Annotated in this window: 53 protein-coding genes (2 of these 53 cut by a window edge); 37 read left to right on the forward strand and 16 right to left on the reverse strand. The window is 70.9% G+C overall.

Annotated elements, in window-relative coordinates; genetic code table 11:
- Positions 1–438: the 3' portion of a uracil-DNA glycosylase gene (locus ACZ7CD_RS10025; protein ID WP_360391509.1), read on the forward strand. Its footprint begins 252 nt before the window's first position; only the last 438 of its 690 coding nucleotides appear in the window; its start codon lies beyond the left edge, outside the window; it ends in the stop codon at positions 436–438.
- Positions 439–584: 146 nt separating this feature from the next.
- On the opposite strand, the gene rpmB is transcribed toward ACZ7CD_RS10025, so the two are convergent.
- A complete protein-coding gene (gene rpmB, locus ACZ7CD_RS10030) occupies positions 585–776 on the reverse strand; it encodes a 50S ribosomal protein L28 (RefSeq protein WP_030467945.1) in 192 nt (63 codons plus the stop codon).
- A gap of 148 nt (positions 777–924) precedes the next feature.
- Here rpmB and ACZ7CD_RS10035 point away from each other — a divergent pair, with 148 nt between their 5' ends.
- Both ACZ7CD_RS10035 and recG read left to right on the forward strand, forming a co-directional pair.
- Positions 925–2,535, forward strand: coding sequence for a DAK2 domain-containing protein (locus ACZ7CD_RS10035; RefSeq protein ID WP_458430584.1), 1,611 nt, complete (start codon positions 925–927; stop codon positions 2,533–2,535).
- Between the two features lie 14 nt (positions 2,536–2,549).
- Positions 2,550–4,712, forward strand: a complete 2,163-nt coding sequence (recG, locus tag ACZ7CD_RS10040) for an ATP-dependent DNA helicase RecG (RefSeq protein WP_360391140.1) — start codon at positions 2,550–2,552, stop codon at positions 4,710–4,712.
- A 227-nt stretch (positions 4,713–4,939) separates the two neighbouring features.
- Here recG and ACZ7CD_RS10045 read toward each other — a convergent pair whose 3' ends face one another.
- Complete coding sequence (locus tag ACZ7CD_RS10045) at positions 4,940–6,256, reverse strand: hypothetical protein (RefSeq protein WP_470378761.1); 1,317 nt, start codon at positions 6,254–6,256, stop codon at positions 4,940–4,942.
- Between the two features lie 318 nt (positions 6,257–6,574).
- Between ACZ7CD_RS10045 and ACZ7CD_RS10050 the strand changes: the two genes are divergently transcribed.
- The 4 genes from ACZ7CD_RS10050 (at position 6,575) to coaD (ending at position 12,460) form a co-directional block, all read left to right on the forward strand.
- Positions 6,575–9,952 carry a pyruvate carboxylase gene (locus tag ACZ7CD_RS10050; protein ID WP_470378762.1) on the forward strand — a complete coding sequence of 1,126 codons (3,378 nt, stop codon included), beginning with the start codon at positions 6,575–6,577 and terminating at the stop codon, positions 9,950–9,952.
- Positions 9,953–10,071: 119 nt separating this feature from the next.
- The gene (locus ACZ7CD_RS10055) at positions 10,072–11,145 is read left to right on the forward strand and encodes an MBL fold metallo-hydrolase (protein ID WP_360391131.1); all 1,074 of its coding nucleotides are present in this window, start codon (positions 10,072–10,074) and stop codon (positions 11,143–11,145) included.
- A 224-nt stretch (positions 11,146–11,369) separates the two neighbouring features.
- Positions 11,370–11,924, forward strand: a complete 555-nt coding sequence (gene rsmD, locus ACZ7CD_RS10060) for a 16S rRNA (guanine(966)-N(2))-methyltransferase RsmD (protein ID WP_470378763.1) — start codon at positions 11,370–11,372, stop codon at positions 11,922–11,924.
- Positions 11,925–11,977: 53 nt separating this feature from the next.
- The gene (gene coaD / locus ACZ7CD_RS10065) at positions 11,978–12,460 is read left to right on the forward strand and encodes a pantetheine-phosphate adenylyltransferase (RefSeq protein ID WP_360391126.1); all 483 of its coding nucleotides are present in this window, start codon (positions 11,978–11,980) and stop codon (positions 12,458–12,460) included.
- On the opposite strand, the gene ACZ7CD_RS10070 is transcribed toward coaD, so the two are convergent.
- A complete protein-coding gene (locus ACZ7CD_RS10070; RefSeq protein WP_470370855.1) occupies positions 12,457–12,897 on the reverse strand; it encodes a GNAT family N-acetyltransferase in 441 nt (146 codons plus the stop codon). The two genes, coaD and ACZ7CD_RS10070, sit on opposite strands and share 4 nt — an antisense overlap.
- A gap of 117 nt (positions 12,898–13,014) precedes the next feature.
- On the opposite strand from ACZ7CD_RS10070, the gene ACZ7CD_RS10075 reads away from it, so the two are divergent.
- The 6 genes from ACZ7CD_RS10075 to mutM all read left to right on the forward strand — a co-directional run bounded on the left by ACZ7CD_RS10075 (position 13,015) and on the right by mutM (position 16,613).
- Positions 13,015–13,731 carry a DivIVA domain-containing protein gene (locus tag ACZ7CD_RS10075; protein ID WP_360391123.1) on the forward strand — a complete coding sequence of 239 codons (717 nt, stop codon included), beginning with the start codon at positions 13,015–13,017 and terminating at the stop codon, positions 13,729–13,731.
- Positions 13,732–13,959: 228 nt separating this feature from the next.
- The gene (locus ACZ7CD_RS10080) at positions 13,960–14,541 is read left to right on the forward strand and encodes a YceD family protein (protein ID WP_360391120.1); all 582 of its coding nucleotides are present in this window, start codon (positions 13,960–13,962) and stop codon (positions 14,539–14,541) included.
- 2 nt (positions 14,542–14,543) lie between these two features.
- Positions 14,544–14,726, forward strand: a complete 183-nt coding sequence (gene rpmF, locus ACZ7CD_RS10085) for a 50S ribosomal protein L32 (protein WP_030467958.1) — start codon at positions 14,544–14,546, stop codon at positions 14,724–14,726.
- A 16-nt stretch (positions 14,727–14,742) separates the two neighbouring features.
- Complete coding sequence (gene rnc, locus ACZ7CD_RS10090; RefSeq protein WP_360391117.1) at positions 14,743–15,546, forward strand: ribonuclease III; 804 nt, start codon at positions 14,743–14,745, stop codon at positions 15,544–15,546.
- Positions 15,547–15,553: 7 nt separating this feature from the next.
- The gene (locus ACZ7CD_RS10095) at positions 15,554–15,754 is read left to right on the forward strand and encodes a hypothetical protein (RefSeq protein WP_030467960.1); all 201 of its coding nucleotides are present in this window, start codon (positions 15,554–15,556) and stop codon (positions 15,752–15,754) included.
- A 1-nt stretch (position 15,755) separates the two neighbouring features.
- On the forward strand, positions 15,756–16,613 hold the full coding sequence (gene mutM / locus ACZ7CD_RS10100; protein ID WP_360391114.1) for a bifunctional DNA-formamidopyrimidine glycosylase/DNA-(apurinic or apyrimidinic site) lyase: 858 nt from the start codon (positions 15,756–15,758) through the stop codon (positions 16,611–16,613).
- A 4-nt stretch (positions 16,614–16,617) separates the two neighbouring features.
- On the opposite strand, the gene ACZ7CD_RS10105 is transcribed toward mutM, so the two are convergent.
- The gene (locus ACZ7CD_RS10105) at positions 16,618–17,910 is read right to left on the reverse strand and encodes a TIR domain-containing protein (protein ID WP_470378764.1); all 1,293 of its coding nucleotides are present in this window, start codon (positions 17,908–17,910) and stop codon (positions 16,618–16,620) included.
- A 91-nt stretch (positions 17,911–18,001) separates the two neighbouring features.
- Here ACZ7CD_RS10105 and ACZ7CD_RS10110 point away from each other — a divergent pair, with 91 nt between their 5' ends.
- From ACZ7CD_RS10110 to ACZ7CD_RS10125, 4 genes are all read left to right on the forward strand, one after another.
- Positions 18,002–19,396, forward strand: a complete 1,395-nt coding sequence (locus ACZ7CD_RS10110) for a toll/interleukin-1 receptor domain-containing protein (RefSeq protein ID WP_470378765.1) — start codon at positions 18,002–18,004, stop codon at positions 19,394–19,396.
- Positions 19,393–19,980, forward strand: a complete 588-nt coding sequence (locus ACZ7CD_RS10115) for a PASTA domain-containing protein (protein WP_470378766.1) — start codon at positions 19,393–19,395, stop codon at positions 19,978–19,980. The genes ACZ7CD_RS10110 and ACZ7CD_RS10115 overlap by 4 nt, the downstream gene beginning before the upstream one ends.
- A gap of 133 nt (positions 19,981–20,113) precedes the next feature.
- Positions 20,114–20,437 carry a PadR family transcriptional regulator gene (locus ACZ7CD_RS10120; RefSeq protein ID WP_360391102.1) on the forward strand — a complete coding sequence of 108 codons (324 nt, stop codon included), beginning with the start codon at positions 20,114–20,116 and terminating at the stop codon, positions 20,435–20,437.
- Positions 20,434–21,546, forward strand: coding sequence for a DUF1700 domain-containing protein (locus tag ACZ7CD_RS10125; RefSeq protein WP_458430593.1), 1,113 nt, complete (start codon positions 20,434–20,436; stop codon positions 21,544–21,546). The genes ACZ7CD_RS10120 and ACZ7CD_RS10125 overlap by 4 nt, the downstream gene beginning before the upstream one ends.
- Before the next feature lie 34 nt (positions 21,547–21,580).
- On the opposite strand, the gene ACZ7CD_RS10130 is transcribed toward ACZ7CD_RS10125, so the two are convergent.
- A complete protein-coding gene (locus ACZ7CD_RS10130; RefSeq protein WP_090095422.1) occupies positions 21,581–22,021 on the reverse strand; it encodes a MarR family winged helix-turn-helix transcriptional regulator in 441 nt (146 codons plus the stop codon).
- 331 nt (positions 22,022–22,352) lie between these two features.
- Between ACZ7CD_RS10130 and ACZ7CD_RS10135 the strand changes: the two genes are divergently transcribed.
- Both ACZ7CD_RS10135 and ACZ7CD_RS10140 read left to right on the forward strand, forming a co-directional pair.
- On the forward strand, positions 22,353–24,842 hold the full coding sequence (locus ACZ7CD_RS10135) for a DUF4118 domain-containing protein (RefSeq protein ID WP_470378767.1): 2,490 nt from the start codon (positions 22,353–22,355) through the stop codon (positions 24,840–24,842).
- Positions 24,839–25,519: a response regulator gene (locus ACZ7CD_RS10140; RefSeq protein WP_360391093.1), complete on the forward strand. Its 681-nt coding sequence runs from the start codon at positions 24,839–24,841 to the stop codon at positions 25,517–25,519. Before ACZ7CD_RS10135 ends, ACZ7CD_RS10140 begins: the two co-directional genes overlap by 4 nt.
- Positions 25,520–25,525: 6 nt before the next feature.
- Here ACZ7CD_RS10140 and ACZ7CD_RS10145 read toward each other — a convergent pair whose 3' ends face one another.
- The 3 genes from ACZ7CD_RS10145 to ACZ7CD_RS10155 all read right to left on the reverse strand — a co-directional run bounded on the left by ACZ7CD_RS10145 (position 25,526) and on the right by ACZ7CD_RS10155 (position 27,401).
- Positions 25,526–26,035: a hypothetical protein gene (locus ACZ7CD_RS10145; protein WP_360391091.1), complete on the reverse strand. Its 510-nt coding sequence runs from the start codon at positions 26,033–26,035 to the stop codon at positions 25,526–25,528.
- A gap of 128 nt (positions 26,036–26,163) precedes the next feature.
- On the reverse strand, positions 26,164–26,631 hold the full coding sequence (locus ACZ7CD_RS10150) for a hypothetical protein (protein ID WP_360391088.1): 468 nt from the start codon (positions 26,629–26,631) through the stop codon (positions 26,164–26,166).
- Positions 26,632–26,675: 44 nt separating this feature from the next.
- Positions 26,676–27,401 carry a CAP domain-containing protein gene (locus ACZ7CD_RS10155; RefSeq protein ID WP_470375409.1) on the reverse strand — a complete coding sequence of 242 codons (726 nt, stop codon included), beginning with the start codon at positions 27,399–27,401 and terminating at the stop codon, positions 26,676–26,678.
- Positions 27,402–27,464: 63 nt separating this feature from the next.
- Between ACZ7CD_RS10155 and ACZ7CD_RS10160 the strand changes: the two genes are divergently transcribed.
- The 4 genes from ACZ7CD_RS10160 to smc are packed head-to-tail and all read left to right on the forward strand — an operon-like array spanning position 27,465 to position 32,547.
- The gene (locus ACZ7CD_RS10160) at positions 27,465–27,755 is read left to right on the forward strand and encodes an acylphosphatase (RefSeq protein ID WP_470370854.1); all 291 of its coding nucleotides are present in this window, start codon (positions 27,465–27,467) and stop codon (positions 27,753–27,755) included.
- A 32-nt stretch (positions 27,756–27,787) separates the two neighbouring features.
- Positions 27,788–28,294 (forward strand): sigma-70 family RNA polymerase sigma factor, encoded by a 507-nt coding sequence (locus ACZ7CD_RS10165; RefSeq protein WP_360391082.1) that lies wholly within the window; start codon positions 27,788–27,790, stop codon positions 28,292–28,294.
- Complete coding sequence (locus ACZ7CD_RS10170) at positions 28,291–28,893, forward strand: anti-sigma factor family protein (protein WP_458430595.1); 603 nt, start codon at positions 28,291–28,293, stop codon at positions 28,891–28,893. The genes ACZ7CD_RS10165 and ACZ7CD_RS10170 overlap by 4 nt, the downstream gene beginning before the upstream one ends.
- 60 nt (positions 28,894–28,953) lie before the next feature.
- Positions 28,954–32,547, forward strand: coding sequence for a chromosome segregation protein SMC (smc, locus tag ACZ7CD_RS10175; RefSeq protein WP_470370789.1), 3,594 nt, complete (start codon positions 28,954–28,956; stop codon positions 32,545–32,547).
- 246 nt (positions 32,548–32,793) lie between these two features.
- Here the strand turns inward: smc and ACZ7CD_RS10180 are convergent, their stop codons facing one another.
- From ACZ7CD_RS10180 to ACZ7CD_RS10190, 3 genes are all read right to left on the reverse strand, one after another.
- Positions 32,794–33,510 (reverse strand): lysophospholipid acyltransferase family protein, encoded by a 717-nt coding sequence (locus ACZ7CD_RS10180; protein ID WP_470370788.1) that lies wholly within the window; start codon positions 33,508–33,510, stop codon positions 32,794–32,796.
- A gap of 23 nt (positions 33,511–33,533) precedes the next feature.
- On the reverse strand, positions 33,534–33,872 hold the full coding sequence (locus ACZ7CD_RS10185) for a hypothetical protein (RefSeq protein WP_360391070.1): 339 nt from the start codon (positions 33,870–33,872) through the stop codon (positions 33,534–33,536).
- 78 nt (positions 33,873–33,950) lie between these two features.
- On the reverse strand, positions 33,951–35,900 hold the full coding sequence (locus tag ACZ7CD_RS10190) for a DUF7779 domain-containing protein (protein WP_470378768.1): 1,950 nt from the start codon (positions 35,898–35,900) through the stop codon (positions 33,951–33,953).
- Between the two features lie 129 nt (positions 35,901–36,029).
- On the opposite strand from ACZ7CD_RS10190, the gene ACZ7CD_RS10195 reads away from it, so the two are divergent.
- The gene (locus ACZ7CD_RS10195; protein WP_360391065.1) at positions 36,030–36,953 is read left to right on the forward strand and encodes a GNAT family N-acetyltransferase; all 924 of its coding nucleotides are present in this window, start codon (positions 36,030–36,032) and stop codon (positions 36,951–36,953) included.
- On the opposite strand, the gene ACZ7CD_RS10200 is transcribed toward ACZ7CD_RS10195, so the two are convergent.
- Positions 36,903–38,471: a sodium:solute symporter gene (locus tag ACZ7CD_RS10200; RefSeq protein WP_360391062.1), complete on the reverse strand. Its 1,569-nt coding sequence runs from the start codon at positions 38,469–38,471 to the stop codon at positions 36,903–36,905. The two genes, ACZ7CD_RS10195 and ACZ7CD_RS10200, sit on opposite strands and share 51 nt — an antisense overlap.
- Positions 38,459–39,592 carry an anhydro-N-acetylmuramic acid kinase gene (locus ACZ7CD_RS10205; RefSeq protein ID WP_360391059.1) on the reverse strand — a complete coding sequence of 378 codons (1,134 nt, stop codon included), beginning with the start codon at positions 39,590–39,592 and terminating at the stop codon, positions 38,459–38,461. Before ACZ7CD_RS10205 ends, ACZ7CD_RS10200 begins: the two co-directional genes overlap by 13 nt.
- A gap of 114 nt (positions 39,593–39,706) precedes the next feature.
- Here ACZ7CD_RS10205 and ftsY point away from each other — a divergent pair, with 114 nt between their 5' ends.
- Positions 39,707–41,095: a signal recognition particle-docking protein FtsY gene (ftsY, locus tag ACZ7CD_RS10210; protein ID WP_470370786.1), complete on the forward strand. Its 1,389-nt coding sequence runs from the start codon at positions 39,707–39,709 to the stop codon at positions 41,093–41,095.
- Positions 41,096–41,101: 6 nt separating this feature from the next.
- Here the strand turns inward: ftsY and ACZ7CD_RS10215 are convergent, their stop codons facing one another.
- On the reverse strand, positions 41,102–41,848 hold the full coding sequence (locus ACZ7CD_RS10215) for an IclR family transcriptional regulator (protein WP_360391053.1): 747 nt from the start codon (positions 41,846–41,848) through the stop codon (positions 41,102–41,104).
- 76 nt (positions 41,849–41,924) lie between these two features.
- Here ACZ7CD_RS10215 and aceB point away from each other — a divergent pair, with 76 nt between their 5' ends.
- From aceB to ACZ7CD_RS10235, 4 genes are all read left to right on the forward strand, one after another.
- Positions 41,925–43,409, forward strand: a complete 1,485-nt coding sequence (aceB, locus tag ACZ7CD_RS10220) for a malate synthase A (RefSeq protein ID WP_360391050.1) — start codon at positions 41,925–41,927, stop codon at positions 43,407–43,409.
- Entirely contained in the window at positions 43,409–44,578 is a 1,170-nt protein-coding gene (locus ACZ7CD_RS10225; RefSeq protein ID WP_360391047.1) for a DUF6986 family protein, read from the forward strand. The genes aceB and ACZ7CD_RS10225 overlap by 1 nt, the downstream gene beginning before the upstream one ends.
- A gap of 74 nt (positions 44,579–44,652) precedes the next feature.
- Positions 44,653–45,120 (forward strand): Imm1 family immunity protein, encoded by a 468-nt coding sequence (locus tag ACZ7CD_RS10230; RefSeq protein ID WP_470370785.1) that lies wholly within the window; start codon positions 44,653–44,655, stop codon positions 45,118–45,120.
- A 30-nt stretch (positions 45,121–45,150) separates the two neighbouring features.
- Entirely contained in the window at positions 45,151–46,434 is a 1,284-nt protein-coding gene (locus ACZ7CD_RS10235) for an FAD-dependent oxidoreductase (protein ID WP_470370784.1), read from the forward strand.
- Here ACZ7CD_RS10235 and pucL read toward each other — a convergent pair.
- Together pucL and uraD are read right to left on the reverse strand one after the other, a co-directional pair.
- Positions 46,361–47,239 carry a factor-independent urate hydroxylase gene (pucL, locus tag ACZ7CD_RS10240; RefSeq protein WP_360391040.1) on the reverse strand — a complete coding sequence of 293 codons (879 nt, stop codon included), beginning with the start codon at positions 47,237–47,239 and terminating at the stop codon, positions 46,361–46,363. The genes ACZ7CD_RS10235 and pucL overlap by 74 nt on opposite strands.
- Positions 47,240–47,244: 5 nt before the next feature.
- A complete protein-coding gene (gene uraD / locus ACZ7CD_RS10245; protein ID WP_470375415.1) occupies positions 47,245–47,727 on the reverse strand; it encodes a 2-oxo-4-hydroxy-4-carboxy-5-ureidoimidazoline decarboxylase in 483 nt (160 codons plus the stop codon).
- A 122-nt stretch (positions 47,728–47,849) separates the two neighbouring features.
- Between uraD and ACZ7CD_RS10250 the strand changes: the two genes are divergently transcribed.
- The 8 genes from ACZ7CD_RS10250 to ACZ7CD_RS10285 all read left to right on the forward strand — a co-directional run.
- Positions 47,850–48,596 (forward strand): hydroxypyruvate isomerase family protein, encoded by a 747-nt coding sequence (locus ACZ7CD_RS10250; protein ID WP_360391034.1) that lies wholly within the window; start codon positions 47,850–47,852, stop codon positions 48,594–48,596.
- A complete protein-coding gene (locus ACZ7CD_RS10255; protein WP_470370783.1) occupies positions 48,593–49,450 on the forward strand; it encodes an NAD(P)-dependent oxidoreductase in 858 nt (285 codons plus the stop codon). Before ACZ7CD_RS10250 ends, ACZ7CD_RS10255 begins: the two co-directional genes overlap by 4 nt.
- Before the next feature lie 3 nt (positions 49,451–49,453).
- Positions 49,454–51,154 (forward strand): glyoxylate carboligase, encoded by a 1,701-nt coding sequence (gene gcl / locus ACZ7CD_RS10260; protein WP_470370782.1) that lies wholly within the window; start codon positions 49,454–49,456, stop codon positions 51,152–51,154.
- Between the two features lie 95 nt (positions 51,155–51,249).
- On the forward strand, positions 51,250–52,236 hold the full coding sequence (locus ACZ7CD_RS10265) for a glycerate kinase family protein (protein WP_470378901.1): 987 nt from the start codon (positions 51,250–51,252) through the stop codon (positions 52,234–52,236).
- A 5-nt stretch (positions 52,237–52,241) separates the two neighbouring features.
- Entirely contained in the window at positions 52,242–53,531 is a 1,290-nt protein-coding gene (gene allB, locus ACZ7CD_RS10270; protein WP_470370781.1) for an allantoinase AllB, read from the forward strand.
- Positions 53,528–54,520, forward strand: coding sequence for an allantoicase (gene alc, locus ACZ7CD_RS10275; protein ID WP_470370780.1), 993 nt, complete (start codon positions 53,528–53,530; stop codon positions 54,518–54,520). Before allB ends, alc begins: the two co-directional genes overlap by 4 nt.
- Positions 54,521–54,634: 114 nt before the next feature.
- Positions 54,635–56,152, forward strand: coding sequence for an alpha/beta fold hydrolase (locus ACZ7CD_RS10280; RefSeq protein ID WP_458430607.1), 1,518 nt, complete (start codon positions 54,635–54,637; stop codon positions 56,150–56,152).
- A gap of 255 nt (positions 56,153–56,407) precedes the next feature.
- On the forward strand, positions 56,408–57,033 hold the beginning of the coding sequence (locus tag ACZ7CD_RS10285) for an ammonium transporter (protein ID WP_360391018.1). Its footprint extends 718 nt past the window's final position; the window shows 626 of its 1,344 coding nt (coding positions 1–626); the start codon lies at positions 56,408–56,410; its stop codon lies beyond the right edge, outside the window.

Consider the following 57,033-nt stretch of genomic DNA (forward strand, 5'->3'; position numbering starts at 1 on the left):
TTCTCCGTGGCACCCGACGTGCGGCCGATCCCCAAGTCGCTCATCAACATCTACAAGGAGTACGCGGAGGACCTGGGACACCCGATCCCGTCCAACGGCGACCTCACCCCGTGGGCGGAGCGGGGTGTGCTGCTGCTCAACAGGGCCCTCACCGTCCAGCCCGGCAAGGCGAACTCCCACCAGGGCAAGGGCTGGGAGGCCGTCACCGAGCAGGCGATCAAGGCGCTCGCCGCCCGTGAGGCGCCGCTGGTCTCGATCCTGTGGGGCCGCAACGCGCGCAACCTGCGCCCGCTGCTCGAACCACTGCCCGCCATCGAGTCCGCGCACCCGTCACCGCTGTCCGCGCACTCCGGGTTCTTCGGCTCGAAGCCGTTCAGCCGCGCCAACGAGCTTCTGGAGAAGCAGGGCGCAGAGCCGATCGACTGGAAGCTGCCGTAATCCGTCGTCCCCCGCACGCTTCGCGCCGGTGGCGGCGCGCGGTGTGCGGGGGAATCGCGATCTGCGCGTTGCACAGGACCCTGGAACGCGAGAAGAGCCCGGCCGGAGCCGGGCTCTTCTCGTAGATCACGAACTGTGGCGGGGTATCAGCCGCGCACGACCTTGCCCGCCTTCAGGCAGGAGGTGCACACGTTGATGCGCTGGCGCTGCGAGGCCGAAACCTTCGCGCGCACGGACTGGATGTTCGGGTTCCAGCGGCGGTTCGTCTTCCGCTGGGAGTGCGAAACCGAATGGCCGAAGCCCGGCCCCTTGCCACAGACGTCGCACACGGCAGCCACGTCAGCCACTCCTTCAGGTTCCTCAAGCGGTAAGTCTCGCGTCCCGGTGGGCGCGCAAGCGTGCACAAGCCTCAACCGGGCACGGCAACCCAGTCAGGGTAGCCGGTGGCCGCACCGGTGACCAAACCGGGTGGATACCCTCCCCGCCATGCAGGTCATGGATGCGGTCGCGGTGCGCAGGTGGGCGGACGCGTGCGTGCGGTCGCTGGACGCCAACCGGGCGTCGATCGACCAGATCAACGTCTTCCCAGTGCCCGACGGCGACACGGGCACGAACCTGCTGCACACGATGCAGTCGGCGCTCGACGCGTTGCTGCGCTCGCCCATGACGACCGTGGGGGACGCGCTGTCGGCACTGGCCCGCGGCGCGCTCGCCGGGGCCCGCGGCAACTCGGGCGTGATCCTGTCGCAGGTGCTCAGGGGCCTGGCGGAGACCGCGCAGGGCATCTCGGAGGTGTCCGGGGCCGCGCTGCGCAGGGCCCTGCAGCGGTCCGACGAGCTGGCCACCGCGGCGGTGTCCAAGCCCGTTCCCGGCACGGTCCTGTCGGTGCTGCACGCGGCCGCAGAAGCCGCCCGCGACTGCCCGTCCGACGAGCTCGACGAGGTGGTCGTGGCGGCCTCCCGCGCGAGTGCCGCCGCGCTGGCCGACACCCCCCGCCAGCTCGCCGTCCTGGCCAAGGCCGGGGTGGTCGACGCCGGTGGCCGAGGGCTGGTTGTGTTGTTGGACACACTGGCCGCGGTGATCACCGGTCAGGCCGTCGAGACGCCCGTGGACGCGCCGCTGCTGCCGCGCACGCCCGAGTCGCTCACCACCGAGCGGGAGAGCGGCTCGTCGGAGTTCGAGTACGAGGTCATGTACCTGCTCGACGACACCTCCGAGAAGGCCGTGGACGAGCTGCGGGCCACGTTGACCGGGCTCGGCGACTGCGTGTCCGTCGTCGGCGACGGCGCTTCGCTGTGGACCGTGCACGTGCACTGCAACGACATCGGCGCGGCCATCGAGTCCGGTGTGCGCGCTGGGCGTCCACACCGCATCACGGTGGCGCGCTTCGCCGACCAGATCGCGGCGCAGGCCTCCCGGTTCGTGCGCGACCGGGCGATCGTGGTGGTGGTCAGCGGAGCCGTGGACCTGTTCCGCGCCGAGGGCGCCACCGTGTTCGACCTCGCATCTTCTTCGGCGACGCCCACAGACCTGTTGTCCGCCATCGTGTCGACGCGCGCGCGTCACGTCGCCGTGCTGCCGGGGGACCCGGACATCCGCGAGGCGCTGGAAGAGGCCGTGGCGTACGCACAGGCCGCAGGACAGGACGTGGTGGTGGTGCCCACCCTGTCGCCGGTGCAGGCCCTCGCCGCGTTGGCCGTGCACGACGTCTCACGCCGGGCCGGTGACGACGTTGTCGCGATGGCCGAGGCCGCCGCCGCGACCCGCCGCGGCGAGCTCGCCATCGCCGCCGACGAGGCCATCACGTGGGTGGGCCGCTGCCAGCCCGGTGACCTCCTGGGCATGCTGGACGGCGAGGTCGTGCTGATCGAGCCCGGCCCGGCGGTTCCCGAGTCGTTGCTGGACCTGTCCTGCCGGCTGGTCGACCGCATGCTGTCCGGCGGCGGCGAGCTGGTGACCGTGCTGCTGGGAGCGGACGCCCCCGGCGGCCTGGTCGACGTGCTGGAGGACCACCTCCGCGTCACCCATCCGGAGGTCGAGGTGACCGCCTACCCCGGCGGCCAGCCGGACGCGGTGATTTTTGTCGGTGTCGAGTAGTTCAATGGGACGCGATGATCTCCTTCGACGACAAGCTGCAGCCGCTGCTCGGCAAGAAGTCCGCCGACGCGCTGGAGACCGGCCTCGGCCTCACGACGGTCGGTGACCTGCTGCGCCACTACCCGCGCCGCTACGACGAGCGCGGGCAGCTGACCGACATCAAATCGCTGGAAATCGACGAGCACGTCACCGTGCAGGCCGAGGTCCGCAAGTGCCAGAAGCGGCAGATGAAGGCGCGCCGCGGCCAGATGACCGAGGCCGTCATCACCGACGGCACCTCCGAGCTGCACCTGGTGTTCTTCGGCAAGCCGGCGTTCGTCGCGGAGAAGGAGCTGCTGCCGGGCACGAAGGCGTTGTTCGCGGGCAAGGTCGGCCGCTACCGGCAGAACCTCCAGCTGGTGCACCCGGCGTTCGAGGTCCTCACCCCGGAGTCGGACAGCTCCGCGTTCCTCCAGGCGTTCCTGCCGGTCTACCCGGCCTCGCAGCACATCAACACGTGGAACATCGCCAACTGCGTGAAGCAGCTGCTGGAGGTCTGGGACGGCGTGCCGGAGGACCCGCTGCCCGCCGACTTCCGCGCCGAGCACGGCCTGATCGGCCTGGAGGAGGCGCTCCGCGCGATCCACCGCCCGGAGAGCTGGGCGCAGATCTCCGTGGCGCAGCAGCGGTTGAAGTGGGACGAGGCCCTGGCCGTGCAGCTCGCACTGGCCCAGCGCCGCAAGTCCGCCACGGCCCGCCCGGCCCCCTCGTGCGCCCGCCGCTCCGGCGGCATTCTGGACGCGTTCGACGCGCGCCTGCCGTTCACGCTGACGGCGGGCCAGGTGGAGGTGGGCGAGCAGATCTCGTCCGACCTCGCCTCGGTCGTGCCGATGAACCGCCTGCTGCAGGGCGAGGTCGGGTCAGGAAAGACCATGGTCGCGTTGCGGGCGATGCTCCAGGCCGTCGACGCGGGCCGGCAGGCCGCCATGCTCGCCCCGACCGAGGTCCTCGCCGCCCAGCACGCCCGGTCGCTCGCGGAGATGCTCGGCGACCTCGCCCAGGCGGGCCAGCTCGGCGCCGCCGAGACCGCGACCCGCGTGACGCTGCTGACCGGCTCGATGAACACCGCCCAGCGCCGCCAGGCGTTGCTGGACATCGTGACCGGCGAGGCGGGCATCGTCGTGGGAACGCACGCGATCATCCAGGACAAGGTCGAGTTCCACTCGCTGGGCCTGGTCGTCGTCGACGAGCAGCACCGCTTCGGCGTGGAGCAGCGCGCGGCGCTGAGCGCCCGCGGCGAACGCGAGAACCCGCACGTCCTCGTCATGACCGCCACCCCGATCCCGCGCACCGTCGCCATGACCGTCTACGGCGACCTGGAGGTCTCGGCGCTGCGCGAGCTGCCCGGCGGCCGTTCGCCGATCAAGACGTCCGTGGTCCCCGTCCGCGAGAAGCCGGCGTGGCTCGACCGCGCCTTCGCCCGCGTCCGCGAGGAGGTGGCGGCGGGCCACCAGGCCTACTTCGTCTGCCCGCGCATCGGTGACGGCGACGACGAGCCCAAGGGCCCCGACGACGAGGGCAAGCGCCCCGCACTGTCCGTTGTGGACGTGGCGAACACCCTGGTCGCCGGCCCGTTGAAGGGCCTGCGCGTCGAGATCCTGCACGGCCGCATGCCCCCGGACGAGAAGGACGCCGTGATGCGCGCCTTCTCCGCGAACGAGGTCCACGTCCTCGTCGCCACCACGGTCATCGAGGTCGGCGTGAACGTGCCGAACGCGACCGTCATGGCGATCATGGACGCGGACCGGTTCGGCGTCTCCCAGCTGCACCAGCTGCGGGGTCGCGTGGGCCGTGGTTCCGCGCCGGGCCTGTGCCTGCTGGTGACCGAGATGCCGGAGATGACGGCCACCATGGAACGCCTGCGGGCGGTCGAGTCCACGCTGGACGGCTTCGAGCTGGCTCAGCTCGACCTGGAGCTGCGGCGGGAGGGCGACATCCTCGGCGCGGCGCAGTCCGGCAAGCGGTCCGGGCTGAAGATGCTGTCGCTGCTGCGGGACGAGGACGTCATCGCCGACGCCCGTGCCGCGGCCCAGGTGGTGGTCGACGCCGATCCGGACCTGGCCGCACATCCGGGGCTGGCGGGGATGGTGACGACGCTGCTGACGGACGAACGGGCGGAGTTCCTGGAGAAGGCCTGACGGGCGGCGGACCGCTGACGCCTTCTGCTCGCCCCGCGCGGCCTCACGCGGGTCGTCGTGGACGGGCGGCGGACCGGCGATGCCTTTTGCTCGCCTCGTGCGGCCTCACGCGGGTCGTCGTGGACCGGCGGCACACCGCCGACGCCCTGATCGACGCGCACGGCAACGAGCGCACGTGCGTCAGTCGGCGGGGAACGGGTCCGTAGCCCCCGTTCCCCCCGGCTGACTCAGCTCTGCGGGCGCTGCTGCTTGGGGAACTGCTCGGTCTTCGGCTCGGAGTCCGGCGAGCCACCGGCCTTCGGAGCGGCGGCCTTCGGGGCGGCGGCCTCCGCGGCAGCGTCGGAGTCGACCTCGGAGGACGGCAGGGGCTTCAGCGCCGTCATCGCCGCCTCGACCGCGGCCTGGGCCGCGTTGAACTGGGTGGTCAGGTTGTCGTGGGCGGCACGCAGGGCGGCCTCGCGCTCGGCGGCGTGAGCGGCGCGCTGGTCGGCGTCGGCCTTCAGACGCGTCACCGTCTCCTCCGCCTCGCGGACCAGGCCGGTGGCCTTCTCCTGCGCAACGCTCACCAGGCCCACGGCCTTCTCGTCGGCCTCGCGCACGGTCGTCGCGGCGCGAGATTCTGCTTCGGAGACCAGGGCCGCCGCCTTGGTCTCGGCGTCGCCCACGAGGGTCGTCGCCTTCGACTCGGCGTCGTCGACCAGCGCGGTGGCCGCCGCCGTGGCCTCGGACGTGGTCTTCTCGACCCGCGCGAGGGCGTCGGCCTCCAGGTCGGCGATGGCCTTCTCGGTCTCGGTCCGCTTGCTCTTGAGCTCCTCGTCGAGCTTCCGCAGCGCCTCGACGCGGGCGGTCTCGGCCTCGGTGGCGATGCGGTCGGCCTCGGCGCGGGCGTCGGCGAGGACCTTCTGGTGCTCGGCGGTCAGCTTCGCCTTGAGGCCGTCGTACTCCTTGTCGAGCTCGTCGTGGTAGGCCTTGTACTTCTGGTCCAGCTCGACGCGGCGGGCGTCCAGGTCGGCGGACTTGCGGTCGAAGTCGGCCGTCACGCGCTCGCCGGCGGCGCGGACCTCGGCGACCAGCGCCTCGTGCTCGGCGGTGAGCTTCGTGCGCAGCGCCTCGAACTCGGCCTCCAGCTCGGAGCGGCGTTCGGCGAACTGCTTCTCCAGCTCCGTCGTGCGCTGCTGGTGGGCGACCTCGAGCTGCTTGCGGCGGGCCTCGGTCTCGGCGAGCAGGCGCTGGTGGTGCTCGCGCTGCTCGGCGGCGTGCTTGTCGGCCTCGGCGCGGGTCGCGTTCGCCGCGTCCAGCGCGCCCTTGCGGATGTCCGCGATCTCTTCCTCGGCCAGCGTCATCATCACGCGCACGCGCTCGGTGACGTTGGAGGCGTCCACCGGCCGGTTGGCGAGGTTGTGCAGCTGCATCTTGGTCTTGTCGAGGTCGGCGCGCAGCGTGTTCAGCAGCTTCGTCAGCTCCGCCACCTGCGCCGCCGCCGCGTCGCGCGACCTGTTCGAGTTCTTGAGGTCGAACTCCAAGCGGGTGACCCGCTCGTTCACCTGTCGCTGGTTGTAACCACGGAGGACAACGTCGAAATGCGGTGTGCGGGCAGTAGGCTGCCCGGCTCCATCAGCCCCGGCCATATGGCTCACCCTACCGAGATTGTGACCATGATCGTCACTCGATCCGGTCAAACCCACTACCGGCAGGAGTCCGACCGGGTGGCGGGTGTCCGCGCCACGCTCAAACCGCGAGAATCCTCACGGGGCAAGACCGATCAGGATGACACCCATCACGTGAGACAGTCCTCCCAACAGGCAAGAGTCGCACGGTAACGTGCCTGAACTGACCGTCGAGCAACTCCGGGAGGGCAACGGATGTTCCGCAAGGTTCTTGTCGCCAACCGCGGCGAGATCGCGATTCGCGCGTTCCGAGCCGCCTACGAACTGGGCGCGGGAACGGTCGCCGTTTTCCCTCACGAGGACCGCAACTCGCTGCACCGCCTGAAGGCGGACGAGTCGTACGAGATCGGTGAGCCCGGTCATCCGGTGCGCGCCTACCTCTCGGTCGAGGAGGTCATCAAGGCCGCGCGCAAGGCGGGTGCCGACGCGATCTACCCCGGCTACGGCTTCCTGTCGGAGAACCCCGAGCTCGCGATGGCCTGCCGCGAGGCGGGTCTCACGTTCATCGGCCCGGTCGCCGAGGTCCTGGAGCTGACCGGCAACAAGGCGCGCGCCATCGCGGCCGCCCGCGAGGCCGGTCTGCCGGTGCTGGAGTCGAGCGCGCCGTCCTCCGACGTCGACGAGCTGCTCGAAGCGTCGAAGACGATGCGCTTCCCGGTCTTCGTGAAGGCCGTCGCCGGTGGCGGTGGCCGCGGCATGCGCAAGGTCGACGACCCGGCGGCGCTGCGCGAGGCCCTGGAGGCCGCCTCCCGCGAGGCCGAGTCGGCGTTCGGCGACCCGACGGTGTTCCTGGAGCAGGCCGTCGTCGAGCCGCGCCACATCGAGGTGCAGATCCTCGCCGACGGCCAGGGCAACGTGATCCACCTCTTCGAGCGCGACTGCTCGGTGCAGCGGCGCCACCAGAAGGTCATCGAGATCGCGCCCGCGCCGAACCTGGCGCCCGAGCTGCGCGACCGCATCTGCAACGACGCCGTGAAGTTCGCGCGGCACATCGGCTACCGCAACGCGGGCACCGTGGAGTTCCTGCTCGACCCCCAGGGCAACTACGTCTTCATCGAGATGAACCCGCGCATCCAGGTCGAGCACACGGTCACCGAGGAGGTGACCGACGTCGACCTCGTGCAGTCGCAGATGCGCATCGCCTCCGGTGAGACGCTGGAGGACCTGGGCCTGTCCCAGGACACCGTCCAGCTGCGCGGCGCCGCGCTGCAGTGCCGCATCACCACCGAGGACCCGGCCAACGGGTTCCGCCCGGACACCGGCACGATCAGCGCCTACCGCTCGCCGGGTGGTTCCGGCATCCGCCTCGACGGCGGCACGGCGGGCGCGGGCATGGCGATCAGCCCGCACTTCGACTCGATGCTCGTGAAGCTCACCTGCCGCGGCCGCACCTTCTCGCTCGCCGTCGCCCGCGCGCGCCGCGCGATCGCGGAGTTCCGCATCCGCGGCGTGTCCACGAACATCCCGTTCATCCAGGCCGTGCTGGACGAGCCGGACTTCTTCGAGGGCCGCGTCACCACGTCGTTCATCGAGAAGCGCCCGCACCTGCTGACGGCGCGCCACTCGGCCGACCGCGGCACGCGCCTGCTCACCTACCTCGCCGACGTCACGGTCAACCACCCCAACGGCACCCGCCCCACGGCGGTCGACCCGCGGGAGAAGCTGCCGGCCGTCGACCTCGGCGCCGAGCCGCCCGCCGGGTCCAAGCAGAAGCTCACCGAGCTCGGCCCCGAGGGCTTCGCGCGGTGGCTGCGGGAGAGCAGGGCCGTCGGCGTCACCGACACGACGTTCCGCGACGCCCACCAGTCGCTGCTCGCGACCCGCGTGCGCACCAAGGACCTGCTCGCCGTCGCGCCGCACGTGGCGCGCATGACGCCGGAGCTGCTGTCGCTGGAGTGCTGGGGCGGCGCGACCTACGACGTGGCGCTGCGGTTCCTCGCGGAGGACCCGTGGGAGCGGCTCGCTGCGCTGCGCGAGGCGGTGCCGAACATCAACCTGCAGATGCTGCTGCGCGGCCGCAACACGGTCGGCTACACGCCGTACCCGGAGGCCGTGACCAAGGCGTTCGTGCAGGAGGCCACGAACACCGGCATCGACATCTTCCGGATCTTCGACGCCCTCAACGACGTCGAGCAGATGCGCCCGGCGATCGAGGCCGTGCGCGAGACCGGGACGGCCGTGGCCGAGGTCGCGCTCTGCTACACGAGCGACCTGTCCAACCCGGACGAGCGGCTGTACACGCTGGACTACTACCTCAAGCTGGCCGAGCAGATCGTCGGAGCGGGCGCGCACGTGCTGTGCGTCAAGGACATGGCGGGCCTGCTGCGGGCGCCGGCCGCGTCCCGGCTGATCACCGCGCTGCGCAAGGAGTTCGACCTCCCGGTCCACCTCCACACGCACGACACGGCGGGCGGCCAGCTCGCGACGTACCTCGCGGCGATCCAGGCCGGTGTGGACGCGATCGACGGCGCCACCGCGTCGATGGCGGGCACGACCTCGCAGCCGCCGCTGTCGTCGATCGTGGCGCTGACCGACCACACCGAGCACTCCACCGGCCTCGACCTGCAGAACGTCTGCGACCTGGAGCCGTACTGGGAGTCGGTGCGCAAGATCTACGCGCCGTTCGAGTCCGGCATCCCCGGCCCGACCGGTCGCGTCTACCACCACGAGATCCCCGGTGGTCAGCTCTCGAACCTCCGCACCCAGGCCGTCGCGCTGGGCCTCGGGGAGAAGTTCGAGGAGATCGAGTCGATGTACGCCGCGGCCGACCGGATGCTCGGGCACCTGGTGAAGGTGACGCCGTCGTCGAAGGTCGTCGGCGACCTCGCGCTGCACCTCGTGGGCGCCGGTGTCGAGCCGAAGGAGTTCGAGGAGAACCCCGGCAAGTTCGACATCCCCGCCTCGGTGATCGGCTTCCTGCACGGCGAGCTGGGCGACCCGCCCGGCGGCTGGCCGGAGCCGTTCCGCACGAAGGCGCTGGAGGGCCGGTCAGCCCCGAAGCCGGTCGAGGAGCTCTCACCGGAGGACGAGGCGGGTCTCGCGGACGACCGCCGCGCCACGCTGAACCGGCTGCTGTTCCCCGCGCCCACGCGGGAGTTCCTGACCCACCGCGAGGCTTACGGCGACACGTCGGTGCTGCGCTCCAAGGACTTCTTCTACGGCCTGCGCCCCGGTGAGGAGTACTCCGTCGACCTGGAGCCGGGCGTCCGCCTGCTGATCGGCCTGGAGGCGATCTCCGAGGCCGACGCGCGCGGCATCCGCACGGTCATGGCGACCCTGAACGGCCAGCTCCGCCCGATCCAGGTGCGCGACCGCTCGGTGGCCGCCGACGTCCCGGCGGCGGAGAAGGCCGACCGCGGCAACCCCAACCACGTGGCGGCCCCGTTCGCCGGCGTGGTGACGGCCGCCGTGGAGGAGGGCGACTCGGTCGAGGCCGGGCAGACCGTCGCGACGATCGAGGCCATGAAGATGGAGGCCGCGATCACCGCACCGAAGGCGGGTGTGGTGCAGCGCCTGGCGGTGCGCGGCGCCCAGCAGGTGGAGGGCGGCGACCTCCTGATCGTCCTGGAGTGATCTTCGCGTGAGAAGGCCCGGCCCGGTGCTCCGGCCGGGCCTTCGTGCTGCGCGGACCGTGGAACTCCACGACGATTCCCTGCGTTGCACCGGTCACCGGGTCAGGAAGAGGGATGGACATGAAGAAGGCGTTGGCCGGGCTGCTCGGGCTCGCGGGCGTGGCGTGGGCGTTGCGGGACGTGCCGAAGCAGCTGGGGGGCAAGCCGGACCCGTTCGAGATGGCGCGCTCACCGCGCTACCGCAACGGCAGGTTCCACAACGACAGGGAGGTCAGCTCGGTCCCCGACCGCGACTCCTTCTCGATGCGCGACTTCCTCTTCGGCGGCGACGACCGCACGCCGTCCGCGCCGGTCCCCCTGGTGGCCCCCTCCGCGCCGGTCGCCTCCGGCCTGCACGTCACCTGGTACGGCCACGCCTCCGCGCTGATCGAGGTCGACGGCGCCGCGGTCCTCGTGGACCCGGTGTGGAGCGACCGCGTCTCGCCGTCCGCGCACCTCGGCCCCAAGCGCCTGCACCCGGTTCCGCACCGGCTGTCCGACCTGCCCGCGGTGAGCGCGGTCGTGATCTCGCACGACCACTACGACCACCTCGACATGGCGACCGTGCGGGAGCTGACCACGACCACGACCGCGGTCTTCGTCGTGCCGCTGGGCCTCGGCGCCCACCTCGCGGCCTGGGACGTGCCCGCCGACCGCGTCGTCGAGCTCGACTGGGACGAGTCGTTCTCCGTGGACGGCTTCACCCTCACCTGCACCGCGGCCCAGCACTTCTCCGGCCGCTCGGTGCAGCGCAACAACACCCTGTGGGCCTCCTGGGTGATCGCCCGCGGCGACCGCTCGGTGTTCTACAGCGGCGACACCGGCTACTTCGCCGGCTACAAGGCGATCGGCGAGGCCCACGGCCCGTTCGACGCGGTGCTCATGCAGGTCGGCGCGTACAACGACGCGTGGCCCGACATCCACATGACGCCCGAGGACGGCGTCCGCGCGTTCGACGACCTCGGCGGCGGGCTGCTCATCCCGGTGCACTGGGCCACGTTCAACCTGGCGCTGCACCCGTGGGGCGAGCCGATCGACCGGGTGTGGCGGGAGGTCAAGGCCCGCGGGATGCGGCTGGCCGTGCCGCGGCCGGGGGAGCGGGTGGACGTGGACGCGCCGGGCGAGGTCGACGGGTGGTGGCAGGGGCTGGCCTGAGGCCGGCTCGGCTGTTCCCGGGACCTCGCCCCGGACCCCGGCACTCCCGAAGAAGCCGGGAAGCCACCACCGCCGAAGCCAGCGTGCAGAGCGCTGAACGCCTCGCCTCCGGCTTCGGCCCGAGCGGCGTCGGCCCCGCCCGCTTCGGGCCGACCAGCCCCACGCCGGTCGGGGCCCGCTGCCCAGCCAGGCCCCGCGCTCCAGCCGCCTGGGACGATGAGCCGGTGACACGAATCGTTGCCGGCACCGCGGGCGGCCGCAGGCTCAAGGTGCCGCCCAAGGGCACGCGGCCCACCTCCGAGCGGGTGCGGGAGGCGCTCTTCAGCTCGCTGGAGGCGATGATGGACCTCGACGGCGCCCAGGTACTGGACCTCTACGCCGGGTCGGGCGCGCTGGGGTTCGAGGCGCTCAGCCGGGGTGCGGGGCACGCCACGTTCGTGGAGTCGGACAAGCGGGCGGCCGAGGTGCTCAAGGGCAACGCCAGGGAGCTCGGGTTCGCGAACACGACCGTCGCCAACCGCACGGCCGAGGCGTACGTCACCGCCGAGGGCGGGGCGTTCGACGTGGTGTTCGCCGACCCGCCGTACGCGGTGGGGGACGACGAGCTCGCCAAGGTGCTCCGCGGGATCGCGCCGAGGCTCACCGGGGACGCCGTCCTGGTCGTCGAACGTGCTTCGCGAAGTGTCGAACCAGCGTGGCCTGACGGGGTGGAACCCTTGCGTGCCAAGCGATATGGAGACACGGCGGTGTACTGGGCGCAAGTGCGTGCCGATGGGTGACGAGAACCACGGACCCGCCTGGCGGCATCCGATCGGGTGCTAACGTCCGGCTCATGACGCGTGCCGTGTACCCCGGCTCCTACGACCCGGTGACCAACGGCCACCTGGACATCATCGGGAGAGCCGCGCACCTGTTCGACGAGGTCGTCGTCGCCGTGCTCATCAACAAGAACAAGCGCACCCTGTTCAACGTCGAGGAGCGGCAGGACATGCTCCGCGACGTCACGTCGCAGTGGGACAACGTGCGGGTGGACTCCTGGCACGGGCTGCTGGTCGACTACTGCCGCGAGAACCACATCAAGGCCATCGTCAAGGGCCTGCGCGCGGTCAGCGACTACGACTACGAGCTGCAGATGGCGCAGATGAACCACCAGCTCACCGGCGTCGACACGCTGTTCATGCAGGCCAGCCCGCAGTACTCGTTCCTGGCGTCGTCGCTGGTCAAGGAAGTGGCGACCTACGGCGGCGACGTGTCGACGCTGCTGCCGGCCAGTGTCGAGCAGCGGCTGCAGCAGCGCCTCGCCGAGACCCGTTAGAGGGCCAGCTTCATCCCCACGTGCGACGCGGTGAAGCCGAGCCGCTCGTAGAACCGGTGCGCATCCACCCGTGACGCGTCCGTCGTCAGCTGGAGCATGCCGCAGCCGCGTGCGCGCGCCTCGTCGGCGGCCCACCGCAGCAGGCGCTCGCCCAGGCCGTTGCCGCGCTGGTCGGAGCGCACCCGGACGGCCTCCACCGTCGCGCGGGTCATGCCCAGGCGGGACAGGCCGGAGGTGAACGTGAGCTGCAGCGTGCCCACCACCTCCCCGCCGGCCTCGGCGACCGCCAGGAGCTGGTGCGGGTCGGCGTCGATGACCGCGAACGCCGCCAGGTACGCCGGGTCGCCCGGCCGCTCCCTGGTCGCGCCCAGCGGGTCGTCGGCGAGCATCGCCACGATCGGGTCCACATCGGCAGCGGTCGCACGCCTGATGATGATCTCCACGGTCCCCCCAAGGTGTCACCGAATCTTGACACGCCCTGCCGATCTCCCTCTTTCGGGGAGACCGGCAGGGCACACTTGTGGGTGGGAGCCACAGGGGTTAGGGAGTGAGACGTGTACCGGGTGTTCGAGGCACTCGACGAGCTGGTGACGATCGTCGAGGAAGCGCGCGGAGTTCCGATGACCTCCGGCTGCGTCGTGCCGCGTGGTGACGTGCTCGAACTGCTCGACGACGTGCGCGACGCCATCCCGGCCGAGCTGGACGACGCGCAGGACGTGCTCGACCACAAGGAAGAGCTCGTCGGCAAGGCCAAGCACGAGGCAGAGACCGGCGTGTCCAAGGCCCGTTCGGACGCCGACCGCATCCTCGCCGAGGCCCAGGCGGAGGCCGAGGCGATGCTGTCCGACGCCCGCGCCCGCGCCGAGCGGATGGTCGCGGAGGCGGAGGACCAGGCGGAGCGCACGGTCGCCGCCGGCCGGCAGGAGTACGACGACCTGGTGGGCCGTTCGCACGCCGAGGCGGAGCGGATGATCCAGGCCGGCCGGGCCAACTACGAGCGCGCCACCGAGGAGGGCCGCGCCGAGCAGGCCCGGCTCGTCAACGAGCAGGAGGTCGTCCGCGCGGCCCACGCCGAGGCCGCCCGGCTGCTCGACGCCGCCCAGAACGAGTCGATCCGGCTGCGGTCGGAGTGCGACGCCTACGTGGACGGCAAGCTCGCGGACTTCGAGGACCTCCTCGCGCACACCCTGCGGTCGGTCGGCAAGGGCCGTTCGCACCTGCGCGGCCCGGCCGTGGCGGGCGCCGCGGCACCGTTCGACTACGGTTCCTGACCTTCACCCCTTCGCGTTTCCCGAGGGCACGCGGGGAACTTGCGTACCCCAGAAGGGCACGCGGGGTCCCCGCGTGCCGTCCGGGGACAGGGGAGAGGGCACCTGAACGTGTGATTCGTGTTACGTCGGGCAGGTGCGATCACCTGGCGATTTCACTCGCGGAGGCGTCGTCCCGTACCCTGGACCGGCTGGACGTGGTAGGTCCCCGTTCCAGCACCCAACCCGATCATGACTGAGCATCGCCACGCGTCCACGCGTCCCACAGCATCAGGACCCTGGGTCATCGACACCAGGGACCTCGGCCGTCGCGCCGGTTCCAGCCGACCCTTCATCCGGTCGGTACCCGCCGCAGGAGTGGGTCTGCTGGGGGTGATCGCGGTGCCGGAAGGCGGGGAGGTCGAGCTCGACCTCCTCACCGAGTCGGTCGTGGAGGGCGTGCTCGTGTCGGGGACGGCGTTCGCCAAGGTCGAAGGTGAGTGCGCGCGGTGTCTCGACCCCATCTCCGATGAGGTCGAGGTCCGGATCACGGAGCTCTACGCGTGGCCGGACAGCACCACGGACGAGACCACCGACGAAGACGAGATCAGTCGGATCGAGAACGATCTGATCGACCTCGAGCCTGTGGTGCGGGACGCCATCGTCCTCGCGCTGCCGCAGGCGCCGCTCTGCGAGCCGGACTGCAAGGGGCTGTGCCCCGAGTGTGGTGGCAGGTGGGCGGAGCTCGGGCCCGACCACGGGCATGAGACGATCGACCCTCGTTGGGCCGCGTTGCAAGAGCGGTTCAGCGATGACAACAACGAGGAGAAGTAGTCGTGGCCGTCCCGAAGCGGAAGATGTCGCGCTCGAACACCCGTGCGCGCCGTTCCCAGTGGAAGACGTCTGCCGTGCACCTGGTGGCGTGCTCCAACAAGGCTTGCCGCCAGCCGAAGCCGCAGCACGTCGCCTGCCCGGCCTGTGGTCAGTACGCTGGCCGCCAGGTCGCTCAGCCGGCCTGATCTCCTCGGCCACGTAGTGGGGGGAAAGCCGCCGCGCGCTCCGCAAGCCGACCGCGCGACCTTGCTCGAAGCGCTCGGCGTCCACCTGGACGCCGAGCTGCTCGTGCTCGCGCTCACCCACCGGTCGTACGCGTACGAGAACGGCGGGTTGCCGCCGAACGAGCGTCTCGAGTTCCTGGGGGACGCCGTGCTGGGGCTGGTCGTCACCGACCACCTCTACCGCACCCACCCCGACCTCCCGGAGGGTCAGCTCGCGAAGCTCCGCGCCAGCGTGGTCAACATGCACGCGCTCGCGGGGGTCGCACGCAACCTGGGTGAGGGCGGACTCGGTGCGCACCTGCTGCTCGGCCGCGGCGAAGAGCTGACCGGCGGCAGGGACAAGGCGAGCATCCTCGCCGACGGCCTGGAAGCCGTCATCGGTGCGGTGTACCTGCAGTTCGGTATCGATACCGCACGAACGTTCGTTCACCGGCTGTTCGATCCACTCTTGGCCAAAGCTCCGCTTCTGGGTGCTGGACTGGACTGGAAGACAAGCCTGCAGGAGCTCACCGCTCAAGCCAGTCTCGGCGTCCCGGAGTACCGCGTGGACGACCAGGGGCCGGACCACCGCAAGGAGTTCACCGCCACGGTGCTCGTCGGTGGTCAGCCCTACGGCAAGGGTGATGGGCGCACCAAGAAGGAAGCCGAGCAGAAGGCCGCGGAAGCGGCCTATCATGTTCTGTCGGAACGCGTGCAGGCCGAGCAGGAGCCGGCCTCGTCCGCGAACGGACAGAATGGCGCCTCGGTGACGCCAGGGACCGCCCCAACCGAGGAAGACTGAGACCGCAATGTATGCGACCAGGAACCGCACGAACCGCCGCACCCGCACCGTCCGCGGGCCGGTGAACACCTCCCGCAGCGGAGGAATCCAGGGCCTTGTGCTGGTCAGGGACACGAGCCGGGCCGGTGTGTGGGTGCTCAAGCCCACCAAGCCGCAGGCCGCCGTGATCGAGGCGCAGCCCGTCGACGAGGGCAAGTCCGAAGCCTGACGTGCCCGAACTCCCAGAGGTCGAGGTAGTCCGCCTCGGCCTCGAAGCCCACGTCGCCGGCCGGGTGATCTCCTCGGTCGAGGTGCTGCACCCGCGTGCGATCCGCCGGCACGACCTGGGCTCCGCGGACTTCTGCGCGCGCCTGGCCGGTCAGCCGATGACCGCAGCCAGGCGCCGCGGCAAGTACCTCTGGGTGGAACTGGCCGACAAAGCCGCCATGCTCGCCCACCTGGGCATGAGCGGCCAAATGCTCGTCCAGCCGTCCACGGCACCGGACGAGAAACACCTTCGCGTCCGGTTCCGGTTCGCCGACGGCGGCCCGGAGCTGCGCTTCGTCGACCAGAGAACCTTCGGCGGCCTCGCCTTGGCTGAGCTGGTCGAGGTCGACGGCACCCTCGTCCCGGACACGGTCGCGCACATCGCCCGCGACCCGATGGACCCGCTCTTCTCCCGTGATGCCGCCGTGCGCGCGTTGCGCCTGCGTCACACGGAGGTCAAACGAGCCCTGCTCGACCAGACCCTCGTCTCCGGCATCGGCAACATCTACGCCGACGAGGCCCTCTGGCGCGCCAAGCTGCACGGCACCCGCATGACGGACAAGCTCACCAAGGTCAAGGCCGCCGAGCTGCTCGACCACGCCACCGACGTGATGCGCGAGGCCCTCGGCCAGGGCGGTACGTCGTTCGACGCGCTCTACGTCAACATCAACGGCCAGTCCGGCTACTTCGACCGCTCGCTCAACGCGTACGGCCAGGAGAACCGGCCCTGCAAGCGGTGCGGCGCGATGATGGTCCGAGAGCCGTTCATGAACCGGTCGTCGTTCTCCTGCCCGCGCTGTCAGCCGCGCCCGCGCCTCTAACGCCTCACGGCCGCGTGACCCGGTCCTGGATGCGCTGCACCTGGACGTGCACCTCGTCGGCCACCTCGCGCCGCACCCAGCGCTGCCGGCGGAACGCCGCCTCGACCGTGGCCCAGGCCATCGCCGCGACGAGGCCGAGTGCGACCGCAGGGACCCAGAGCCGCATCGCCGGCAGTGCCGCAGACGTCAGCAGCCCGACCGATGCCGCAGCCCACGCCGTGTAGGCGACCAGGTAGCCCGTCGGGTCGGAGGTCAGCCACCGCCACCGGCCGCGGCTCGCGTCCCGTGCGAGCACGTCGGCGGCGTTCTCCAGGTGCACGAGGTGCCAGCGGACCCGTTCCGCGTCGGCGGTGGCGTGCTTGCGCCGCAGGCGTTCGAGCTCGCGGCGCACCGGAGCCGGCTTCACCGGGTGCCGCAGCCGCACCGGCCAGTGGTCCTCGCGGAACTTCTCGGTCTGGTAGTTGCCCAGCACGAGGAACACCAGGTACAGCACGCCGACACCGGCGCCGACGACCAGGAACGGGCGCAGCCGCGGGTCGACCGGTGAGCTGAACACGAACGCCACGACCACCGATTCGAGCAGGATGAGCAGCGGCGCACCGACGGCCAGGTGGTAGCGGGTCGGGTCGACGTACTGCGAGAGCCGCTCGGCCGTGTTGAGCGGCTTGCGCGCCAGCGAGACCACCGACACCGCGAACAGCACCGCCGCCAGCACCACTACCCCGAACACGGAAAGGTAGACGGCCGCTTCCTGCCAGTCGCCCGGCACCAGCACGACCGGCGCGGCGAACGCGACGGCGCCGGCCACCCCGGCGACCGGTCCTGCCCACGGCTTCGGCGGCGTCTGCGCGATGGCGGCCCGCCGCCGGGGTTCCGCGGCGATCTTGTCGACGAGGAGGTCGTGACCGGGGTCGTCGTCGGCTCGGTGGGCCTGGAAGTTGGCCAGCTCCCTGATCGTGCGCGGCAGTTCCTGCGCCCGCGGCATCTTCGCGCCGCCGAAGAGCACCGGGATGATCGTCTTGCCGGCGTCGAGGGCCCACCTGATCTCGTTGTGCACCCAGTCCGTGCCGTCGGTCCGCAGCTCCCGCGCCCAGCCGTCGTGCACGACGACGACCACCACGTCGGACCGGTCGAGGTGGCGGCGCAGCTGGTTCGGGTAGCGCCGGCCGTGACCGATCGAGGCGGAGTCGAGGAAGACGGTGCCGGCGCCGAACCGTTCGGCGAGCCGCTCGTACAGCCCCCGGACGAACGCGAGGCGCTCGTCGTGGCGCCGGTAGTTCAGGAAGATGCCTCCCATGGCGTGCGACCGTAGCGGTACGGACACCGTGCGCGACAAGAGTTCGAGCGGATTGGACCGACGGGCCCCGGGAAGCAGGTGAGTCGGCGCGATGAGCGGCGGCATCTTCGTCAGCTACCGCAAGATGCACGACGGCGAACGGCGTGTGCACGCCCAGACCATCGAGGCGATCGTCGAACGCCTCCAGCACCACTTCGGTGAGGAGAAGGTGCTCGTCGACGTGGAGCTGGAGCCGGGCGTCCACTACCCGTCCCGGCTCCGCGACTGGCTGCGGGGCTGCGAGGTCGTGCTGGTGGTGATCCACCGCGAGTGGCTGGACGACCTCCGTGCGCGTCGCGGTGAGAAGTGGGACTGGGCGCGCTGGGAGGTCGAGACCGCGCTCGCCATGGGCCTGCACCTCGTCCCGGTGCTGCTCGACAACGCCCGGCTGCCCGGCAAGGAGCAGCTGCTCGCCGAGGACTTCCCCGGCCTGGCCGAGCTCGGCACCCGGCAGTACTGGCGGATCGGCTTCGGCAGCTGGAAGAAGGAGCTGGCGGAGCTGCTGCGAGCGCTGGAGGTGCGGGTCGCCACCGAGCCCCTGCCGGCGGCGGAACGACCGGAGCCTGTGCGCCGCAAGCACTTCCGGGCGGAGATGGGCGCGGCGGTGGTCACCGGCCTGACGGCGCCGTGGGTGCTGGCGCACTCGCCGGCGGGGCAGGGGCAGCCGGAGGAGTTCCTGGTGGCGCTGTCGATCGCGATGACCGTGGTGCTGGTCGTGTGGCTGGTGGTGGTCGCGGCCTGCTACGCGCTCCGGCACCTGTACGACCGGTACGACGTGCTGTTCGCCGAAGCCGGGCCGAACTCGAAGATCACCAACGGCCTGCTCGTCGCGGGCATCGGTCTCCTCCTGCTCCTCCTCGGCGCGGTGCTGTCGTACCGGGCGGTCGTGGCGGTGATGCTGGTGGTCGCCGCGTACGCCTTCGCGAGAGGCCACCGCTGGGTGGAGGAACGCCGCCGTGAGCGGTGGCCGTACCCGCACCTCGAACCGAGGTCCGAGCCCGTCCGCGGTGTGCTCGCGCACGCCAGCCGGTTCGTGGCCGAACGGGACCTGCTCACCAGGGCCGAGCGGGACCAGGTCGAGTTCGTGCTCGGACAGGTCGAGTGGGCGCGGCGGCGGATGGACGACTTCGCCCGGCTGGGCAGGTGGGCGTGGTTGCGGCAGGCGGGGAGCCTGTTGCCGGCGGCGTACGTGCTCGTCCTCGCCGCGGTGGCCGGCTCCGCGGTGCTCGCGGTCGTCGAGGGAGCCGTTCCGTCCTACGGGGCGTTCCTCGCCGGCTCCGTCGTCGTGGCGCTGCTGTGCTGTTCCGTCACCTTCGAGCTCGCGTTCCGGTTGCAGCGGTGGCAGCGCCGGACCGTCGTGGCGGACCTGCCCGCTCACGTCGACCGGGTGCGCGCGCGGCTTGCCGAGATCAGCGTTCCGCCCACCCGACAGGAGCACGCCGGATGAAGATCGTCATTGCCCTGCTCGTCCTCGTGCTCGCCGGGTGCGGGAACACGCCACCGCCGAGCCCGACCGCGCAGAGCACGCCCACCGTTGCCGAGGAGAAGGTGCCGAAGGTCGTGGAGCTGCGGCTCGCCGAGGCGCGCGAGGTGCTGAAGGCACGGGGATACCGGGTGGTCGAGGAGGACGCGACCGGGCAGCGGCGGCCGGTCCTCGAACCGCGGAACTGGGTCGTCACCTCCCAGCTGCCGGAGGCCGGCACCGACGCACCGGGCGGGACGGAGGTGGTGCTGGAGGTCCGCAAGCCCACGGACGCGTCGACGAGCCTGCCGCCGCCCGCGAAGGGGACCGTGCCGGACGTCGTGTGCCTCGACCTGCAGAAGGCGCAGGACACGTTGCAGGCGGCCGGGTTCTTCGTGTTGTCGTCGGAGGACGCGACCGGGCAGGGGCGGCGGCAGGTGGCCGACCGGAACTGGGTCGTGGTCAGCCAGTCCGCGGCCGCGGGCAGCACGCCCGAGGCCACCGTGAAGATCACGCTCGGGGCGGTGAAGCTCGGCGAGCCGACCGGGGCGTCCGGCTGTCCGAGCTGACGACGCCAACCGGCACCGGCCTCCCGCGTCCTACGACGGGAGGCCGTTCTCGTCGCGCCGGAGCATCAACGGGTTCGACAGTACTGTGCGATGCGTAGTACTGTTCACCACGCAACAGTGCGTCGGAGGGGCCATGGACACCAGTCAGCTGCTCAAGGGGGTGCTGGACCTGGCCGTGCTTGCGGTTCTGCGCAAGGACGACGGGTACGGCTACGACGTGGTGCGCAGACTGCGCGCCGGGGGGTTGAACGACGTGGGGGACGCGTCGGTGTACGGGACGCTGCGGCGGCTCTACAACGCCGGGATGCTGACGTCGTACGTGGTGCCCAGCGAAGAGGGCCCGCACCGCAAGTACTACAGCATCAACGAGCCCGGCCGGGTGCGCCTGGCCGAGTCGAGGGACACGTGGCGGTCGTTCGCCAGCACGCTGGACGGCCTGCTCGGGGAGGTCGCATGAACACGCAGGCACTGGGTGTCGAGCACTACGTGGCCGGGATGCGGGCCGCGCTCGACGACCTGCCGCCGCACGAGGTCGCCGAGATCATGGAGGACGTCGAGGCGCACCTCGCGGAGCTGTCGACCGAGCTGGGCGAGGACGAGACGATCGAGCGGCGGCTCGGGCCGCCCGAGCAGTACGCGCGGGAGCTGCGGCAGGCCGCCGGGTACCCGCCGCGGACCGAGCGGGTGCCGGTCACGGTCAAGCAGGCGCTGCTGACGCGGCCGCGTGCGGCGGCGTGGGGGTTGGCGGCGGCCACCGGGATCACGCTGCTCGCGGGGGCCGCGGCGTTGCGGGAGCCGGCGATCCTGCTGCTGCCGGCGGTGATCCTGGTGCTCAGCCTCGCGCTGGTGCAGGACCGCGGTCCGCAGCAGGCCGAGGTGATGAACCTGCGCGAGACGGTCAAGCTCAAGGAGTGGCTGACGCCGCAGGAGGGCACGCCGGCCGAACGCGCGCTGACCTACCTGCGGTCGCTGCAGCCCGCGTGGTGGCTGGTGCGGGCCGGGCTGCTCGGGCTCGGTGCCGTGCTGCTCGCCGGTCGTGACCTGCTCGGGTTCCTCGCTCTGGCCGCGATCGCCGTCGTGTCGGTGTTCGCGGCGCCGCGGGCCAAGACCGACCGCCGGTGGCTGTGGTTCACCCTGCCGGTCAGCGCGCTGGCGGTGGGCGTGCTGTTCTCGGTCATCGACGTGGCGGCCGACCAGCTGCGGTTCGGCGGCCCGGCGCGGCAGTCGTACTCGGCCCCGGTCGTGCGCGAGTACGAGAACATCTACGTCCGCGACGAGAACGGCAAGCTGCTCACCAACGTGCTGCTGTACGACCAGGACGGGCAGCCGATCAACGCGTCCGACCGGTACTACGGCTGCCAGAACCGCGGTGAGGAACCGATGATTCCGGCGAACCAGTACCCGCGGCCGAAGATCGACTACGAAAACGGTGTCTGTTACACCGTGACACCGAGTGCGGACACTCCGTCATCGGCGCCGAGTTCGGTGAGTTCGAGTGCGCCACCGCCTTCCAGTGGCGCACCGTCGAGCTCGGTGACACCCACTTCTGTGCCACCTAGCAAGTAATGCCGGGAGCGGGACCCGTCGGGGGGTCCCGCTCCTACTTGTTTTCCTGTGGGTCGGCCAGGTGGCGCAATACGGGCATGGCGGACCGCAGGTGTTCGCGGTCTTCCGGCGAAAGTTCCGACATTCTTTCACTCAATAGTTCTGCTTCGCCGTGAGCGAGCGACAGGATCGTCTCGCGGCCGACTTCGGTGAGCACCACAATCGTGGCCCTTCCGTCGGCCGCGTCGGGCTCCCTGCGGACCAGTCCGGTGGACTCCAGGCTGGTCACGACCGTTGTCGCGGTCGGCTGCGAACACAGCGCGCGCACCGCGATCTCGCCGATCCGCATCGGGCCGTGGGCGCTCAGTTCTGACAGCACCAACAACTGGGTGGGTTGCAGACGACGGGCCGGAGCGGCCTGTCGAAGACTTCGCACCAGCCGGTGCACGGCCACCACGAGTTGAAGTGCCTCGTGGTTGGTGACGGTGGTGGGCATCGTTTCTCCGCGCGCATGTGATTGTCCGAATTCGGACACGAACCCTGGCACTTTCCCTCATTCACGCTCCGCGCGCTATCCGCCAATTGCCGATAACCCATTCGGCCGTTGTGGTGACCGGAGGTGTCACAGCGCGCGTCCAGCACGCTTGAATGCGCTGGTAAACGGCGTAAAAAGCGCACTGCGGTTCCCGCGAACGGGTGGCGTGCGGCACCGTGGTTCCGATCGGTCAGAACGTGTGACAAAGATCCGCGAAGGAGTGCCGGTGTGCCCGGGTGGCGTAGCGCGTGCCTCCGAACGGCCGGTGGGGGTGCGGGGGCAGACTGACGAGGTGAGTGCGAAACCCAGGCGTGGCGAGCTCCGCATCTACCTCGGTGCCGCTCCGGGCGTCGGCAAGACGTTCGCGGTGCTCGGCGAGGCGCACCGCCGCCGGGAACGCGGCACGGACGTGGTCGTCGGCCTCGTCGAGACGCACGGCCGCGCGAAGACCGCGGACCTTCTCAGCGGACTGGAAATCGTGCCGCGGCGGCGGAGCACGCACCGCGGTGTCGAACTCACCGAGATGGACGTGGACGCGGTGCTCGCCCGCGCGCCCGAGGTCGCCGTCGTCGACGAGCTCGCGCACACCAACGCACCCGGCTCGCGTAATGCAAAAAGGTGGCAAGACGTCGAAGAACTGCTGGACGCCGGCATTGACGTCCTCTCGACCGTCAACGTGCAGCACCTGGAATCGCTGAATGACGTCGTCCAGCGCATAACCGGCGTGCCGCAACAGGAAACCGTCCCGGACGAGGTCGTGCGCAAAGCCGAGCAGACCCAGCTGGTCGACCTCACACCGGAAGCCTTGCGGCGCCGGCTCGCCCACGGCGACGTGTACGCGGCCACGAAGATCGACGCCGCGCTCGGCAACTACTTCCGCGTCGGCAACCTCACGGCGTTGCGGGAGCTCGCACTGCTGTGGGTCGCGGACCAGGTCGATGTCGCGTTGCTGCGTTATCGCACCGAACAGCAGATAACGGACACATGGGAAACGCGCGAACGAGTCGTCGTCGCCATCACCGGCGGCACGGAGAGCGAAACGCTCATCCGTCGCGCGCGCCGCATCGCAGCGCGCGCGGGAGCGGACCTTCTCGTCGTGCACGTCCTGCGCGGTGACGGTCTCGCGGGTGCCGATCCGCACTCGTTGCAGAGGTACCGCACGCTCACGGAGGACGTCGGGGCCACGTTCCACACCGTCGTGGGCGATGACGTGCCCACGGCGCTGCTGGAGTTCTCGCGCGGGGTGAACGCCACTCAGCTGGTGGTCGGCACCTCGCGCCGGTCGCGGCTCGCACGTGTGTTCTCCGCGGGCATCGGTTCGACGGTCGTGCAGGAGTCCGGTGCGATCGACGTCCACATGGTCACGCACGCGGCGACCGGCTCCGGCTGGCGGGCCCGGTTCGCCGCCAGTCCGCTGCGTCCGGGACGGCTCGCGCTGGGCTGGGTCCTGGCCGTCGCCGGACCCGCTGCGGTCACGGCGGCGGGCGCGACCCTGCGCGAGGGCCTGAACTTCTCCACGACCGTCATCGGCTACCTGCTGGTGACGATGGTGGTCGCGACCGCAGGCGGCCTCGGACCGGCGCTCGCGACGGCCCTGCTGAGCGCGCTGCTGCTGAACTTCTTCTTCACCGAGCCGCTCTACACGTTCACCATCGACGCGCAGCAGAACGTGCTCACGTTCATCGCGATGATCATCGTGGGCGTGTCGACCGCGCTCGTGGTGGACTACGCCGCCCGACGCGCCACCCAGGCCGCACGCGCTCGCACCGAAGCAACCCTCCTCGCCTCGTACGCGCGCACCGTGCTGACGAACCCCCATCCACTCGCACGACTGCTGGAGAAGGTGCGGGAGAACTTCGGCCTGACGTCGGTCGCGCTGCTGGAACGGGCCGACGGCGAGTGGCGGCGCGTGGCGGCCGTGGGCGCGCATTCGCCGGACGAGCCGGACGACGCCGAGATCGACATCGCGGTGACCGCGGACGTGCACCTGGCGGCCCGCGGCCGGTCGCTGCCCGCCTCCGACCGGCGGGTGCTGGAGGCGGCGGCCGGTCAGGCCCTGCTCGCGCTGCGCCAGCAGCGGATGGCCGAGCAGGCGCTGGAGGCCCAGCGGCAGGCGTCGCGGACCGAGCTGCGCACCGCGTTGCTCTCCGCCGTCGGCCACGACCTGCGCACGCCGCTGACGTCCATCAAGGCCTCCGTCTCGGCGCTGCGCGACCCGGACCTGACGCTGTCGGACCAGGACACGGCCGAGCTGCTGGAGACCGTCGAGGAGTCGGCCGACCGGCTCACCGGCCTCGTCGACAACCTGCTCGACTCCTCCCGCCTCGCGACCGGTGCGGTCGAGCCGCAGCTGCGCGCGGTCGGCTGCGACGAGGCGGTGGCGCTGGCACTGCGCGGCCTGAACGGCGACGTCGAGGTCGACGTCCCCGAGACGCTGCCGCTCGTGCGCGCCGACATCGGGCTGCTCGAACGGGTGATCGCGAACGTGGTCGGCAACGCGCTGCGTTACGCCGGTGCCGTGGCGGTGCGGGCCAGCGCCCACGGCGACCACGTCGAGCTGCGGGTCGTCGACCACGGCCGCGGCCTGCCCAGCGGGACGGCGGAGGCGGTCTTCGCCCCGTTCCAGCGCCTCGGCGACCGCACGCCGGGTGGCGTTGGTCTCGGTCTGAGCGTGGCGAAGGGCTTCACCGAGGCCATGGCGGGCACGATCACGGTGGAGGACACGCCCGGCGGCGGCCTCACCGTGGTGATCGCGCTGCCGGCCGAGGAGGGGACCCCGTGACGAAGGTGCTGGTCGTCGACGACGAGCCGCAGATCGTGCGCGCGTTGCGGATCAACCTGTCCGCCCGCGGCTACGAGGTGCTCACCGCACCCGACGGCGCGACGGCGCTGCGGCTCGCCGCCGACGGCCGGCCCGACGTCGTCGTCCTGGACCTGGGCCTGCCGGACATGGACGGCACCGACGTCATCGCCGGCCTGCGCGGCTGGACGACGTTGCCGATCATCGTGCTGTCCGCGCGCACGGACTCGCATGACAAGGTCGACGCGCTGGACGCCGGCGCCGACGACTACGTGACGAAACCGTTCGGCATGGACGAGCTGCTCGCCCGGTTGCGCGCCGCCGTCCGCCGCTCCGCCGTGACCGGCCCTGAGGACGAGCCGGTCGTGCACACGGCCTCGTTCACCGTCGACCTCGCGGCCAAGCGGGTGCTGAGGGACGGCGCGGAGGTGCACCTCACGCCCACCGAGTGGGGACTGCTGGAGGTGCTGGCGCGCAACGCGGGCAAGCTGGTCGCCCAGAAGCAGCTGCTGCGGGACGTCTGGGGCCCCGCGTACGAGAAGGAGACGCACTACCTGCGGGTGTACCTGGCGCAGCTGCGGCGGAAGCTGGAGCCCGAACCGGCCCGGCCGCGGCACCTGCTGACCGAACCGGGCATGGGCTACCGGTTCGAGCCCTGAGGGCGCCTACGGCTGGGGCGGGACCGGCGAGGTGCCGACGGTCGACGACGGCGTGGTCGGCGCCGTGCTCGACGTGGACGACCCGGTGGACGGGGTGGACGTGGCCGGCTCGGTCCACGACGTCGGCGGGTTGCTGTGCGTCTCGGTCGGCACCGCGGGGTTCGTCGTCACCTGCGGCTGCGCGGCCGGCTCCTGCGGCCGGGGCTGCTCGTCGGGACGCGCGGCCTGCCTGCGGTCCGAGCCGGCCTTGCCCGCCCCCTTGACCGACGACGACACGGTGACGACGACGGTGCTGGTGCTGCCGTCCGGGGCCACCGAGGTGAGCGTCTGCACGACGTCCGCGGTCGCGCGTTCCGGGGCGGCCTCCTGGCCGGAGCCGGCGAGCATGGCCGCGACGGTGGCGAACAGCGTGGCCACGACGACGCCACCGGCGGCCAGCACGACGGCCGTGCCGACGCGCTTCTTCTGCGGTGCGGCCGGCGAGCCGGGTGACTGCGGATGATCTACCTCGAACACACCCATCTCCTCGTGGGAAACCCGGTTGGATGGCTTTGCGTTCGAGTTATCGGCGGAAACGCACCAAGACCTCAGCAGGGCCACACCTTCGTGTAACCCTGTGTCACGTCGTGGGGACGGGCGTAACCCTACGGCGCCGTGGTCGTTGTGGCCGGCGCCGTCGTGGTGGTGGTCGTCGTGATCGCGGTGGTCGTCGTCACGACAGTCGTGGTGGTCGTCGGGTTCGTCGTCACCGGCGGGGGTTCCTCGGTCGTCACCGTCGTCGTGGTGCCGTCCGGGCGGGTGATCGTGGTGACCCGCGTGGGCCGCTTCGTCGTGGTCGTGGTGGCCGACGTGGTCGTCTCCGCCGTCGTCGAGGTCACCTCCGCGACCGACGAGGTGGTGGGCACCGTGGTGGAGGTGGTGCTCAGCGCGTCGCGCACGGCCTCCTTGCGCGGCGGCTGCTGGACGGGCGCCTCCGCGGCCGAGTCCGAGCCCGCGGCCAGCGAGGCGACCGCGGCGAAGACGGTGGCCAGCACCACGCCGGAGGCGGCGAGGATGATCTGGGGCGCACCGCGAAAGCGTGAACGCGCGTCGGGTTCCGGGCTCTCGTACACGAAGTTTCCCCTGCTCGAACCGTCAGTAGCCGTCTGTGGAGCCGTCAGAAGCCGAAGTTCTGCGTCCAGTAGAAACCGCGGGTGTCCAGGCCGACGCCCATGGTCGTGAACTTGCAGTTCTCGATGTTCGCCTTGTGGCCGGAGGAGTTCATCCAGCCCTGCATGACCTGCTCGGCGGTGCGGTAGCCCTGCGCGATGTTCTCGCCGCCGGGCTTCGGGTACCCGGCCGCCTTCATGCGCTCGGCGAAGTCCACGCCCTCGGGGGTGTCGTGGCTGAAGTACTTGCGGCTCGCCATGTCGGTGCTGTGCGCCTGGGCCGCGGTGGTGACGCGGTCGTCGATCACGAGCGCCTTGCAGCCCTTCGCGGCGCGGGCGTCGTTCACGAGGGCGAGCACGGCCTGCTCCGGCGTCTTGTCACCGGTGGGCGGCTTCGGCGGGTCCGGCGGCTTGGGCGCCTCGGACTGGGTCGTCGTCGTGGTGGTGGGAGCCGCCGACGAGGAGGTCGAGGAGGGCGTCGCCGTCGTCGTGGACGTGGTGGGAGCGGAGGAGGACGACGACGGGGTGGCGGTGCCCTGGACGGGGGTGCCGCCCGCGGTCTGCCTGCCGGGTGCGGCGGCGCTGCCCGATCCGAACTGGTTCGCCGCGTCGGTGCTCTCCTGCTGCGCGGCGGAGGTGACACCGATGCCGAGGGGAGAGGTGCCGCTGACGGCGAGGCCGCCGACGCCGGTCGCACCGATCAGCAGGCCGAGTAAGAGGCTGCGGGCACTCACGGCTGGGGACCGTACCACTAATGGGTGATAAGCCCAGGGTGCGTCTTCGGTCACCTCGGGTCACTGCGCGACCATTCGGAGGTGGACGTACGACTGAACGCGTGGGTGCGCGGACGAGTGCAAGGCGTGGGTTTCCGCTGGTGGACGCGGGCCCGAGCACTGGAGCTCGGCCTGGTGGGGAGTGCTTCGAACCGGGAGGACGGCCGGGTCGAGGTGGTCGCGGAGGGACCACGGGACAAGTGTGAACAACTCCTGAAGGCTCTCCGTTCGGGTGAAACTCCCGGCCATGTCGAATCGGTGGGTGAGCAGTGGTCCGGCGCCCGCGGCGGCCTGAACGGCTTCGTCGAACGCTGAACCTTCCGGCGACCGGTGGCGTAGAGGAGACCGTGGACTCCGGCGAAGACGTCCTCAACCAGCTGTACGAACGCTGGCGAGGCCCGTTGCTGCACTACGTGCTGCGACTGGTCGACGGCGACTACCAACAGGCAGAGGACGTGGTGCAGGAGACGTTGCTCAGGGCGTGGCGCCACCACGACGAGCTGGAACCCGACGACGCGGCACCGTGGCTCTACACGGTCGCGAAGAACCTGGTCATCTCCGGCTACCGGCGCCGCGGCGCACGCGCGACCGAGGTGCCGCTCGAACCGGTGGACCTGCCACCGGTCAGCGACCAGGTCGAGCACGTGCTGCAGGCGTGGCAGATCGCCTCGGCGCTGCGGGCCCTCACACCGGAGCACCGCGCCGTCGTCATCGAGCTGTACTACCGGCGCCGCACGGTCGCGGAGGCCGCCAAGACGCTCGGCGTCCCGCCGGGCACGGTCAAGTCGCGCTGCTTCTACGCGTTGCGGGCGCTGCGCGACGCCCTGGAGGAGAGAGGGGTGACCGAGGCATGAGCTGCGCGCACACCGTCGACGTCGGCGCCTACCTCTTCGGATCGCTCGACCTGAGGGAGCGCTCCGCGTTCGAACGCCACCTGCCCGGCTGCGCGGCGTGCCGGGCCGAGGTGCTGCGGTTCGCCCCGCTGCCGGGCCTGCTCGGCCGGCTGAGCCTGCGGGAGGTCGAGCACCTCGACGAGCTGCCCGCCGAGCCGCCGAAACCGGTCCGCGACCACCGTCGCCGCCGCCGTGTGCTGCTGGTGTGCGCGGCCGTGCTCGTCGCACTCGCGCTCGCCGGCGGCATCCTGTTCCTGCGGCCACCGCCCGCACCGACGTGGGCGGCGATGGACGCCGGCACCGGCGTGAACGCCGAGGTCGCGATGATCCAGAAGACCTGGGGCACCGAGCTGCGGTTCAAGCTCGGCAACGTCAAACCGGGCGCGCGGTGCAAGGTCATCGTGTTCGACCGGCGCGGGCAGCGGGAGATCGGCGGCTGGTGGGGGTCCGACCACACCGCTGACGAGCGGATTCCCGGCTCGACGTCGTTCCGGGTGGACCAGATCGACCGGCTGGAGGTGTCGGACGAGAGCGGCCTGCTGGTCACCCTCCGCCCTTAGGGGCACAGGTCGGCCCCCGCCTCCCGCAACCGGCGCAAGCGCTTGGGTACTCTGCGCGGCGTGCACCTCAAGAGCCTGACGCTGAAGGGCTTCAAGTCCTTCGCCTCGGCTACCACGCTGCGCTTCGAGCCCGGCATCACCTGTGTGGTCGGCCCCAACGGGTCCGGCAAGTCCAACGTGCTCGACGCGCTGCGCTGGGTGATGGGCACGCAGGGTGCCAAGGACCTGCGCGGCGGCAAGATGGAGGACGTCATCTTCGCGGGCACCTCCGGCCGCGCGCCGCTGGGCCGCGCCGAGGTGACGCTGACGATCGACAACTCCGACGGCGTGCTGCCGATCGAGTACACCGAGGTGTCGATCACCCGCCGGATGTTCCGCGAGGGCGCCACCGAGTACGAGATCAACGGCAGCTCCTGCCGCCTCATGGACATCCAGGAGCTGCTGTCGGACTCCGGCATCGGCCGCGAGATGCACGTGATCGTCGGTCAGGGCCAGCTCGCCGCGATCCTGGAGTCCAAGCCGGAGGAGCGGCGCGCGTTCGTCGAGGAGGCGGCCGGCGTCCTCAAGCACCGCAAGCGCAAGGAGAAGGCGCTGCGGAAGCTGGAGGCGATGCAGGCCAACCTGACCCGCCTCACCGACCTCACCGCCGAGCTGCGCCGCCAGCTCAAGCCGCTGGGCAAGCAGGCCGAGATCGCCCGCCGCGCCCAGGTCGTGCAGTCCGAGCTGCGGGACTCGAAGCTCCGCCTGCTCGCCGACGACCTCGTGACGCAGCGCGCGGCCATCGCCCAGGAGGAGCACGACGAGGCGAGGGCCCGCGAACGCCGCGCCGAGGTCGAGAAGTCGTTGCAGGCCGCCCAGCACCAGCAGAACGAGCTGGAGGAGCGGGTCGCCGCCGACACCCCGAAGCTGCAGGCCGCCCAGGACACCTGGTACCGGCTGTCCGCCCTGGAGGAACGCCTGCGCGGCACCGTCCGCCTGGCCGCCGAACGCGCCCGGCACCTGTCCGCGGACGTGGACGCGCCGTCGCGCGGTCGTGACCCGGACGACCTCGACCGCGAGGCCGAGGAGACCGCCGAGATGGAGCTGGAGCTCCAGGAGGGCGTGACCGAGGCCCGGATCGCGCTGGCGGAGGCCGTGGAGACGCGCGCCGAGCTGGAGCGCATGGTCTCCCAGGCCGAGAAGGCGCACATCGCCGCCGTGCGCGCGATCGCCGACCGCCGGGAGGGCCTCGCGCGGCTGTCCGGTCAGGTGGAGGCGTTGCGCAGCAAGACGAACGCGACCGCCGAGGAGATCGAACGCCTCTCCGGCACGCTCTCCGAGGCCGCGGAACGCGTCGAGCTCGCGTCCGTCGAGCTGGCCGAGGCGCAGGCCGTCACCGGCTTCGAGGACGAGGGTGACAACGACCTCGACGAACGGCTCCGCCAGGCCGTGCAGGCCAACGACGCGGGCCGCCAGCGCGTCGAGGAGCTGGTCAAGGCCGAGCGCACCGCCGAACGCGACATCGCGTCGTGGCGGGCCCGCGTCGACGCCCTGTCGCTCGGTCTGACGCGCAAGGACGGCGCCGGCGCGCTGCTCGCGTCGGACGTGCCTGGCCTGCTGGGGTCCGTGGCCGCGCTGCTGACCGTCGACCCCGGCTACGAGGTGGCGCTGGCCGCCGCGCTCGGCCCGATCGCCGACGCCGTGGCGGTGTCCTCCGGTGACGGCGCGCTCGCGGCGCTGAAGCTGTTGAAGGAGAAGGACGCCGGCCGCGCGGGGGTGCTGATCGGCGGTCATGGGTCCACTGTGGACACCGCTCAGTGGGGACCGCTGCCGCACGGTGCGCGGTGGGCGGTCGACGTCGTGCACGCGCCCGAGGCGTTGCGTCCCGCACTGGCCCGCGCGCTCGACCGCCTCGCCGTGGTGGACGACCTGGACACCGCGGCCGGCTTGAACGTGCGCGCGGTGACCCGTGACGGTGACCTCTTCGGCACGGACTGGGCCGTCGGCGGCTCCGGCGGCCAGGGCCAGAGCGTGATCGAGGTGCAGGCCGCGGTCGACGAGGCCCAGGAGCAGCTGGCCACCGCGGAACGCGCGCTGCAGCACGCCTCCGCGGCGCTGGAGGGCGCCCGTGCCGAGCAGCAGGCCCGCCGCAAGGTGCTCGACGCGGTCAAGGAGGCCGTGCAGGAGGCCAAGGTCCGCCAGGCCCGCTCCGGCGAGCGGCTGAACCGGATGGCCGCCGCGGTGCGCTCGGCGCAGGCCGAGGTCGGCCGCATCACCGAGCAGCGCGCGAAGGTCGAGCGGTCGCGCGAGGAGGCCCTGCTGAAGCTGGGCGAGCTCGAAGAGCGGCTGCTGATGGCCGAAGAAGAGCAGACCATGGACGACGAGCCGGACACCGACCAGCGCGACGAGCTGGCCGCCGAGCTCGCCTCCGCGCGCCAGGCCGAGATGGACGCCCGGCTCGTGCAGCGCACCGCCGAGGAACGCGCGCGTGCGTTGCAGGGCAAGGCCGACAGCCTGCGCCGCGCCGCCCGTGCCGAACGCGAGGCCCGCGAACGCCACGCCCGCGCCACCGCCCACCGCGCCCGTGGCGCCGTGGTCGCGAAGGCCGTGGTGCGCGGCGGTGAGCAGGCGCTGGAGCGCATCGAGGTCTCCCTCGCCCGCGCCGCCCGTGAACGCGACCAGGCCCAGGAACGCCGCGCCCAGCACGAGCTGCTGCTGACCCAGGTGCGCAACCTCGTGCGCGAGATGTCCGGCGAGCTGGAGAAGCTCGTCGACGCCGTGCACCGCGACGAGGTGCTGCGCGCCGAGCAGCGCATGCGCATCGAGCAGCTGGAGACGAAGATCGCCGACGACTTCGGCATCGGCCTCGACGACCTCGTGAACGAGTACGGCCCGGACGTGGTGGTGCCCGCCACCGCCGCCGAGCTCGCCGAGTACCAGGCGGCGAAGGAACGCGGCGAGCAGGTCTCCGAGCCGCAGCCCTCGCCCTACGACCGCGACACCCAGGCCCGCCGCGCCAAGCGCGCCGAACGCGACCTGTCGTTGCTGGGCAAGGTCAACCCGCTGGCGCTGGAGGAGTTCGCGGCGCTGGAGGAGCGCTACAAGTTCCTCTCCACGCAGCTGGAGGACATCAAGGACACCCGCCGCGACCTGCTCACCGTCGTGAAGGAGGTCGACGACAAGATCCTGGAGGTCTTCACGCTGGCCTACGAGGACGTGGCGCGCGAGTTCGAGGTCGTGTTCAAGGTGCTGTTCCCCGGCGGTGAGGGCCGGCTGGTGCTCACCGAGCCCGGTGACATGCTGACCACCGGCATCGAGCTGGAGGCCCGCCCGCCCGGCAAGAAGGTCAAGCGCCTGTCGCTGCTCTCCGGCGGCGAGAAGTCGCTGGCCGCCGTGGCGATGCTGGTGGCGATCTTCCGCGCCCGCCCCTCACCGTTCTACGTGATGGACGAGGTCGAGGCGGCGCTGGACGACACGAACCTGCACCGCCTGATCAGCCTGTTCGAGCAGCTGCGGGAACACTCGCAGCTGCTGATCATCACCCACCAGAAGCCGACCATGGAGATCGCGGACGCCCTGTACGGCGTCTCGATGCGCGGTGACGGCATCTCGCAGGTGATCTCGCAGCGGCTGCGGACGAAGGGCGAGGAACCCGAGCCCGCGAACGAGGCCTAGGACGAGGGCGACCGGAGCGGGCGCCTGGGGGGCGTGAACCGGCTCCGGTCGCGGCCTTCCGGCTGCGTCAGCGCGGTGGCCTCCCCCTCCGGGAGCCCCCTCGCCACCGCTCTGACGCAGCTCGCGCTCCGGGCGGGGTGTGATCCCCCAGTTCCACCGCACCACGTCCCGGCTCGCAGGACAAACTGTGCACGGCCGAGCTTGTGGAAACCTTGCATCCGCAGGTCAGAGGCGGTTCGATGGGGTCTACTCAGGCCTGCGCGCGTCGAGCCGCGCGGCTTCCTCCGGTGTCGGCGCGGTGCCACCGAGGTGCCGCGGCACCCACCACGCACCCGGCTCGTTGGGGTAGTCGGCCTGGGCGGTGTCGAGCAGGTCCTGCATCCGCTCGCGCAGCAACTCGTCGCCGGAGTCGCCGGGGGAGGCCTCGAACGGCTCGCCGATCAGGATGGTGACGGGCACGTGCCGCTGCGTGAGGTCCTTCTTGCGCCCCTTGGTCCACAACCGCTGCGTGCCCCACAGGGCGACGGGCACGAGCGGCACACCCGCCTCGTGCGCGAGCCGGTTCGCCCCGGACTTGATGTCCTTGACGGTGAACGACTGGCTGATGGTCGCCTCGGGGAAGATCCCGACGACCTCGCCGCCGCGGAGCGCGGACAGTGCCTGCTGGTAGGAGGCCTGACCCGCGCTCCGGTCGACGGGGATGTGGTGCATGCCGCGCATGAGCGGGCCTGCGATCTTGTTGGCGAAGATCTCGTGCTTCGCCATGAACCGCGTGAGCCGCCCCGACTGGAGCGCCCCGTAACCGCCGAAGATGAAGTCGAGGTAGCTGACGTGGTTCGACGCCAGCACCGCCCCGCCCTCATGCGGCACGTGATGCGCCCCTTTGACGGTGATCCGCAGGTCGAGCACGCGGAACATGAGCTTGGCCGCGGCGATCACCGGGGGGTACACGAGATCCGACATGCCTCAGAAAGTAGCCGGAACGGCTACTCGCCGGTAGCGGTACCTTCCTTGTCCCGGATGACCCTGGGCACACCCGCGAGGTCCTCGTCGTTGCAGAGCAACTTGAGGTCGTAGTACGGGTTCCCCTTGGTGTCGTCGTAGTCCAGGTGGACCGCGATGACGTCCACGGGTTCACCCAGCCACTCCTGCGTCTGCCGCAGCCACGCGGCGGCACGTTCGAGGGCGGTGGGCAGATCATCGTCACGGAATTCGACCGGCCGGTACGGAACACCCTGGACCTGGTCCCGGTTGTTCGTCGGCAGCGGCAGGTCGACGGCCACCCCGGATTCGTTGAGATCGAGTTGGATCGTTTCCTCACTCACCGTAGAAGAGTCCCCCACCCTCACCTGGGCTGCAAGCCCGAATCTGGTGGTTGACCCCCAGATCACCCGTCGACCTGCCTACATGGTGAGCCGGGTCTCACCGGATGAGCCGCGGTGCCGCGCGAGCAGTTCGGCGGCGAGTGCGGTGTGCGGATGGTCGGTTCCGAGGGCCTCCGTGCACTGCGCCACGAGCTGTTCCAGCTCCGCGACCGCACGCTCCGCCTCGCCGATGAGGGCGCGGCACCGGGCGAGGCGGATGCGGTTCAGGAGCGTGTCGCGGTGGCTTGCGCCCAGTACCCGGTGCTGGGCGGCGATGAGCGACTCGAACTCGGTGATCGCCACAGCGAAATCGCCTGTCACCGCACGACATGTGGACAGACCGCTGCTGATCTTCAGCGTGCCGAGGTGGAGTTCGCCGAGCACACGCCGGGCGTCGGCCAGGAGCTGTTCCACCTCCGGGATCACCGCACCAGCGCCGCTCGTCCTCGCTCGGGCGCTCGCAAGGTTGTTCCGCACGGCCAGGGTCAGCTCGTCGTCCGGGCCGAGCAGCCGCAGGCAGGTGTCGAGCAGCCGGGTCAGGTTCGGCACCGCGTTCTCGGTGCCGGGGCTGTGGTTGCGGGCGATGAGCACCTGCACGTGGTCGTCGCCCAAGCGTGACTCCAGCAGTGCCAGCAGGAGTTCGTTGTACTCGCGCGACTCGTCGGCGAAGCCGGCGTCACGGAGGTTCTGCCCCTGGTCGAACAGCAGGGGGTGGCATTCGGACGATGTCACCAGGAGAGGGAGCGCGATGGCGATGACCGCAGACGTGTTGGCGCGCAACGAAGACGCCAGGGAGAAGTCGTTGCCGTGTTCCTGGAGTGCCTGGTGCACCGCGTAGGCGGCCATCCACGCAAGCGTCGACCGGGTCCGCAGCGGCACGTCGTCGCGGGCGACCCGCTGCACGAGCGGGTGCAGGGTCACCACCCGGTCAGCCGCGTTCAGGTCCACCAGGCTGAGCCGGTGCAGGCAGTGCAGTGCGTCGGCGGCGTCGTCGGGGCCGACCGGCCGGCCGGTCGCCTCCTCCAGCCAGAACACCGCCGCCTCACCCGTGAGGACGGTCGTCGGGATGCCGTGCGGGTCGAGCAGCGACGCCAGCTGCAGCAGCGGTTCGGCCAAGCCCTGCGGCGTGAGGGAGTTCGCCAGCTCGACCGCCAGCGACCACGTGACGGCGACGGTCGCCCGGTGGTCGTCCGGCAGCGCGGACGGTTCCGGGGCGAGCGCGTCGAGCCGCCTGCTCCGGAACCTGGAGAGGTACTCGGCACAGGTGAGGCCGCGGTCGACGAGGTAAGCCACCGCCTGCGCCAGCGCCAGCGGCAGGTGGCCGAGCGCGTCGGCCAGGTCCTCGGCGCCCGTGCGGAGGTCCGGGTGCGCGGCGAGCTTGGCCGCCAGGTACGACGAGGAGTCCGCCGCGCTGAAGGTGTGGACGTCGACGACGCGGGAGTCGGCGCGCCGCACCGCGGAGTCGCGGCGCTGGGTGGTCACCAGGGTCTGGCCGGAGCCGGGTGGCCACAGGCCCCGCACGGCCGCCGGGTCGACGACGTCGTCGAGCACGACCAGCCAGGTCCGGTTCGCGGTCTGGAGCCAGGACAGGAACTCCTCGGCGGCCGGAACGACGTCCGTGCCGGACGTCACGAGCCGGAGGCACGCGGCGGCCGCGGCGTACGTGTTCAGGATCGCTTCTCGCGTCGTGGCGGAGACCCAGACGACCACGTCGGCGTCGCTGGCACGGGCGTGGTGGGCGGCCGTCTGCGTCTTGCCCACCCCGCTCGTGCCGGTCAGCGTCGTCAGACCGGTGGTGAGCGGCGCGTCGGTGAGGCGGTCCTGGTAGCAGTCGGCCTGCCGCGGGATCACGCCCACGCGGATCGGGAAGGCCACCTCCGCGGTTGGTGGGTGGAGGTGCACGCCGCCGTTCACGTCGCCGGAGACCTGGACCACAGGCCCGTGGACCACGCCCGTCACCGAGTTGGCGGGGCGGTCCTCGTCGGGCACGGCGCGATTGTACCGTCAGGCTGCTGTGAAGGAGAGTATGCGCAGGTCAGAGTCGGTATAACCGCGTCAGTTGAGACACCCGCGAAAACTCCCTCGCTTCGAACGGCCGTGCGAGCAACCATTCCCTGCATGTACGACATCCGTTTCGCCGAACCTGGCGACCTGAGCGCCACGATGGCGCTGCTCGTCCGGCTCCAGGCCGACAACGCGCACCACATCGGCTACCTCGGTGAGACAGTCGACGAGCTCCGCGCCGAGCTCGGCGAGTTCGAGCCGAGCTGGGCCGACTGCACCGTGGTCGCCACCGACGCCGATGACAACATCACCGGCATGTTCAGCGTCGAGGTCGACAGCGAGCTGGGCCGTGCGTGGTTGCACGGGCCGTTCGTCGACGTGCCGGTCAACCACCCGGCGGGCAGCCGGATCTGGGACCAGACCGCCGACGCGATGTTCCGGAGGGCCGCCGAGATGCTCACCGGCATCACCGACCTCGAGCTGTACGGGCACACCGCCCACCGGCGGCTCGCGGCGTTCGCCGAGCGGCACGGGTTCAGCGCCGGCAAGGCGAGTGCCATCCACGTGCTCGACAACGGGGATCTGCGCACGCTGCTGCTGCGGGACGCGAAGTGCCCCAGCGAGCGTGAGATGCGCGTCCTGCCCACCGATCCGCACGTGCACGAGGCCGTTGCCGTGCTGCACGAGCGATGTTTTCCGCGCACGTACCTGTCCGGCAAGCAGCTCGTCGAGTCCAAACCGGAGAACCGCACCGTCGTCGTCGCCATGGACGGCCGGCGCGTGCTCGGCTACGCCGCGGGCAAGGCGCAGCCCGAGGAGTACTACGTCGACTTCGTGGCCGTGGAACCGGACGTCCGCGGTCAGGGCGTGGGCGCTGCCCTCGTCACCGAACTGCTGTGGAAGCTCGCGGCGGACCACGGTGCACGACCGCAGGCCGCCGCGTCGATCCACGCGGGCAACGAGAGCTCGCAGCGGATGTTCGACCGCCTAGGCTTTCGGCTGCACGTCGAGCTCGTCGCCTACCGGCACACCGCCTGAACGCCCAGCCGGGTGCCGCAGTGACAGCAACCCGCCGACCAGCAACGTGACCGCCACCCCCAGGGGCGTGTTCCACCAGCCGGTCAACGACTTGCGCGTCGCGTCCGCCTTCGCGAAGTCGATCGTCGGGGTGTTCCCGACGAACTTGACGCCCAGGATCACGAACCCGACGACGAGGACCGTCGCCACGAACGCGATGACCGCGTCCGCCTGCGTGACGCGCTTGAAGACCAGGCCGAGGAGGAAGGCCCCGAGCAGCGCGCCGTAGGTGTAGCCGGCGATGCCGAGCGCCTGCACCACGATCGGGTCCGCCGTGGTCTTGTTCGAGGAGGCGAACAGGCCCGCGCAGACGATCAGCAGCCCCGCCCACACCAGGGTCCAGATCCGGCCGTGGCGCAGGCGTTCCTCGTCGGTCATCGGGGTCTTGCGGACGCGTTCGTAGACGTCGGTGACCGTGCTCGACGCCAGCGCGCCCAGCGACGACGACAGCGCCGCGGCCAGGATGCCCGCGATCACGAAGCCGGACAGGCCGCTCGGCATGCTGACGATGAAATGGGCGAACAGCTCGTCCTTGTTGTTCAGCCCCAGGTCCTTCACCGGGTCCACGCCGTTGTAGAACGCCCACATCATCACGCCGATGAACAGGAAGAACGCGAACTGCAGGAACACCACGAACCCGGACGCGATCAGCGCCTTCTGCGCGGCCTTGACGTCCCTGGTCGCCATGAGCCGCTGCACGATCAGCTGGTCGGCGCCGTGCGAGGCCATCGACAGCAGGGCACCGCCGAAGAACGCCGCGATGAACGGGTAGGCGCCCGTCAGCGGTGACGAGGTGAAGTCGAAGAGCTGGAACTTGCCCGCGTCGGCGGCTTTCCCGAACCAGCCGTCGGGCAGCTTGCCGGCCAGCACCCAGATCACGACGAGACCGCCCAGGACGTACCAGAGCATCTGGATCGCGTCGACCCACACGACCGCGCGCACGCCGCCGAAGAAGCTGTAGAACACCATCGCGATGCCCAGCGCCAGCACGATCACCCAGTACGACGCGGTGATGCCGTACTGCGCCAGCACGACCTTGATCGGGATGGCCGTGGCGAAGAGCCGGATGCCGTCCGCGAGCAGGCGCGTGAACAGGAACGTGACGGACGCCGTGGCGCGCATGCCGTTGCCGTAGCGCTGGCCCAGGTACGCGTACGCGGTGACGAGGTCGCCCTTCACGTAGCGTGGCAGCAGCACGAACGACACGACGATCCGGCCCACGATGTACCCGAGCGCGAGCGTCAGGTACGTCATGCCGCCCTGCGCGGGCGTCGCCATGTAGGCGATCACGGGCACGCTGAGCACCGTGAGGGTCGACGTCTCCGCCGACACCACCGACAGGCACACCACCCACCACGAGATGCGCTTCTCGCTCACGAAGTAGTCGGTGGCCGACTTCTGCCTGCCGCCGATCCACGTGCCGAGCAACGGCATGCCGACGAGGAACAGGGCGATGATCGCGAGGTCTAGTCCGCGCACTTCGGGTCCCCCATCTTGAGCTTGGTCACGACGGTGCCGTGCGGCTGCGGCATGCGCAACGGCCCGTTGCCGGGAGTGATGCTGCCGAGCAGGCGCGGCCCGGACGCCCCGGTCGCGGACGGCGTGTTGCCCGCGACGCCGTGCCAGGTCAGGAAACCGAGCAGCGCGGCCAGGTAGGCCTCCTTGCCGTCGCGCGGCAGGCCGAGCGCGTCGCTGATCCGCAGCGGGATCGGGTGCAGCGCACGGGTGAGCGCTTCCACGAGCACCGGGTTGCGCATCCCGCCACCGGAGGCGACGACCACGCCGGCGTCGTGCGCGCGGCAGGCGTCCGCGATGGTGCGCGCGGTGAGCTCCACCAGGGTGCGCAGCATGTCCTCGGCCGGGACCGTCGGGAACCCGTGCAGGTACTCGGCGTTGAACAGCTCCTTGCCGGTCGACTTCGGCCACGGCGTGGCGTAGTACGGGTCGGCGAGCAGCTTGCCGAGGATGTCCTCGCGAACGGTGCCGCGGCGGGCGAACTCCCCGTTGGTGTCCTGGCGGCGCCGGCCGTCCGACAGGACCTCGACCACGGCGTCGAGCAGCGCGTTGCCCGGCCCGGTGTCGTAGGCGATGGGCGCGGAGCCCGGCCGCACGACGGTGATGTTCGCGATGCCGCCGATGTTGAGCGCGACGGCGGGCGTGTCGACCATCCCGGCGAGCCACAGCGCGTCGAGCGTGCTCGCCAGCGGCGCCCCGTGCCCACCGGCGGCCACGTCGCGCACCCGCAGGTCGGCGACGACCGGCAGGCCGGTCCGCTCCGCGATCCAGGCCGGCTGCCCGAGCTGCAACGTGCCCAGGCAGTCGCCGTCCTGCACCTCGTGGTGCACGGTCTGGCCGAGCGAGCAGATCAGGTCCGCCGGGAGGTAGCCGGCGGCGACTTCGCCGAAAGCCTGCCCCAGCGACGTGTCGAAGGCGCACACTTCAGCCGCGTCCCTCGGTATCTCCAGCAGGTCCTTCGGGAACGGGTGCTCGGCGTGCTGCACCGGCACGAGCTCGACGACGTCACCGCTGATCGCCAGGTCGGCGACGGCCACGTCGATGCCGTCCATCGACGTGCCGGATATCAGTCCGATCACCCTCACGACGTGTGGTCTATTCCACACCGTGTTCAGGCGCAAGAGCTGCGGTGAAATCTTCGCCTAATTGAGCACTATCTCGTTGACAGGTCACATGCACCGCTGTGAAACGATGCTCCCGTGACGTCTTCCCTGATCCTGATCCTCATCGTCGTCGCGGTCGTGCTGATCGCCGCGCTGGTGACCGGCGTGGTGCTGACGCGTCGCCGTCGCATCAGCCTGACCCAGAAGGAGGAGACGCCGCGCCCGGCCGGCTACCAGGCCTCGTCCGGCTTCTCGCTCGCACCGGCCGCGCCGGACGCGTCCGAGGCGGAGGCCGTCGCCCACGCCGAGGCGGAGGTGGTCGCCGAGCCCGTCGCGCCCGTCAAGCCCGTCTCACCCGTCAAGCCCGTCCCACCCGTCGCGCCCAAGCTCGTCGAGCCCGTCGCGCCTGAGCCCGTCGCACCGGTCGACCACCCGGTCGCCGACCGCACCGAGGTCGACGGCCAGCCCGGTGTGGGTGACGACGCCTCCGTGCCGCGCGACTCGGTCAAGCGCGGTTTCGTCGAGGTCGACCTCCCCGAGGAGGCCTCCGAGATCGAGGAGATCGAGCCGACCGCCGGGCGCCTGGAGCGCCTGCGCGGCAAGCTCGCGAAGTCCCGCAGCGGCTTCGGCTCGTCCCTGCTGGGCCTGCTCGGCGCCGGCGACCTGGACGAGGACTCGTGGCAGGACGTCGAGGACACGCTGCTGATCGCGGACCTGGGCGCCGCCACCACGACCGAGATCGTCGACACGCTGCGCACGAAGATCGCCTCCACCGGCGTGCGCACCGAGGCCGAGGCACGTGCGCTGCTGCACTCCGTGCTGGTCGCGGCGCTGGACCCGTCGATGGACCGCTCCCTGAAGGCGCTGCCGCACGCGGGCAAGCCGGCCGTGCTGCTCGTCGTGGGCGTCAACGGCGTGGGCAAGACCACCACCACGGGCAAGCTCGCGCGTGTGCTGGTCGCCGACGGCCGCACGGTGCTGCTGGGTGCCGCGGACACGTTCCGCGCCGCTGCCGCGGACCAGCTGGAGACGTGGGGCAAGCGCGTCGGCGCGGAGACCGTGCGCGGCCCCGAGGGCGGCGACCCGGCCTCGGTGGCGTTCGAGGCGGTCAAGCGCGGCGTGGACACCGGCGTGTCCACCGTGCTGATCGACACCGCGGGCCGCCTGCACACCAAGAAGGGCCTGATGGACGAGCTCGGCAAGGTCAAGCGCGTCGTCGAGAAGCAGGCCGTGGTCGACGAGGTCCTGCTCGTGCTCGACGCGACCACCGGGCAGAACGGCCTGACGCAGGCACGCGTGTTCGCCGAGCAGGTCGCCATCACCGGGATCGTGCTGACGAAGCTGGACGGGACCGCCAAGGGCGGCATCGTGTTCCAGGTGCAGCGGGAGCTGGGCGTGCCGGTGAAGCTCGTCGGGCTCGGGGAAGGCGCGGACCACCTGGCCCCGTTCGAGCCGGGCGCGTTCGTGGACGCGCTGCTGGGCTGAGGTCCCTCAGGCGGTGGCGGTCTGGTCCGCCAGCTTCTTCGCCACCGCCAGCACCTCCGGCAGGATGCGGTTCACCGCGTCCTTCGTCAGCCGCCCCTCCGGCCCCGACACCGACACGGCGGCCAGCGTCGGCCCGCCGATCACCGGCACCGCGATGCAGCGCACCCCCAGCTCCTGCTCCGACTCGTCCAGCGCGTACCCCCGCGCGGAGATCTCGTCGAGCGAGTCCAGCAGCTCCGCGGCGTCCGTGATCGTGTTCGGGGTGTAGGCCGGGAGGCCGGTGCGTTCCAACAGCGCGCGCACGTCGTCGCGGGGGAGCTGCGACAGCATCGCCTTGCCCACGCCCGTTCCGTGCGGCAGCAGCCTCCTGCCGACCTCCGTGAACATGCGCATCGAGTGCTTCGACGGCACCTGCGCCACGTAGACGACCTCGTCGCCGTCCAGCACGGCGAGGTTCGCCGTCTCCTCCACCGAGTCGACCAGGGCCGAGAGGAACGGGCGGGCCCAGGTGCCGTACTGGCGGGAGGCGGTCTCGCCGAGGCGGATCAGGCGCGAGCCGAGGGTGTAGCGGCGGTTGCTGTTCTGGCGCACGTAGCCGAGCGTGACGAGGGTGCGGATGAGACGGTGGATCGTCGGCAGCGGCAGGCCGGAGGACACGGCCAGCTCGGACAGCGACGCCTCACCGCCGGCGTCGGCGAGGTGTTCGAGCAGGTCGAAGGCACGCTGCAGGGACTGCACGCCACCTGTGGACACGTGCGGCTCCTTCCGTTGCCGTTCCGCAATGCAGAAACTATAGTCCACACAGCAAAACCGAGAGAGGTGGCTCCAGGTGCAGGTCCTCACCGCAGAGGCTCTTGAGTTCGTCGCGAAGCTGCACGAGGCGCACGCCGCGCGCCGCGACGAGTTGCTCGCCCGCCGCAAGGACCGCCGGCCGCTCGGCTTCCTGGAGGAGACCAGGGACGTCCGCGAGGGCGAGTGGCAGGTCGCGCCGGCGCCGGAGCCGTTGCGGGATCGCCGGGTCGAGATCACCGGGCCCACCGAGCGCAAGATGACGATCAACGCGCTCAACTCCGGGGCCAAGGTGTGGCTCGCGGACCTGGAGGACGCGAACACCCCGCACTGGGACAACGTGGTGCAGGGGCAGGTGAACCTGTACGAGGCGGCGCGCGAGACGATCGAGTTCACCTCGCAGGAGGGCAAGGAGTACCGGCTCAAGGGCGGGCCGTACCCCACGATCGTCGTGCGGCCGCGCGGGTGGCACCTCGACGAGCGGAACCTGCAGTTCGGCGGGAAGAACGCCGTCGGCGCGCTCGTGGACTTCGGGCTGCACTTCTTCCACAACGCGGAGCTGGGCAAGCCCTACTACTACCTGCCGAAGATGGAGTCGCACCTCGAAGCGCGGCTGTGGAACGACGTCTTCACCACGGCTCAGCAGCTGCTGGGCGTCCCGCACGGCACGATCCGCGCCACGGTGCTCATCGAGACGATCCCCGCCGCGTTCGAGATGGAGGAGATCCTCTACGAGCTGCGCGACCACGCGTCGGGGCTCAACGCCGGACGGTGGGACTACCTGTTCAGCGTCATCAAGTACTTCCGGGACGCGGGCGCGGACTACGTGCTGCCGGACCGCAACAGCGTCACGATGACGGCGCCGTTCATGCGCGCGTACACCGAGCTCCTGGTGAAGACCTGCCACAAGCGCGGTGCGTTCGCCATGGGTGGCATGGCGGCGTTCATCCCCAACCGGCGCGACCCGGAGGTCACGGAGAACGCGCTGCGCAAGGTGCGCGAGGACAAGACGCGCGAGGCGAACGATGGTTTCGACGGGTCGTGGGTGGCGCATCCTGACCTCGTGCCGATTTGCCGTGAGATCTTCGACGGGGTGCTGGGCGACCGGCCCAACCAGGTCGACAAGCAGCGCCCGGAGGTCAGCGTCACCGCGGAGCAGCTGCTGGACTTCACGTCGGCGGGCGGCGCGGCGACGCGGGCCGGGCTGGAGAGCGCCGTGGACGTCGGCGTGCGGTACATCGCGTCGTGGCTGGGCGGCAACGGCGCGGCGGCGATCCACAACCTGATGGAGGACGCGGCCACCGCGGAGATCAGCCGGTCGCAGCTCTGGCAGTGGGTCCACAACTCCGTCGTGCTCGACGACGGCACCCCGGTGACCGCCGACGTGGTCCGCGAGGTGCTGGACCGGGTCAAGGGCGGGGTCGAGGGCGAGCACGTCGCCGCGGCGGCCGAGCTGTTCGAGCAGGTCGCGCTGTCCGACGACTTCGTCGACTTCCTGACACTGCCCGCCTACGAGCGCATCTGATGTACGAGACATCCCTGTCGCCCGACGACGTCGCACGGGTCACGGCGCGGTTGTCCACTGTGGAGCGCAAGGTGCCGGTGGGCCGTCAGCCCGTGCACACGTGCTACGTGCCCGCCGGCCGCCTCATCGGGTCCACGGTCGACGACTGGGGCCGCGAGGCACTGGAGTCCATCGACGAGGAGCTGCTGCCGGAGCTGCCCGACGGCGTGCTCGACCGGGTCCGCGCGAAGCTGCGCCGGGAACCGGTCGAGGACCTCAGGATCGACTTCGAGGACGGCTACGGCGCGCCCGAGGACGACGTCGAGGACATGGACGCCGAGAGCACGGCGCACATCGTGTCCCGCTGGCTGGAGAACGGGACCGCGCCGCCGTCGTTCGGCGTGCGGATCAAGTCCTTCGACACCAGGGCGTCGCGCGAACGCGGGCTGCGCACGCTCGACATCTTCCTGACCGCGCTGGAAGAGGTCCCGCCGGGTTTCGTGATCACGTTCCCGAAGGTCACCTCCGCCGAGCAGGTCGAGGTGTTCGCGGACGTGCTCGACCTCTTCGGCGGCGACCTGCGGTTCGAGATCCAGGTCGAGACCGCCCGGTCCGTCGTGGACGACCAGGGCCGGCTCGCGATCCCGGGGTTCATCGCCGCGGGACGGGGCCGGGTGAGCGGCCTGCACTTCGGGACCTACGACTACACCGCGGACTGCGGGTTGCCTGCGGCGCAACAACACCTGGCGCACGGTGCGTGCGACTTCGCACGGCACGTCATGCAGGTCTCCGCGGCGGGCACCGGCGTGCGGCTGTCCGACGGGTCGACCAACGTGCTGCCGGTCGGCGAGCAGAAGCAGCACGGCTGGCTGACCCACTACGAGCTGACCAGGCGGTCGCTGGAGCACGGCTTCTACCAGGGCTGGGACCTGCACCCGGCGCAGCTGGTCACGCGCTACGCGGCCGTGTACGCCTTCTACCGGGAGGGGCTGGCCGCGGACGCCCGGCGGCTGGAGGACTACGTGCGGCGCGTCGCCGGCGGTGTGCTGGACGAACCCGCGACCGCTCGGGCGTTGTCGGCGTTCTTCCTCCGCGCGGTGGACTGCGGGGCGCTCGACCCGGCCGAGGTGCACGCGGCGACGGGCCTCGACGAAACAGCGCTGCGGGGGCTCGCCGCCCGGTCGGACTGACCGGTGCTCGCCCGTTCAGGTGGTTCTGGCAGCGGGTGTCGACGGGTGTGGGCAATGGGTGCAGGGTGGCTCCCATGAGCATGCGAGCCGGCCTGTGGACCGGGCTGCCGGACCTCGACGCGGCGGAGCACAGGTACCAGGTCGTCGCGTGCGCAGCGGATGTGGACACCCTGATCGGGCTGTTGGGGCGGCCGGAGTGCAACGACGGGTCGCTCGACCACTTCGGCCGGCCGCTCACCCCCGAGGGGGATCCTGACCACAACGTCGTGCTCGCCGTCCGCGGCGGGTGGGGCTACCTGTACTACGTCGACAACGAGTTCATGGGCTGGCCGAAGGGCTCGCCAGAGGCGCCGTACGTGAACGAGAAGTACACGGACTTCCCGCCCGGCGTGGGGGTTCCGCTCGGCCTGTACCGGCAGCTGCTGGTGGAGTTCATGACCACGGGGAAGCGGCCGACCGGGGTGGACTGGTACAGCGAGTCCGACCTGTTCCACTCCTGGCGCGACCAGCAGATGTCGCTGCGCTCGTCCGAGAACCGGTGACGCCCGGCTGAACGCTGGTTCAATGGCTCCATGAAGGCCGTGGTGATCGGTGGGGGAATCGCCGGCTTGCTCGCCGCCAGGGTGCTGACCGAGACGTGCGACGACGTGGTGGTCCTGGAACGCGACGAGCTGTCCGGCGAACCGGAGTACCGGGCCGGGGTGCCGCAGGGCAGGCACGTGCACGGGTTGCTGGTGCGCGGCGGTGAGCTGCTGGAGGAGCTGTTCCCCGGTCTGCGCGAGGAGCTGGTGCTGGCCGGTGCGGAGCTCGCCGACGCGGGGGACATGCGAATCCTCAACCCGCTCGGCTGGCTGGCCGCCGCACCCACGGGCATGCCGCTGCTCTCGCTCAGCCGCCCGCTGCTGGAGACCCGCATCCGCCGCCGGGTCACGGCGCAGTTCATGACCGGTGTGCACGTCACCGGGCTGTCGATGCGCGACGGCGTCGTGGACGGCGTGCTCACCCGCGCCGGCCGGGTGGACGCCGATCTGGTGGTCGACGCGTCCGGCCGGTCGTCGAAGCTGCGGGACTGGCTCGCCGCCGCGGGGATCACCACGCCGGAACCCGAGGTGGTCGACTCCCGCACCGGGTACGCGACCCGGACCTACACCGCACCGGCGGACTTCCCGGTGGTGTACGCCGAAAGCCTGTCCGCACCCGACCTGCGGCGCGGGGTCGCGGCGATGCGCGTCGAGGGCGGCCGGGTCATGGTGACCGCGCAGGGCGCCGCCGGTGACCACCCGCCGCGCGACCCCGAGGGCTACCGGGAGTTCCTGGGGTCGTTGCGGGTGCCCATCACGGAGCTGCTCGCCGGCGCGGAACCGCTCACGCCCGTCTACCTGTTCGCCCGCACGGCCAGCCGCCGCAACGCCTTCGAGGACACCGCGCGGTGGCCGGGCGGGCTGGTGGCGGTGGGCGACGCGGTGTGCGCGTTCAACCCCGTGTACGGCCAGGGGATCACCGTCGCGGCGATGGAGGCGCTGTTGTTCCGCCGCCACGGGGACTTCAGCGCCAAGGGCTGCCGGGACTTCCAGCGGCAGGTCGCGCGGACCACGCGGGGGACGTGGGCGATGTCGAGCAACGCCGACCGCGGCTGGGTGGGAACCAAGCGCGGTGGCCTGCTCGGCTGGTACCTGAAGAAGTGGCAGGTCGGGATCGTGCACGACCCCGACCTGTTCCGCCGCTTCCTCCGGGTCGTGCACATGGTCGCGCCGCCCGCGAGCCTGTTCACCCCGGTGGTGTTCAGAAGGCTGGCAAAGTACTCCAGGCTCGACCGGCGCCGGGGGCGTCGTCCCGCAGCACCGACCCCTCGATGAGGCCGTACGGGCGGTCGGCGGCGTAGAAGACCTCGTTGTCGTTCTCCAGGCCGAACGGGCTGAGGTCCACCGGGAAGTGGTGCTTGTTCGGCATGGAGAGCCGCACCTCCGCGACCTCGGGCCGGGTGTTCAGCACCGCCTCGCCCATCGCGTAGAGGGTCTGCTGCAACGACAGCGAGTGCTTGTCCGCGAACGTCCTCAGCATCGTCGAGCGGATCTCGGTGAACGACGTCGCCCAGTCCACGTCCGTGCCGGTGTACCGCCAGCGCGCGGTCACCGACGTCGCGAGGATGCGGTCGTCGGTCTCCTTCAACGTGGTGTACGGGTCCTTCGGGTAGCCGTGGAACTCCGACCCGGTCGACTTCAGCACCACCAGGTCCCGCAGGCCGGAGACGACCCACGCCTGCGCGCCCTCGATCGTCACGGCCGTGGTGCGCTTCTCGTTCGAGCCCTGCACGAACGCGTGGTCGTGCCCGTCGATGCGGTTCCACGAGTGCTCGTCGACGAGGATCCGCGCACCGGTGATCGGTTCCTGCGAGCCGACGAAGTGCCGGCCGAGCCGCAGCGCGAAGTCCTCGACCTCCCCGACCGGCGCCTCCTTCGCGAAGGCGTAGACGGTGTTCTTCTGCGTGTCGGTGGCGAGCACCTTGGCGTTGTCGCCGGTGAGGTGCGTGTCGGCGAGGTCGCCGCGCAGCGAGGTGCTGACGGTCAGATCCCTGATGGTGTGCACCGAACCGTTGCGCGACACCGTGACGAGGCGGTTCTCCGCCTTGCCGTACTGGTTGGGGCCCAGGACGATGGCCATGTCGATCAGCTCCCGATCAGCTTCTGCAGCCGCAGCGCGGCGATCTTCGCGAGTTCGTCGTTGACGACGCGGAGTTCGACGTCCGGCGGGTTGTCCATCCGGGAGGACAGGTCGTCGAGCACCTCCGCACCGCTCAGGCCGGTCGCGCACACCAGGTAGATGTGCCCGAACCGATCTTCGTACGCGGCGTTCGCAGCCGCCAGGCGATCAGCCTCACCGCTGTCCACACCGGACTGTTCCGACCGCGACCACCTCGCCGACACCCCGCCACCGCGCTGTCGTTCGCCGATGCGCGGGTGCCCGGCGATGGCACCGAGCACCTCCTCGTCGGAAAGCCCTTGTGCGGCAACCGAAGAAGCCGCGAGGAGCGCATCGACCGACGCGTACGGCCGGCCGTTCAGGATCGCGTCGACCCAGCGGGGTACCGCGAGGCACTCGGTGAGCAGGGGGCGGAGTTCCGACTCCGGGGCGCTGTTGAAGCTCTCCACGGCTCTCCAAGTTTCTACATCGCGGAATTGAACTTCCACATTCTTGACCTGAGGCTCGCGGAATGTCTAGTGTCTCCGTTGTACGGAATCTAACTTCCGCTATGTGGAAGGAATCGCCGAAGATGTTCGACGCAAACCTGTCCATGCTCTTCACGGAGCTGCCGTTGCTGGAACGCCCGGCAGCGGCGCGAGCCGCCGGGTTCGACGCGGTCGAGATCTGGTGGCCGTTCGCGGACGCCGTACCGGAGACGCGCGAGGTCGAGGCGTTCGAGAACGCGATCGTGGACGCGCGGGTGCGCCTGGTCGGCCTGAACCTCTACGCGGGCGACATGGCCGCAGGGGACAGGGGACTGGCGAGCTGGCCGGGCCGTGAGACGGAGTTCCGCGCGAACGTCGAGATCACCGCGGCCATCGCGGGCCGGCTGGGCTGCCGCACGCTCAACGCGCTGCACGGCAACTTCGAGACCACCGCGCAGACGATCTCCCACTACCGCTTCGCCGCCGACGTCGCGGCGGAGATCGGCGCGCAGGTCGTGGTCGAACCGCTGAGCGGCGCGCCGCGGTACCCGATCAAGACCGCCCGGCAGGCGTTCGACCTGATCGACGAGGTCGACCGCGGCAACGTGAAGCTGCTCGCGGACCTCTACCACCTCGCCACGAACGGCGACGACCTCGACGCGCTCGCCGGCCACGTGGACCGCATCGGTCACGTGCAGGTCGCCGACGCTCCCGGACGCGGTGAACCCGGTACCGGTGAGCTCGACCTCTTCGGGCACCTGCGGAAGCTCCGCGCCAACGGCTACACCGGCTTCGTCGGCGCCGAGTACAAGCCCGTCACCCACTCCTTCGCGTGGAGGGACCAAGCATGACGAAGATCGGTTTCATCGGCCTCGGCATCATGGGCAGCCCGATGGCGGCCCACCTGGTGGCCGCGGGGCACGACGTGACGGGCTTCGACCTCAGCCCGGCCTCGCTCGACAAGCTGGTCGCGGACGGCGGCAAGGACGCGTCGTCCGCACAGGAGGCCGTGAGCGGCGCTGAGGTCGTCATCACGATGCTGCCGAACCACCCGCAGGTCGAGGCCGTCGTCGACGAGGTGACGTTCGACGACGGCGCGTTGCTGGTCGACATGAGCACGATCCGCCCGTCCACCTCGATCGACATCGCGCGGAGGATGGCGCACGTGCGGGTGCTCGACGCGCCCGTGTCCGGCGGTCAGACCGGCGCGGTGCAGGCGTCGCTCAGCATCATGGTCGGCGGTGAGGAGCGGGACTTCGCGGCCGCGCGGCCGTTCCTGGAGGTCGTCGGCAAGACGGTCGTCCACGTCGGGCCGCACGGCGCCGGGCAGGTCGTGAAGGCCGCCAACCAGCTGATGGTGGGCGGCATCTACGCCCTGGTCGCCGAGTCGATCGTGCTGCTGGAGGCGAGCGGTGTCGACCCGAAGGCGGGCCTCGACGTGCTCGCCGGCGGTCTCGCCGCGAACCGGATCCTCGACCTCAAGCGCGAGTCGATGATCGCCCGCGAGTTCCAGCCCGGCTTCCGGATCGACCTGCACCACAAGGACATGGGCATCGCACTGGACGCGGCACGGGCCGCCGACGTCGCGCTGCCGGTCACCAACCAGATCGCCGCACTGGTCGCGGCGGCCCGCGCGCAGGGGTACGGCTCACTCGACCACTCCGCGCTGCTCAAGGTCATCGAGAACTTCGCGGGAAGGGCCTGACAGATGCCGAAGATCCCCGTCATGCAAGCGGTCGTCGAGGTCCTCAGGTCCGAGGGCGTCGACGTCGTGTTCGGCTGCCCCGGCGCCGCGATCCTCCCGCTGTACAAGGCGATGGAGGAAGACGGCGGCATCGAGCACCTCATCGTGCGGCACGAGGAGGGCGCCACGCACATGGCCGACGGCTGGTCGCGCACGACCGGCAACGTCGGCGTCGCGATCGGCACCTCGGGCCCGGCCGGCACGAACATGATCACCGGGCTCTACACCGCGCAGGCCGACTCCGTGCCGATCCTGTGCATCACCGGCCAGGCCGCGGTCTCCAAGCTGCACCAGGAGGCCTTCCAGGCCGTCGACATCGTCTCGATCGCCGCGCCCGTCACGAAGTGGGCGGTGCAGGTCAAGGAAGCCGCGCAGATGCCGTGGATCTTCCGCGAGGCGTTCCGGATCGCCCGCTCCGGCCGGCCGGGTCCGGTGCTGATCGACCTGCCGATCGACGTGCAGAAGCAGGAGATCGAGTGGGACTCGACGATCGACGAACCGTTGCCGGTGCAGCGGAGCGCTCCGAGTGCCGCACGGGTCGAGCGCGCGCTGGAGATGCTGCTGGCCGCCGAACGCCCGCTGCTGCTCGCCGGTGGCGGTGTCGTCCTGGGCGAGGCGTCCGCTGAGCTGCTGGAACTGGCCGAGCTCCTGCAGATCCCCGTCCAGGCCACGCTGATGGGCAAGGGCGCGCTCGACGAGGACCACCCGCTCTACGCGGGCATGACCGGCATCCAGACCTCGCAGCGCTACGGCAACGCGTCGTTCCTGGAGTCGGACCTGGTGCTGGCGCTGGGCGCGCGGTTCGGCGACCGGCACACCGGCGACCTCGCGACCTACCGCGGTGACCGCAGGTTCATCCACGTGGACGTCGAGCCGACCCAGATCGGCAAGGTGTTCGGGCCGGACCTCGGGATCGTCGCGGACGCCAAGCTGTTCCTGCGGGCCCTGCTGGACGAGGCGAAGCAGCACGGTCCCCGGGAGAAGGGCGCCTGGGTCGAACGCTGCCAGGAGCTCAAGCGGACGCTGCTGCGGCGCGAGGACTTCGACACCGTGCCGGTCAAGGCGCCGCGGGTGTTCAAGGAGATCAACGAGTTCTACGGCCCGGACACCTACTTCGTCACCGCGATCGGGCTCTACCAGATCTGGTCCGGCCAGCACCAGAAGGCGCACAAGCCGCGGCACTACCAGGTCTGCGGCCAGGCCGGCCCGCTCGGCTGGGAGATCCCGGCGGCCATCGGAGTGAAGAAGGCGAGGCCGGACGCCGAGGTCGTCGGCATCGTGGGCGACTACTCGTTCCAGTTCCTCGTGGAGGAGCTCGCGGTCGGCGCGCAGTACGACGTGCCGTTCGTGCTGATCATGCTGAACAACGAGTACCTGGGCCTGATCCGGATGGCCGAGGACCACGGCGGCTACGACATGAGGTACGAGGTCGACATCCACTACGACACCACGGGCTCGGACAACGTCAAGATCATGGAGGCCTACGGCTGCTCCGGCGTCCGGGTCGCCGACCCCGGCGAGATCCGCTCCTCGCTGGAGTGGGCCCGCAAGGAGGCCGACCGCACGTCACGGCCGGTGCTCGTGGAGATCATGATCGAACGCGAGGGCAACACCGCCAACGGCACGTCCATCGCCGCGATGCACGAGTACGAGCCCCTCCCGTGACCGGTTCCGAGGTCACGCGGGAGTCCCGCGTTCCCCTCAGGGACACGCGGGGCCCTTTCGTACCCCAGGAGAGTACGAAAGCTCCCCGCGTACTCATTGCGCCGGACAAGTTCAAGGGATCGCTCACCGCTCCGCGGGTCGCCGCTGCCGTCGCGCGCGGCCTGCGGGAGGCGGCCCCTGGTGTGGACGTGCGTTGTCTGCCGGTGGCCGACGGCGGTGACGGCACGGTCGACGCCGCCGTCGCCGCCGGGTTCGTCCGCGTCGGGCGCTGGGTCACCGGACCGGTCGGCGAGCCGGTGCCCGCGTCGTTCGCGGTGCGGGACCGGACCGCCGTGGTGGAGGTGGCCTCGGCGGCCGGGCTGACGTTGCTCGCCGAACCCGCTCCGCTCGACGCCACCAGCCACGGCGTCGGTGAGCTGCTGAGAGCCGCGCTGGACGTCGGCTGCACGACGGTCGTGCTCGGGCTGGGCGGCAGCGCCTGCACCGACGGGGGTGCGGGCATGCTCGAAGCGCTCGGGGACACCTCGTTCGACGGCGTCGACCTGGTGCTCGCTTCGGACGTGGACAACCCGCTGCTCGGACCGTCCGGTGCGGCCGCCGTCTACGGCCCGCAGAAGGGGGCGTCACCCGAGCTGGTGGAGCTCCTCGAAGAACGGCTGGCGGCGTTCGCGCAGCGGACCGGACCCGAGCTCGCGGACCGGCCGGGAGCCGGAGCGGCCGGCGGGATCGGGTTTGCGGCGCTCTGCCTGGGCGGCCGGTTCCGGCCGGGCATCGAGGTGGTGCTGGAGCTGGCCGGGTTCGCCCGAGCGGTCGCGGACGCGTCGCTGGTGATCACCGGCGAGGGCTCGCTGGACGCCCAGACCAGGCACGGGAAGGCGCCGTACGGGGTCGTGCGGGCCTCCGGTGACGTGCCGGTGGTCGCGGTGGCAGGGCAGTGCTCGGTCGAGCCCGGTGACCTGGGGTTGAAGGCCGCCTACGCGCTGCTGGACGTCGAACCGGACCTCACCCGGTGCCTGGCGCGGGCGGAGGAGCTGCTGGTGGGTCTCGGTGGTCGCATCGCGCGCGACTGGGTGTCAGAGTGAGGGACATGGACCTGGTGTTCCGCGCCCGCAGGGTGGTCACCCCGCAGGGCGAGATCGCGTGCGACGTCGGTGTCGCCGACGGCCGGATCGTCGCCGTCGAACCGTTCATCGAGTCGCCGAACGTCGTGCGCCTCGCGGACGACGAGGTGCTGCTGCCCGGTCTCGTCGACACGCACGTGCACGTCAACGACCCCGGCCGCACCGAGTGGGAGGGCTTCGAGACCGCCACCCGCGCGGCGGCCGCCGGTGGCGTCACCACCATCATCGACATGCCGCTCAACAGCATCCCGCCGACCGTCGACGTCGCGGCGCTGGAGACCAAGCGCAAGGCCGCGGCCAACGTCTCGGTGGACGTCGGGTTCTGGGGCGGGATCGTCCCCGGCAACCTCGACGACCTGAAGCCGTTGCACGAGGCGGGCGTCTTCGGCTTCAAGTGCTTCCTGCTGCACTCGGGCGTCGACGAGTTCCCCGCGGTGACCGTGCCGGAGCTCGACGTGGCGTTGCGGCGGTTGGCGGCGCTCGACGCGTTGACCATCGTGCACGCCGAGGACGCGCACACGGTCCGCGACTCCGAGCCGGACTACGCGGGGTTCCTCGCGTCCCGGCCGCGCGAGGCCGAGAACAAGGCGATCAGCGACGTCGTCGAGCTGACCCGCAAGACCGGCGCTCGCACGCACATCCTGCACCTGTCGTCGTCGGACGCGTTGGCGATCCTCGGGGCCGCGAAGCGGGAGAGCCTGCCGATCACCGCGGAGACCTGCCCGCACTACCTCACGTTCACCGCCGAGGAGATCCGCGACGGGCAGACGGAGTTCAAGTGCTGCCCGCCGATCCGCGAGGAGGTCAACCGCGAGGCGTTGTGGCAGGGCCTGCGCGACGGCGTGGTCGACCTCGTCGTGAGCGACCACTCGCCGAGCACCGCCGAGCTGAAGGCCGGCGACTTCGCCACGGCATGGGGCGGCATCGCGTCGCTGCAGCTCGGCCTGCCCGCGGTGTGGACGGGCGCCCGCGACCGCGGTTTCCGGCTCACCGACGTCGTGCGCTGGATGGCGGCGCACCCGGCACGACAGGCCGGGCTCACGACCAAGGGCGCCGTCGAGGTCGGCAAGGACGCGGACCTCGTGGTGTTCGCACCGGACCAGACGTTCGTGGTGGACCGGAACGCGCTGCACCACCGCAACCCCGTCACGCCCTACCACGGGCGCGAGCTGCACGGCGTGGTGCGGCAGACGTGGTTGCGCGGCAAGGAGACCGGCACGACCCCCGGCAAGCTGCTACGCAGAGGAGAAGCATGACGGAGTGGACCCGGCTGCCCGACCTCGCCTCGCGCGCGGTCGGCGGCGGTGTGGTGTGGGCGAACGACGAGCTGTTCGCAGAGCGGGAGAACCTGGTCAAGCCCGCCGAGCCGGTCTACCAGGTCTACACCTTCGGTCACAAAGGACAGATCTACGACGGCTGGGAGACCCGGCGCCGCCGGGAGCCCGGTGTCGACCAGGCCGTGGTCCGGCTCGGCATGCCCGGCGTGGTGCGCGGGATCGTCGTCGACACGGCGTTCTTCAAAGGCAACTACCCGCCGTTCTGCTGGGTCGAGGGCGCCCAGGTCGACGGCTACCCGGCGGCCGACGAGATCACCGGGTGGTTCCCGCTGGTCGGACGCTCGCCGCTCCAGGGCGACGAGAAGCACTTCTTCGACGTCACCGAGCACCGCCGCGTCACGCACGTCCGCCTCACCATCGACCCGGACGGCGGAGTCGCCCGGTTGCGCGTGCACGGTCAGCCGGTCGCCGACCCGCGCCTGCTCGTCGGCGGCGTCGACCTGGCGGCACTGGAGAACGGCGCGGTCGTCGTGGGGTGCAGCAACATGTTCTACAGCTCGCCCAACAACCTCATCGCCCCCGGTCAGGCGACGGTGATGGGTGAGGGCTGGGAGACCGCGCGCCGCCGCGACGACGGCAACGACTGGGTGTCCGTGCAGCTCGCGGCGGCCGGCGTGGTGCGGCTGGTCGAGCTCGACACCAGCCACTTCAAGGGCAACGCGCCGGGCTGGGCATCGGTCAGCGGCTGCGACGCGCGCCGGGACCCGGACGCGTGGTTCGACGTGCTGCCGCTGACCCGGCTGCAACCCGACACCCGGCACCGGTTCCTCGTGGACGCCCCGGAGGTGACCCACGCGCGGCTCGACATCCACCCCGACGGCGGGATGGCAAGGCTCCGTCTGCTCGGTACCCCTACGAGTGACGGCCTAGCTCACCTGCGGACGGTGTGGTCTGAAACGACCAACTGAGGGTGGTTGTCCGACTACGGTCTGATTCGCCCCCATACTTCGGTCGGTTGTACGGATCACACGAACGGTGGAAGCGTTTCCTCTCGCCAGATCGGGGATCTAGGGAGGAAATCCATGCAACCGATGATGCGCGTCTTCGGGGCCGCGCTCGCGAGTTCTGCATTGGTTCTGGGCATGGCTCCGCTCGCCACCGCGGCGGAGCAGGGGCAGGCACAGCCGGAGTTCAAGGTCGGCGCGATCGACTGGAAGCCCTGCGAGGAGGTGCCGACGGTCGACTGCGGGTTCCTGACGCTGCCGATCGACTACGCGAAGCCGAACGGCGAGAAGTTCCAGCTCGCCGTGTCGCGGCGCAAGGCGAACGACCCGGCGCAGCGCATCGGCGCCATGGTCATCAACCCCGGTGGGCCGGGCGGTTCCGGCGTCGACTTCTCCTTCGGCGCCGACCGGTACTTCAGCAAGGAGATCGTCGACAGGTTCGACGTCATCGGGTTCGACCCGCGCGGTGTCGCACGCAGCCAGCCGATCAAGTGCTCGCTCGACCTGCTGCAGAAGTCGCCGTCGGAGTACCCGAAGTCGAAGGCCGAGTTCGACCGGCTGGTCGCGTTCAACAAGGAGCTGCGCGCGGACTGCCGCAAGCAGTCCGGTGCGATCTTCGACCACGCCTCCACCAGGGACGTGGCGCACGACATCGACTCGATCCGGCGCGCGCTGGGCGAGCAGAAGATCAACTACTACGGCGTCTCGTACGGCACGATCATGGGCCAGCACTACGCGGAGCAGTACGGCCGCAACATCCGCGCCATGATCATCGACTCGAACATGGACCACAGCCTCGGCACGTGGAAGTTCCTCGAGACCGAGGCGCGTGGCGCGGACGACATGTTCAACGAGTGGGTCAAGTGGAGCGACCGCACGCCGGCCTCGCCGTTCTACGGCAAGGACCTCCGCAAGATCTGGAAGGACCTGCTCGCCAGGGCCGACCGCGGTGAGCTCGTCGACGAGAGCGGCCGCAAGATCACCGCGGAGAACCTCGGCGCCAACGTCGTCGGCATGGGCTACGGCCCGTCGTTCAAGCCGTTCGCCGACTGGATCGCGACGCTCGTGGCCGGTGCGCCGGCGCCCGCCAAGGCCTTCGCCGCGGGGGAGACCGCGGAGAACCCGTTCGCGGGCATCTTCTGCAACGACTACAACCTGCGCGTCGGCTCGTGGGGCGAGTACCAGGCCCTCAACGCCCTGGAGAACCGCGTCGCGCCGAACACCCGTGGTTCGTCGATCGGCCACGGCGCCATGATGGGCTGCGTCGGTTTCCCGAAGGCCACCAACGCCCAGCGCCCGCTGAAGATCAAGAACGCGCCGAAGATCCTGCTCACCAACTCGCGCTACGACACGGCGACGGTGTACGAGTGGGCCGTCAACGCGCACCGGCAGTCCCGTGACACCACCGTCTTCGTCACCTACGAGGGCTGGGGCCACGGCGTCTACGACCGCAGCGAGTGCACGCTGAAGATCAACAACGAGTACCTGCTGTCGCTGAAGCTGCCGCGCAACGGCACCACCTGCGCCGCCGTCGAGCCGCCGCTCGAGCCGGCCGTGCTGTCGGCGAAGCCGAAGGTCACGGTGGGCCCGTTCTAGTCCGTCACCCGTCGTGAACCGCGCCCCCGGTGTGTACGCCGGGGGCGCGGTTCACGTCACGGGCGGGTGAGCGGGGCGGGACACGCCTCGTGACCGGACCGGCGCCGTGAGGTGACCGAACCGAAGCCGTGAACGCGGCGAAACGCGGTCGTAACACCCCCGCCCCGACAGTTCACCTCGGCGAAACGTTCTGCGCGGGCGCGTGAAACAGGCCATGCCGATGCTCCCTGCAACCGACGTGCAGTGGAGGTCGAAGTGGATACAGGGGACACCGCCTGGGTGCTCACCAGCGCCGCCCTGGTGCTGTTGATGACGCCGGGCCTCGCCTTCTTCTACGGGGGCATGGTCCGTTCGAAGAGCGTGCTCAACATGATCATGATGAGCCTCGGCGCGATGGCCGTGGTCGGTGTCCTGTGGGTGCTCTTCGGGTACTCGACGGCGTTCGGCGCGGACGTCGGCGCCGGCCTGCTGGGCAAGCCGTTCGAGTTCTTCGGCCTCGACGGGCTGCTGGGTGCGGACTCGCTCGCCGGCAAGATCCCGAGCACCGCGTTCGTGGCGTTCCAGGCCATGTTCGCGATCATCACGGTCGCCCTCATCTCCGGTGCGATCGCCGACCGCGCCCGCTTCGGCCCGTGGCTGCTGTTCGCGGGCCTGTGGGCCACCGTCGTCTACTTCCCGGTCGCGCACTGGGTCTTCGACTTCGACGGCAAGGACGCCGACGGCAACGTCATCGACCCCGGTGGCTGGATCGCCAACAAGCTGCTCGCGATCGACTTCGCCGGTGGCACCGCTGTCCACATCAACGCCGGTGCGGCGGGTCTCGCGCTCGCGATCGTCCTCGGCAAGCGCGTCGGCTGGCCGAAGGAGCCGATGAAGCCGCA

It is taken from the genome of Lentzea sp. NPDC036949 (assembly GCF_055608075.1).

Bases quoted from the DNA above. Each gene is read 5' to 3' on its own strand.
- ACZ7CD_RS10035 (WP_458430584.1), top strand. From the start codon at position 925: ATGCAGGTCATGGATGCGGTCGCGGTGCGCAGGTGGGCGGACGCGTGC.
- recG (WP_360391140.1), top strand. From the start codon at position 2,550: ATGATCTCCTTCGACGACAAGCTGCAGCCGCTGCTCGGCAAGAAGTCC.
- ACZ7CD_RS10050 (WP_470378762.1), top strand. From the start codon at position 6,575: ATGTTCCGCAAGGTTCTTGTCGCCAACCGCGGCGAGATCGCGATTCGC.
- ACZ7CD_RS10055 (WP_360391131.1), top strand. From the start codon at position 10,072: ATGAAGAAGGCGTTGGCCGGGCTGCTCGGGCTCGCGGGCGTGGCGTGG.
- coaD (WP_360391126.1), top strand. From the start codon at position 11,978: ATGACGCGTGCCGTGTACCCCGGCTCCTACGACCCGGTGACCAACGGC.
- ACZ7CD_RS10080 (WP_360391120.1), top strand. From the start codon at position 13,960: ATGACTGAGCATCGCCACGCGTCCACGCGTCCCACAGCATCAGGACCC.
- ACZ7CD_RS10095 (WP_030467960.1), top strand. From the start codon at position 15,554: ATGTATGCGACCAGGAACCGCACGAACCGCCGCACCCGCACCGTCCGC.
- ACZ7CD_RS10105 (WP_470378764.1), bottom strand. From the start codon at position 17,910: ATGGGAGGCATCTTCCTGAACTACCGGCGCCACGACGAGCGCCTCGCG.
- ACZ7CD_RS10110 (WP_470378765.1), top strand. From the start codon at position 18,002: ATGAGCGGCGGCATCTTCGTCAGCTACCGCAAGATGCACGACGGCGAA.
- ACZ7CD_RS10115 (WP_470378766.1), top strand. From the start codon at position 19,393: ATGAAGATCGTCATTGCCCTGCTCGTCCTCGTGCTCGCCGGGTGCGGG.
- ACZ7CD_RS10120 (WP_360391102.1), top strand. From the start codon at position 20,114: ATGGACACCAGTCAGCTGCTCAAGGGGGTGCTGGACCTGGCCGTGCTT.
- ACZ7CD_RS10125 (WP_458430593.1), top strand. From the start codon at position 20,434: ATGAACACGCAGGCACTGGGTGTCGAGCACTACGTGGCCGGGATGCGG.
- ACZ7CD_RS10130 (WP_090095422.1), bottom strand. From the start codon at position 22,021: ATGCCCACCACCGTCACCAACCACGAGGCACTTCAACTCGTGGTGGCC.
- ACZ7CD_RS10170 (WP_458430595.1), top strand. From the start codon at position 28,291: ATGAGCTGCGCGCACACCGTCGACGTCGGCGCCTACCTCTTCGGATCG.
- ACZ7CD_RS10180 (WP_470370788.1), bottom strand. From the start codon at position 33,510: ATGTCGGATCTCGTGTACCCCCCGGTGATCGCCGCGGCCAAGCTCATG.
- ACZ7CD_RS10195 (WP_360391065.1), top strand. From the start codon at position 36,030: ATGTACGACATCCGTTTCGCCGAACCTGGCGACCTGAGCGCCACGATG.
- ACZ7CD_RS10225 (WP_360391047.1), top strand. From the start codon at position 43,409: ATGTACGAGACATCCCTGTCGCCCGACGACGTCGCACGGGTCACGGCG.
- ACZ7CD_RS10230 (WP_470370785.1), top strand. From the start codon at position 44,653: ATGAGCATGCGAGCCGGCCTGTGGACCGGGCTGCCGGACCTCGACGCG.
- ACZ7CD_RS10235 (WP_470370784.1), top strand. From the start codon at position 45,151: ATGAAGGCCGTGGTGATCGGTGGGGGAATCGCCGGCTTGCTCGCCGCC.
- pucL (WP_360391040.1), bottom strand. From the start codon at position 47,239: ATGGCCATCGTCCTGGGCCCCAACCAGTACGGCAAGGCGGAGAACCGC.
- ACZ7CD_RS10250 (WP_360391034.1), top strand. From the start codon at position 47,850: ATGTTCGACGCAAACCTGTCCATGCTCTTCACGGAGCTGCCGTTGCTG.
- ACZ7CD_RS10255 (WP_470370783.1), top strand. From the start codon at position 48,593: ATGACGAAGATCGGTTTCATCGGCCTCGGCATCATGGGCAGCCCGATG.
- gcl (WP_470370782.1), top strand. From the start codon at position 49,454: ATGCCGAAGATCCCCGTCATGCAAGCGGTCGTCGAGGTCCTCAGGTCC.
- allB (WP_470370781.1), top strand. From the start codon at position 52,242: ATGGACCTGGTGTTCCGCGCCCGCAGGGTGGTCACCCCGCAGGGCGAG.
- alc (WP_470370780.1), top strand. From the start codon at position 53,528: ATGACGGAGTGGACCCGGCTGCCCGACCTCGCCTCGCGCGCGGTCGGC.
- ACZ7CD_RS10280 (WP_458430607.1), top strand. From the start codon at position 54,635: ATGCAACCGATGATGCGCGTCTTCGGGGCCGCGCTCGCGAGTTCTGCA.